The sequence below is a fragment of the Azospirillum sp. TSO22-1 genome (genome assembly GCF_003116015.1).
In the GTDB taxonomy this organism is placed as follows: domain Bacteria; phylum Pseudomonadota; class Alphaproteobacteria; order Azospirillales; family Azospirillaceae; genus Azospirillum.
Genome location: NZ_LGQZ01000053.1, coordinates 1 through 48,507 on the forward strand (window position 1 = coordinate 1; position 48,507 = coordinate 48,507).

The 48,507-nt window shown below is 70.3% G+C and carries 44 protein-coding genes and 1 pseudogene; 31 read left to right on the forward strand and 14 right to left on the reverse strand.

The genetic code is table 11. From position 1 onward, the window contains the following. Positions 1-213 (reverse strand): hypothetical protein (locus TSO221_RS35000; protein ID WP_146208804.1); only part of this gene is annotated, 213 nt, incomplete at its 3' end. 559 nt (positions 214-772) lie between these two features. Here TSO221_RS35000 and TSO221_RS35005 point away from each other — a divergent pair. Further along, a complete protein-coding gene (locus TSO221_RS35005; protein ID WP_146208805.1) occupies positions 773-952 on the forward strand; it encodes a hypothetical protein in 180 nt (59 codons plus the stop codon). A 187-nt stretch (positions 953-1,139) separates the two neighbouring features. Here the strand turns inward: TSO221_RS35005 and TSO221_RS14365 are convergent, their stop codons facing one another. The 3 genes and pseudogenes from TSO221_RS14365 to TSO221_RS14375 form a co-directional block, all read right to left on the reverse strand. Next, a complete protein-coding gene (locus TSO221_RS14365; RefSeq protein ID WP_109119194.1) occupies positions 1,140-1,724 on the reverse strand; it encodes a DUF882 domain-containing protein in 585 nt (194 codons plus the stop codon). An 80-nt stretch (positions 1,725-1,804) separates the two neighbouring features. Further along, positions 1,805-1,915: pseudogene (locus TSO221_RS14370) on the reverse strand (transposase); the annotation flags it as partial. Between the two features lie 173 nt (positions 1,916-2,088). Beyond that, positions 2,089-4,593, reverse strand: a complete 2,505-nt coding sequence (locus TSO221_RS14375) for a response regulator (protein WP_158284094.1) — start codon at positions 4,591-4,593, stop codon at positions 2,089-2,091. 257 nt (positions 4,594-4,850) lie between these two features. Between TSO221_RS14375 and TSO221_RS14380 the strand changes: the two genes are divergently transcribed. The 5 genes from TSO221_RS14380 (at position 4,851) to TSO221_RS14400 (ending at position 12,407) form a co-directional block, all read left to right on the forward strand. Beyond that, the gene (locus TSO221_RS14380; protein ID WP_109119196.1) at positions 4,851-8,780 is read left to right on the forward strand and encodes a response regulator; all 3,930 of its coding nucleotides are present in this window, start codon (positions 4,851-4,853) and stop codon (positions 8,778-8,780) included. 35 nt (positions 8,781-8,815) lie between these two features. Then, entirely contained in the window at positions 8,816-9,673 is an 858-nt protein-coding gene (locus tag TSO221_RS14385) for a protein-glutamate O-methyltransferase CheR (protein ID WP_109119197.1), read from the forward strand. Beyond that, entirely contained in the window at positions 9,642-10,253 is a 612-nt protein-coding gene (locus tag TSO221_RS14390; RefSeq protein ID WP_109119198.1) for a chemotaxis protein CheB, read from the forward strand. The genes TSO221_RS14385 and TSO221_RS14390 overlap by 32 nt, the downstream gene beginning before the upstream one ends. A 71-nt stretch (positions 10,254-10,324) precedes the next feature. Continuing rightward, positions 10,325-11,410 carry a diguanylate cyclase gene (locus tag TSO221_RS14395; protein ID WP_158284095.1) on the forward strand — a complete coding sequence of 362 codons (1,086 nt, stop codon included), beginning with the start codon at positions 10,325-10,327 and terminating at the stop codon, positions 11,408-11,410. Positions 11,411-11,702: 292 nt separating this feature from the next. Then, positions 11,703-12,407, forward strand: a complete 705-nt coding sequence (locus TSO221_RS14400; RefSeq protein ID WP_247878052.1) for a response regulator transcription factor — start codon at positions 11,703-11,705, stop codon at positions 12,405-12,407. Between the two features lie 22 nt (positions 12,408-12,429). On the opposite strand, the gene TSO221_RS14405 is transcribed toward TSO221_RS14400, so the two are convergent. Beyond that, on the reverse strand, positions 12,430-14,757 hold the full coding sequence (locus tag TSO221_RS14405; protein ID WP_109119200.1) for an ATP-binding protein: 2,328 nt from the start codon (positions 14,755-14,757) through the stop codon (positions 12,430-12,432). A 138-nt stretch (positions 14,758-14,895) separates the two neighbouring features. Between TSO221_RS14405 and TSO221_RS14410 the strand changes: the two genes are divergently transcribed. After that, positions 14,896-15,921 (forward strand): chemotaxis protein CheB, encoded by a 1,026-nt coding sequence (locus tag TSO221_RS14410; protein WP_109119201.1) that lies wholly within the window; start codon positions 14,896-14,898, stop codon positions 15,919-15,921. Between the two features lie 99 nt (positions 15,922-16,020). Further along, entirely contained in the window at positions 16,021-17,052 is a 1,032-nt protein-coding gene (locus TSO221_RS14415; protein ID WP_109119202.1) for a chemotaxis protein CheB, read from the forward strand. An 18-nt stretch (positions 17,053-17,070) separates the two neighbouring features. Here TSO221_RS14415 and TSO221_RS14420 read toward each other — a convergent pair whose 3' ends face one another. From TSO221_RS14420 to TSO221_RS14430, 3 genes are all read right to left on the reverse strand, one after another. Then, positions 17,071-17,544, reverse strand: coding sequence for a hypothetical protein (locus tag TSO221_RS14420; protein WP_109119203.1), 474 nt, complete (start codon positions 17,542-17,544; stop codon positions 17,071-17,073). A 175-nt stretch (positions 17,545-17,719) separates the two neighbouring features. Further along, positions 17,720-19,993, reverse strand: coding sequence for a CheR family methyltransferase (locus tag TSO221_RS14425; RefSeq protein ID WP_109119204.1), 2,274 nt, complete (start codon positions 19,991-19,993; stop codon positions 17,720-17,722). 113 nt (positions 19,994-20,106) lie between these two features. Beyond that, positions 20,107-21,021 carry a LysR family transcriptional regulator gene (locus TSO221_RS14430; protein ID WP_109119205.1) on the reverse strand — a complete coding sequence of 305 codons (915 nt, stop codon included), beginning with the start codon at positions 21,019-21,021 and terminating at the stop codon, positions 20,107-20,109. Between the two features lie 188 nt (positions 21,022-21,209). Here TSO221_RS14430 and TSO221_RS14435 point away from each other — a divergent pair, with 188 nt between their 5' ends. The 6 genes from TSO221_RS14435 (at position 21,210) to TSO221_RS14460 (ending at position 26,987) form a co-directional block, all read left to right on the forward strand. Further along, positions 21,210-22,292: an extracellular solute-binding protein gene (locus TSO221_RS14435; RefSeq protein ID WP_109119206.1), complete on the forward strand. Its 1,083-nt coding sequence runs from the start codon at positions 21,210-21,212 to the stop codon at positions 22,290-22,292. A 137-nt stretch (positions 22,293-22,429) separates the two neighbouring features. Next, positions 22,430-23,491: an ABC transporter ATP-binding protein gene (locus TSO221_RS14440; protein ID WP_109119207.1), complete on the forward strand. Its 1,062-nt coding sequence runs from the start codon at positions 22,430-22,432 to the stop codon at positions 23,489-23,491. After that, positions 23,488-24,342, forward strand: coding sequence for an ABC transporter permease (locus tag TSO221_RS14445; protein WP_109119208.1), 855 nt, complete (start codon positions 23,488-23,490; stop codon positions 24,340-24,342). Before TSO221_RS14440 ends, TSO221_RS14445 begins: the two co-directional genes overlap by 4 nt. Next, on the forward strand, positions 24,342-25,139 hold the full coding sequence (locus tag TSO221_RS14450; RefSeq protein WP_109119209.1) for an ABC transporter permease: 798 nt from the start codon (positions 24,342-24,344) through the stop codon (positions 25,137-25,139). Before TSO221_RS14445 ends, TSO221_RS14450 begins: the two co-directional genes overlap by 1 nt. A gap of 23 nt (positions 25,140-25,162) precedes the next feature. Further along, on the forward strand, positions 25,163-26,212 hold the full coding sequence (gene speB / locus TSO221_RS14455) for an agmatinase (protein WP_109119210.1): 1,050 nt from the start codon (positions 25,163-25,165) through the stop codon (positions 26,210-26,212). Positions 26,213-26,216: 4 nt separating this feature from the next. Further along, the gene (locus TSO221_RS14460) at positions 26,217-26,987 is read left to right on the forward strand and encodes a carbon-nitrogen hydrolase family protein (RefSeq protein WP_109119211.1); all 771 of its coding nucleotides are present in this window, start codon (positions 26,217-26,219) and stop codon (positions 26,985-26,987) included. Here the strand turns inward: TSO221_RS14460 and TSO221_RS14465 are convergent. Further along, a complete protein-coding gene (locus TSO221_RS14465) occupies positions 26,975-27,931 on the reverse strand; it encodes an SIS domain-containing protein (protein ID WP_247878053.1) in 957 nt (318 codons plus the stop codon). The two genes, TSO221_RS14460 and TSO221_RS14465, sit on opposite strands and share 13 nt — an antisense overlap. A 273-nt stretch (positions 27,932-28,204) precedes the next feature. On the opposite strand from TSO221_RS14465, the gene edd reads away from it, so the two are divergent. The 15 genes from edd to gndA all read left to right on the forward strand — a co-directional run bounded on the left by edd (position 28,205) and on the right by gndA (position 42,367). Beyond that, positions 28,205-30,034 carry a phosphogluconate dehydratase gene (gene edd, locus TSO221_RS14470; RefSeq protein WP_109119212.1) on the forward strand — a complete coding sequence of 610 codons (1,830 nt, stop codon included), beginning with the start codon at positions 28,205-28,207 and terminating at the stop codon, positions 30,032-30,034. Between the two features lie 10 nt (positions 30,035-30,044). Next, complete coding sequence (eda, locus tag TSO221_RS14475) at positions 30,045-30,695, forward strand: bifunctional 4-hydroxy-2-oxoglutarate aldolase/2-dehydro-3-deoxy-phosphogluconate aldolase (protein ID WP_109119213.1); 651 nt, start codon at positions 30,045-30,047, stop codon at positions 30,693-30,695. Beyond that, positions 30,692-31,240 (forward strand): gluconokinase, encoded by a 549-nt coding sequence (locus tag TSO221_RS14480; RefSeq protein ID WP_199229482.1) that lies wholly within the window; start codon positions 30,692-30,694, stop codon positions 31,238-31,240. The genes eda and TSO221_RS14480 overlap by 4 nt, the downstream gene beginning before the upstream one ends. Beyond that, positions 31,237-31,755, forward strand: a complete 519-nt coding sequence (locus tag TSO221_RS14485; RefSeq protein WP_109119214.1) for a TRAP transporter small permease — start codon at positions 31,237-31,239, stop codon at positions 31,753-31,755. The genes TSO221_RS14480 and TSO221_RS14485 overlap by 4 nt, the downstream gene beginning before the upstream one ends. Before the next feature lie 18 nt (positions 31,756-31,773). Further along, complete coding sequence (locus tag TSO221_RS14490) at positions 31,774-33,051, forward strand: TRAP transporter large permease subunit (RefSeq protein ID WP_109119215.1); 1,278 nt, start codon at positions 31,774-31,776, stop codon at positions 33,049-33,051. Between the two features lie 49 nt (positions 33,052-33,100). After that, positions 33,101-34,108: a TRAP transporter substrate-binding protein gene (locus TSO221_RS14495; RefSeq protein ID WP_109119216.1), complete on the forward strand. Its 1,008-nt coding sequence runs from the start codon at positions 33,101-33,103 to the stop codon at positions 34,106-34,108. Between the two features lie 263 nt (positions 34,109-34,371). Then, positions 34,372-35,046 carry an amino acid ABC transporter permease gene (locus tag TSO221_RS14500; RefSeq protein ID WP_109119217.1) on the forward strand — a complete coding sequence of 225 codons (675 nt, stop codon included), beginning with the start codon at positions 34,372-34,374 and terminating at the stop codon, positions 35,044-35,046. A 13-nt stretch (positions 35,047-35,059) separates the two neighbouring features. Beyond that, positions 35,060-35,713: an amino acid ABC transporter permease gene (locus tag TSO221_RS14505; protein WP_199229483.1), complete on the forward strand. Its 654-nt coding sequence runs from the start codon at positions 35,060-35,062 to the stop codon at positions 35,711-35,713. Between the two features lie 47 nt (positions 35,714-35,760). Next, a complete protein-coding gene (locus TSO221_RS14510; protein WP_109119218.1) occupies positions 35,761-36,561 on the forward strand; it encodes a transporter substrate-binding domain-containing protein in 801 nt (266 codons plus the stop codon). A 34-nt stretch (positions 36,562-36,595) separates the two neighbouring features. Continuing rightward, positions 36,596-37,384 carry an amino acid ABC transporter ATP-binding protein gene (locus tag TSO221_RS14515; RefSeq protein ID WP_158284096.1) on the forward strand — a complete coding sequence of 263 codons (789 nt, stop codon included), beginning with the start codon at positions 36,596-36,598 and terminating at the stop codon, positions 37,382-37,384. A gap of 155 nt (positions 37,385-37,539) precedes the next feature. Then, positions 37,540-38,478 (forward strand): 2-hydroxyacid dehydrogenase, encoded by a 939-nt coding sequence (locus TSO221_RS14520; RefSeq protein WP_109119219.1) that lies wholly within the window; start codon positions 37,540-37,542, stop codon positions 38,476-38,478. 3 nt (positions 38,479-38,481) lie between these two features. Beyond that, the gene (locus TSO221_RS14525; protein ID WP_109119220.1) at positions 38,482-39,549 is read left to right on the forward strand and encodes a LacI family DNA-binding transcriptional regulator; all 1,068 of its coding nucleotides are present in this window, start codon (positions 38,482-38,484) and stop codon (positions 39,547-39,549) included. Continuing rightward, the gene (locus TSO221_RS14530; protein WP_109119221.1) at positions 39,546-40,283 is read left to right on the forward strand and encodes a fumarylacetoacetate hydrolase family protein; all 738 of its coding nucleotides are present in this window, start codon (positions 39,546-39,548) and stop codon (positions 40,281-40,283) included. The genes TSO221_RS14525 and TSO221_RS14530 overlap by 4 nt, the downstream gene beginning before the upstream one ends. A gap of 3 nt (positions 40,284-40,286) precedes the next feature. Then, positions 40,287-40,793: a gluconokinase gene (locus TSO221_RS14535; protein WP_109119222.1), complete on the forward strand. Its 507-nt coding sequence runs from the start codon at positions 40,287-40,289 to the stop codon at positions 40,791-40,793. Positions 40,794-40,960: 167 nt separating this feature from the next. Then, entirely contained in the window at positions 40,961-42,367 is a 1,407-nt protein-coding gene (gene gndA, locus TSO221_RS14540) for an NADP-dependent phosphogluconate dehydrogenase (RefSeq protein ID WP_109119223.1), read from the forward strand. 12 nt (positions 42,368-42,379) lie between these two features. Here gndA and TSO221_RS14545 read toward each other — a convergent pair whose 3' ends face one another. From TSO221_RS14545 to TSO221_RS14565, 5 genes are all read right to left on the reverse strand, one after another. Further along, positions 42,380-42,727 carry a cytochrome c gene (locus tag TSO221_RS14545; RefSeq protein ID WP_109119224.1) on the reverse strand — a complete coding sequence of 116 codons (348 nt, stop codon included), beginning with the start codon at positions 42,725-42,727 and terminating at the stop codon, positions 42,380-42,382. After that, on the reverse strand, positions 42,724-43,992 hold the full coding sequence (locus tag TSO221_RS14550; RefSeq protein ID WP_109119225.1) for a PQQ-dependent sugar dehydrogenase: 1,269 nt from the start codon (positions 43,990-43,992) through the stop codon (positions 42,724-42,726). The genes TSO221_RS14545 and TSO221_RS14550 overlap by 4 nt, the downstream gene beginning before the upstream one ends. A gap of 223 nt (positions 43,993-44,215) precedes the next feature. Beyond that, a complete protein-coding gene (locus TSO221_RS14555; RefSeq protein ID WP_247878054.1) occupies positions 44,216-45,436 on the reverse strand; it encodes an FAD-dependent oxidoreductase in 1,221 nt (406 codons plus the stop codon). After that, positions 45,436-45,759: a 2Fe-2S iron-sulfur cluster-binding protein gene (locus tag TSO221_RS14560; protein ID WP_109119226.1), complete on the reverse strand. Its 324-nt coding sequence runs from the start codon at positions 45,757-45,759 to the stop codon at positions 45,436-45,438. Before TSO221_RS14560 ends, TSO221_RS14555 begins: the two co-directional genes overlap by 1 nt. 111 nt (positions 45,760-45,870) lie before the next feature. Then, positions 45,871-47,040, reverse strand: coding sequence for a cytochrome P450 (locus tag TSO221_RS14565; protein ID WP_109119227.1), 1,170 nt, complete (start codon positions 47,038-47,040; stop codon positions 45,871-45,873). A gap of 173 nt (positions 47,041-47,213) precedes the next feature. Between TSO221_RS14565 and TSO221_RS14570 the strand changes: the two genes are divergently transcribed. Both TSO221_RS14570 and TSO221_RS36405 read left to right on the forward strand, forming a co-directional pair. After that, on the forward strand, positions 47,214-48,125 hold the full coding sequence (locus TSO221_RS14570; RefSeq protein WP_109119228.1) for a helix-turn-helix domain-containing protein: 912 nt from the start codon (positions 47,214-47,216) through the stop codon (positions 48,123-48,125). A 279-nt stretch (positions 48,126-48,404) separates the two neighbouring features. Beyond that, on the forward strand, positions 48,405-48,507 hold a 103-nt coding region (locus TSO221_RS36405), incomplete at its 3' end, for an FAD-dependent oxidoreductase (protein WP_146208806.1).

A 48,507-nucleotide genomic window follows, 5' to 3' on the forward strand; every position in this document is an offset into this window, starting at 1 on the left:
GCCGGCGTCGCGGTCCTCGGTCACCACGTGCGGCCCGCCGATGGTGACGAAGGTCTGGTTGACGGCGTCGTACACCGTGCCGCTGCCGTCGCCCCGGCGCAACACGTAGACGTCGTCGCCGCCGCCGGTGATGGTGTCGGCGCTGCCCAGGAACAGCTCATCGCGCGACGGCGCCACCGCCGGCTGAGGTGATGTGGTGGACGGCCCTTTCACCAAATGTCGGCGAAAAGCGTTGACCGTCGAAGAAACCTGTGTGGACGGCCCCTTCGGTGCAAGAGGGAAATTCGTTCTGACGACCGATCGGATGCATCCATGTGTCCGGCCTGTTGTCGCGGCTTGTGGCCGCTGGCCTTGATGAATTCCGCGGATCGACGCCCAAATCACCTCATCGCGCTCGACGGCGCTTGGTCCCCGTGGGTTTGATCGATCCCCGGCCGAGCCGGTTCGTCATCACATCTGACCACCCTCGCACATCCGCCCCGCCGAGCAATCGAGTCGGCGGCAGGGCAGACAACGGCTATTCGCCAGATCCACACCGATCGTCGTCAGCGCGCCCATGGCCGGCTCCTATGAGGTGGTTTCTTCGACGGCCAACGCTTTTCACCGACATTTGGTGAAAGGGCCGTCCACCACATCACCTCACTTTGCGCGGAGCCCTGCTTACGCACGCTCGTAGTTCTCCATGGCAAAGAGGTGCTCTCCTGAAGGATATGACCCCGGCACCAAGCGGGGGCGCGTCTGTTCCGTCCGAAACGTTCAGGGGAGCCGCACCATGCCGAACCGTTCGACAACGGAACGCATAACCGCCGTCACGAAGGCTCAGCTCCAGGCCGCGCAAGCTGCCAGCCGCGCCGTTCAGACACGCCAGCGCGCCGAAGCGCTGTTTCAGCAGGCGGAGCGCTTGCGCCGGATGTCCATGCCAACGGTAAAGGAGAGCCATCTGCGGCGGTAGCCCTGATGGGCCAGCCTTGCCTACCGCTGTGCGTGATGCTGCGGCTTATGCAGGTCGGGACGAAGGGACGGCCACACGATCGGACAAAGGGGCGCGACCTTCGCCATTCGCTTTGACGAACCGGCCCTCCTGTGATTGCAGGAGAACCAAGCCCTGTTCAGCATTGACACACGCATGGCACCGCCCGTCACCGGCCGGTCCAGTGCCGGGGCGCACCGGTGTCGAGGTGCACATAGCCGCTCTCCGGATAGTAGCCGATGCCGCCCTCGCCCAACTCCAGCGCGGCCCGATGCAGAGCGTGGGCCGCGCAGCCGGGAAGGCGGACGTCCACCGCACGGCCTTGCAGGTGGAGGCTCTGTGGTGACGCGCCCAGACCGGCTTCGGCCAGGCGGTGGTTGGTCGCGGGCGAGCGGTAGGCCGACAGCACGTCGAACGGCCGGCCGCGCTCCAGGCGGCACTGCAGGCGGAACAGCCGGTGCAGAAGGGATTCGTCGATGGCCCGGCATTGGTTGGTGTTGTGGTCGCGCAGGATCCAGGTGAGACGCGCCAGCGCCTCGGGCAGGGAGCACCCGTCCACGCAGTAGACGTCATCAAAGGCCTCACCGGTCGCCGTGTTGTGCAGGCGCAGGCGCCACTCGCGCGGCGGGCGCCAGCGCGCGGCCTCGGCAAGTTGTGGGATGGGAGCCAGCGGTGCTGCGAGGGACAGGCGGAGGAGGCACCGGCGGGACAGCGTGGCGCGTGCGTGATCGGTATTGAAAGCCCCTGCCGGCATGGCATCCGTATCCCTGTTCGCGTGGGCGGCGCGGACGCGCGTCGTTCAGCGTCCAACAACTGTGTTTGGCGAGATTCGTCTCGTTCCGCCGGCACGGCATCGACCATGTCTTCCAGCAGCTTGCTGTCGTGCCGGTTGGCCGGGGAGATCCTCACGGCCAGCGGGATGCCGTTGGCATCGACAAGGATGTGGGGTAAATCGGCGCGCACCTTCCGGCGCGCAGCGGCCGGGATATCAATGGGTTAGAGTGTCAATCGGCGCCGAAAGGGAGTGCCGATGCGCGAAGCGCACCCGCAAGAAACGGGTGATGCTTCAGGGATGCGGGGGCGTGCCGTACCCCGCCTGCGGCTACGGCGCGGGCTGATCAGGGAGCGTCGGCCGGCGTAGAGGAGCGGGCCCATCGCCCAATCGCGGCAAGCAGCGCCGCGTGCTCCACCGGTTTGGCGAGCAGATGGTTCATGCCGGCGCTGCGGCATGCCTCGATCACCTGGGAGTGGAGGTCCGCGGTGAACGCGACAACCGGCACCGCCCCCGTTTCACCCGGCAGGGCGCGGATGCGCCGGGTGGCTTCGATGCCGTCTATTCCCGGCATTTGAACGTCCATCAGGACAAGATCATAGATGCTCCGCTGAACGGCTTGCACCGCCTCCTGGCCGTTCCCGACCACATCGACGGTGTGCCCTTCCTTGCGCAGCAGCGTCACGACCAGGATCTGGTTCAATGGCGCGTCTTCGGCCAGCAGGATGCGGTGCTGCCCGGACGCCGCTCCCGGCGCGTGGGAGAGGCGCTCCGGCGCGCCGGTGCCGAGCAGCCCCTCGATCCGCGCCTTGAGTTCGTCGGGGGCGTAGGGCTTGGCAAGCAACTGGAGACCCTGTTCGAGGCCGTCTTCGGCGGTCACCGCGTGCGCTCCGAAACCGGACGTCAGCAGCACCTTCATCCCAGGCCGCAGCCGCGTGGCATGAAGCGCCAACTCGGCGCCGTTCATGCCGGGCGGCATGATGACGTCGGTGAACAGCAGATCGACGGGCTCGCCGCGCTGCAACACCGCCAGCGCCTCGTTGGCGTTGGCGGCCGGGATGGCCCGGTACCCGAAGGCCTCCAGAAGGGCGACGGCCCCGAACCGGACGAGCGGATCGTCATCGGTCACCAGGATGGTGCGCTGATGGGGCTTTCCGGGACTGGGGGCGGCGGCCCCGGCGACGGCGACGGCCCGCCGCGACCGCCGCTCCTCCGGCAGGTGGATGGTGACGGTCGTCCCGACGCCCGGCGCGCTGCTCAGGGCCAGGGTGCCGCCGTGCAGTTCGACCAGCTTGCGGGTCAGCGGAAGCCCTAGACCGGTGCCGTCATGCTGCCGGTTGGCCTGGTTGCCGATCTGGACGAAGGCTTCGAGGACGCGCGGCAGGTCCTCCTCCGCGATCCCGATGCCGGTGTCGGCGACCTCGATCACGGGGTGCTCACGCTCCACGGTCACGGTGATGGACACCCGGCCGCCCGACGGCGTGTACTTCACGGCGTTGGCCACCAGGTTCAGCAGGATCTGGCGGATGCGCTTTTCGTCGGCGTGGATGAAGCGGGCGTCGTCGGCCACGGACGCCACCAGTTCCACGCCCGCGCGCTCGGCCCGCGGCCCGAGCATGCGGGTGCTGAAGGTTACCGCCGCCGCCAGGTCGACGGTGTCCTCGTCGAGAGTCAACTGCCCGGCGTCCGCCTTGGCGTGGTCGAGGATCTCGTTGATGAGTTCCAGGAGGTGCTGGCCGCTGTCCCGGATATCGGTGCCGAAGTCCACGTACTGGCGGTTTCCGACCGGCCCGAGGGACTCCTTGGCGATCATGTCGGCGAAGCCGATGATGGCGGTCAGCGGCGTCCGGAGTTCGTGGCTCAGGCTTGCCAGGAAACGGCCCTTGGCCAGGTTCGCCGCTTCGGCCTGCTGGCGGGCGGCGACCAGTTCGGCGTTGGCGGCGACGAGTTCCTCCGTGCGTTCCGTCAGCCGTGCCAGCGCGCTTTCCGCAGCGGCCTTGGCCGCGGACAGCCGCTCCATCATCTCCTCCTGGCTGTGGACCCCGGCGAAGCTGCGGGTCGTCTGGAACGCACGGACGACGCCGTAGCTCAGCAGAAAGAAGCCGCCGGCGAAGATGGCGTGGGCGATCCACCACAGATGGTTCCAGGGCCTTGCGATCACGAAGGCGGCCGAGGACTGAACGAAGCAGCAGAGCGCCAGCGCGTAGACCTGCATCAGCGGGGAGCGGATGCGGCGCGCCAGCAGGACCAGCACCCCCAGAACGCCCAGACCCAGCGCGCCGTACTCCATGGTGAGGCGCACCATCGGGTGCGAGGCGATGGGCGACAGCGCCACCGCCGCGACGGCCACGTCCAGCGCCAGCAGCCCGGCGATCCACGGCCACCACGCGGCGGCCCGGTTCCGGTTCTCCGGCGGATGGGGCGGCCGTCCGTAAACGAGCAGGCCGACGAACAGGAACGCGCTCATGACCACGCGCGAGGCCGGCCCGTACAGCAGGAACAGGAACATGTTCGCATGCGCCGTGCGCGTCAGGATGCCGTGCGGCGCGTAGACGATGGCGAAGCCGAGGAAGGCCAGGGTCAGCCAGCGCAGGAACGGCTCGCCGGAACTCTCGTAGCAGCGCCACGTCACGAAGGCGACGAAGCCCGACAGCACGATGGAGAGGCCGATGGCGACCTCGTGAAAGCCGTGGCTGGCGAAGAGCAGCGCCGGGTCCTGATAGAGGTCGAGGTACGCGATGACCGCTGTCGGCAGCAGGGCGAACAGCGCGGTCAGGCCCCATCCGTACAGCTTGGTCAGCAAGCGCACCCCGTCGGCCGGATGCCCGTCAACCGCGCTACCCTGTTTCACGAGTTCCTGGCTCCGGCGATGTGCGCACCCGGTCGCCATGTTCAGGACGGCTCCCTTCGTTGGCAAGGATGCAGATCAATTCGAACGCCGATACCGGAGGCACGCGGACCGCCAGATCCATGGCGTTGCCCTCAGGCGCGCCCCGTGCCCTGTTTCCCTTACCAATCCTTAATGCCTGTGCGACGATTGTGGCCTTTCGGTGTGTTCGGAGGGTCTCGCTTCCGGACCGCTTGGCGAGGGCTGCGCGGGGGCGGTGGATGCGGATCGGGGTGCGTATCCTGGGGGGCTTCGTGGCGGCCCTGGGGCTCGTGGTGCTGGCGGGTGGGGTTGGCCTGTTCTCAATGGCCGCGGTGGATTCCATCGTCAGCCGGATCACCGGCCAGATCTTCCCGAAGATCACCGCCGTCGTCCAGGTGGAGGAGCGGGCACTCGAAGCCGGGCTGCAGGCCCAGCGCTTCCTCAACAAGCGCGACGAGGCGAGCAAGGCCGAGATGATGAAGGCGCTCGAGCGGCTCTACGGCGCGCTCGACGGCTTCATCGAGATCGCCCGGCAGGTCAATGACACGCACACCCTCGACATTGCCCAGCGCGCCCGCCGCGACGCGCAGGCCTTCGCCGACGTCAGCAAGCGCAGCCTGGCGGCCATCGACGACAACGCCAAGGCCGACGCCCGGCTGCGCCAGCAGGGCATCGCCGTGCTCAATCAGGCCACCGGTTTCGCCATCGCCGCCGAGCGCACCGAGGACAAGGCGACCGACCGCGGCGACATGGGCGAAATCTTCGCGGGAGCCGAGGTCCACAAGATCGCCACGCGGATCGAGCGGCAGGCCTTCGAGATGCGAATCTCGGAGAAGAACCACCTCCTCTACGGACTCGCCGAGGATTATGAGGCGGTCAAGATCAAGGGGGCGGATCTGCTGGCGCTGCTGCGCGAGGCGGAACAGCGCCGCCCGCCGGCGGAACTCGCCGAGCGTCTGGCGGCGCTGCGGTCGGTGACGCAGGACTACCTGCGTCTGGTCACCACGTGGCTGCAGAACGAGGAGATCCTGAAGGACGGCCTGCGCGAACTGGACACCGCCATCCAGGCCATCGTCCGCACCGTCAACGAGGCCCGGGAAACCGCCTGGAGCCGGGCCTCGGAAACCAGCGCCGACGCGGTGCGGACATCGACGTGGTCGCAGCGCGTCACCGTCGTCGTCGCGGTGCTCGCCGCCGGTCTGCTGACGCTGCTCACCATCCTGGTGTCGCGCAGCATCGCGCCGCACATCGTCCGCCTGACCGCGGCGATGAACGGCCTCGCCGCCGGCAACCAGACCGTCGAGATCCCCTGTATGGAGCGCCGTGACGAGATCGGCGACATGGCGCGCGCGGCGGACGTGTTCAAACGCCTGGCGCTGCGCACCGACGCGCAGCACCGCCTGAAGACGGCCGTCGCCGAGCTCGCCAGCGCCCTGCAGCAGACCGAGACGCACCGCGACTTCGCCCAGACGCTGATCCAGGGGCTGGTCCCGCTGCTCAACGGCGGGCACGGCGTCTTCTACATCTGGGACCGCGAGGCGGAACGGCTCTCCCTTCTCGGCACCTACGGCTACAAGCAGCGCAAGTCGCTGAGCAACAGCTTCACCCTCGGTGAGGCGCTGGTCGGGCAATGCGCGCTGGAGCGCAAGCCGATCGTCCTCACCGACGTGCCGGACGATTACGTGCGCATCGGCTCCGGCCTCGGCGAGGCGCCGCCGCGGCGCATCGTCGCCGCGCCGATGTGCTTCAAGGACACCCTGCTGGGCGTCGTCGAGATCGCCTCCTTCCAGGAATTCACCGAGTTCCAGCAGTCCCTGCTCGACGAACTGCTGCCGGTGGCCGCGCTGGTCCTGGAGAACCTCGACCGCACGCTGAAGACCCAGGCGCTGCTCGGCGAGACGCAGCGCCAGGCGATGGCGCTGCGGGAATCCGAGGAGGCGCTGACGGCGCAGCAGGCCGAACTGAAGACCACCAACGAGGAGCTGCGCCTGAAGTCGCAGGACCTTGCCGACCAGGCCGAGGAACTCAAGGCCTCGGAGGAGGAGCTGAGGTCCCAGCGCGAGGAACTCCAGGCCATCAACGAGGAGCTGACGGAAAAGACCGCCGCACTCGAAGAACAGCAGCTCGCGCTGGAGACGGCGCGCGCCGAGGCCGAGGGCAAGGCGCAGGAACTGAGCCGCGCCAGCCAGTACAAGTCCGAGTTCCTGGCCAACATGAGCCACGAGCTGCGCACGCCGCTCAACAGCATGCTCATCCTGTCCAAGATGCTGGCCGACAACGACGAGGGCAACCTCAACGGCGAGCAGATCGAGTCGGCGAAGATCGTGCACGAGAGCGGCAGCCACCTGCTGCGTCTGATCAACGACATCCTCGACCTGTCGAAGGTCGAGGCCGGCAAGATGGACATCCGCCTGGAAGACGTCGCGGTCCGTGCCGTGGCCGGCACGCTCGCCCGGCAGTTCGGGCACGTGGCGGAGGCCAAGGGCCTCGGGCTGCAGGTCGAGGTGTCCCCGGACCTGCCGGAGATGGTGCGCACCGACGGCGGTAAGCTCGACCAGATCATCACCAACATGGTCGGCAACGCCCTGAAGTTCTCCGAGCAGGGGCGTGTCCACATCCGCTTCGGCCGCGTCCAGGAGCCCGACGGCCGCCCGCCGATGCTGTCCGTGGCCGTCGCCGACACCGGGATCGGCATCCCGGCGGACAAGCTCGGCCGCGTCTTCGGCGCCTTCGAGCAGGCGGACGGCACCACCAGCCGCCGGTACGGCGGCACGGGCCTGGGGCTGTCGATCTCCCAGAAGCTCGCCAAGCTGCTCGGCGGCGAGATCGTCGTGCACAGCGAACCGGGCCAGGGCAGCACCTTCACGCTGCGGATTCCGCTCACCGCGGCCGACGCGGCCGAGGCGGCCGGCACGGCGCCCCCTGCCGGTGCGCCGGCGGTCGTGCGGGCCCTCGACGCGGTGGCCGAGGGTCAGCCCGACGGCAACCAGAGCCTCATCCTCGTCATCGAGGACGACCCGGTGTTCACCAGGGTGCTCGTCGATTTCGCGGCGAAGCGGGGCTTCCGCACGGTTGCGGCGGCGGATGGCGAGACCGGCCTGCGGCTCGCCGCGGAACACCGGCCCAGCGGCATCATCCTCGACGTCGGGCTGCCGGACATGGACGGCTGGGCGGTGATCGACCGGCTGAAGGACGACGCGCAGCTCTGCCGTATCCCGGTGCACTTCATCTCGGCGTCGGGCGAGCAGGAGAAGGGGCTGCTCAAGGGAGCCGCCAGCTTCCTCACCAAGCCGGTGTCGAAGGAGCAACTCGAAACCCTGCTCGACCGGCTGGCGCTGCCCCGGGGGGGCACGAGCAAGGGCAAGCGTGTGCTCGTCGTCGATTCCGAACCCGACGGCTGGCGGAGCGCGGCCGACCTGCTCAGGAACGAGGCGGTGGACGTCATCGGCGCCGCGTCCGGCGAGGAGGCGCTGGCGATCCTCGGTCGCACGCCGGTGGACGGCATCGTCCTCGACCTGGACCTGCCGGACACCGACGGGGCGACCCTGCTGGAACGGGCCAGGGCGGCCGCCACGCCGCTGCCGGCGATCATCGTCCATTCCCGGCGCCCGCTGTCGAAGGACGAAAGCCTGCGGTTGCGGGAATACACCGACAGCATCATCGTCCAGGGCGGCCGCTCGCAGGAGCGGCTCCTCGACGAGGTGAAGCTGTTCCTGCACAGCGTCAAGGTGAAGTTGCCGGAGGAGGAGCGCCACGCCATGGCGCTCGCCGGAACGGGAACCGAGGACGTGTTCCGCGGCCGCGCCGTGCTGGTGGTGGACGACGACATGCGCAACGCCTTCGCCCTGTCCAGGGTGCTGCGCGCCCGCGGGCTGAAGGTGCTGATCGCGCAGGACGGCCAGAAGGCGCTCGACCAGTTGGAGGCCAACCCGCAGGTGGACATCGTGCTGATGGACATCATGATGCCCGGCATGGACGGCTACGAGACCACGCGGGCCATCCGGAAGCAGCGTCCGTTCGCCCAGCTGCCGATCCTGGCGCTTACCGCCAAGGCGATGAAGGGCGACCGCGAACTGTGTCTGGAGGCCGGCGCCAACGACTACCTGTCGAAACCGATCGACACCGAGCGCCTGCTGTCGATGATGCGGGTCTGGCTGGGCGCCCACTGACGGCCGGCATGGAGCGGGAATGAGGTGAGCCGGTCATGAAGACCGCGGACATCGAAGCCATCGAGGTCGAGTTGTTCGTCGACGCCCTGCGCCGGCGTCACGGCTACGATTTCGGCGACTACGCGCGGGCGTCGCTCAAGCGGCGGATTGCCGGCATCGTCGCCGAACTCGGCTGCCGGCGGATCTCCGACGCCATTCCGCTGATCCTGCACGACGAGGACATCCTGCCGCGGGTCCTCGGCATGCTGTCGGTGCCGGTCTCCGAGATGTTCCGCGACCCGCAGGTGTTCCTCGGCCTGCGCACCCACGTGGTGCCGCTGCTGCAGTCGTACGACCAGATCAACATCTGGCAGGCGGGCTGCGCCTACGGCGAGGAGGTCTACTCGCTGGCCATCCTGCTGGAGGAGGAGGGCCTGTACGACCGCGTCCAGATCTACGCGACGGACATCAACGATCAGGCCCTGGCGCGCGCCGAGGAGGGCGTGTTCCCGCTCAAGGGTATACGCAGCTTCGCCGACAACTACCTGAAATCCGGCGGGCGGCGCTCGCTGACGGAGTACGTCCATGCCCGCTACGGCTTCGCCGCGATCGACGACCGGCTGAAGCGCAACATCTCGTTCGCGCATCACAACCTGACGGCGGACGGCGTCTTCTGCGAGGTGAACCTGCTGCTCTGCCGCAACGTGCTCATCTACTTCAACCGGACCCTGCAGAACCGGGTGCTGCACCTGTTCCACGACAGCCTGGCGCGCAACGGCGTTCTGTGCCTCGGCCGCAAGGAGACGCTGGCGTTCTCGGACCTCGCCGGCCGCTACCAGCCGCTTGACGCCGCCCAGAGGATTTACCGAAAGGTCCCGGCGCTTGACGACGCCATCGTCCCCACCGTGCGTTGATGCGGTCGTCGTCGGCTGTTCGGCCGGCGGGCTCGCGGCGCTGCGGGAGATCCTGTACGGCCTGCCGGCGGACTTCCCGGTGCCGGTGATCGTGGTGGCCCATCACGCCGCCGACGGCGACCGCCTCATGGCCGAGATTCTGGACCGCGACAGCCCGCTGCACGTGCTGGGGGCGGAGGAGAAGGAGAAGGCCGTTGCCGGCCGCGTCTATCTCGCACCGGGCGGCTATCACCTGCTCGTCGAGGCCGACGGGACCTTCGCGCTGTCGGTCGACCCCAAGGTCTGCAACTGCCGCCCGGCCATCGACGTGCTGTTCGAGAGCGCCGCCGACGCCTACGGCGAGCGTCTGGTCGGCGTGCTGCTGACCGGTGCCAACCATGATGGCAGCCGGGGCCTGCTGGCGATCCGCAGGGCCGGCGGCCGGACCGTCGTGCAGGACCCGGCGACCGCGGCGGTCGCCACCATGCCGCAGGCGGCCATCGACGCCGATGCCGCCCAGCACGTGCTGCCTCTCCATGGCATCGCCTTGTTTCTGCGAACCGCTGCCGACGGACAGGCCGGACTGGCGCAAATTGATTAAAAGACGTATTGTTCCGGAAGTGTCATACGCCATAATGCAGAGTGGCGAAGTGCGAAGCGATGGGGTTGCCGATGGGTGACGGAAACGGGGTGTGCCAGATCGCGCTGTGCTCGGTCCCGTGCGATCGGGCGATCCTGCAGTTGGGACCGACCGACGGCAGCGGCATCCCCAGGGAACGGCCGAAGATCCTCATTGTCGACGACACGCCCGCCAACCTCGTCGTGCTCAGGCGCCTCCTGGCCAGGGTGGATGCCGAGGTGATCGCCACCTCGTCGGGCAACGAGGCGCTGGCGCTGACGCTCGACCACGACTTCGCCCTGTTCCTTCTCGACGTGCAGATGCCGGAAATGGACGGCTACGAGCTGGCCGAACTGCTGACCGGGGAGGAGAGGACGAAAAGCGTTCCCATCATCTTCCTGACCGCCGCCTACAAGGACGAACGCCACCGCCTGCGCGCCTACGGCACCGGGGCCGTCGACTACATCGAGAAGCCGATCAACGACCAGGTGCTGCTGGCCAAGGTCGGAATCTTCCTTGAGCTGTTCAACAACAAGGAAGCCCTGCAATGGGTGCTGGCGGAGCTGGCGCAGAAGAACGTCGATCTCAGCGTCGAGATCGCGCGGCGCCAGCAGCTTGAGGACGACCTGCGACGGCTGGCGACCACCGACGCGCTGACCAACGTGCCGAACCGCCGGCATTTCATGGAGGTCGCGGAGACGGAATGCCGGCGTTCCCACCGCTACGGCCATCCGCTGTCGCTGATCCTCTTCGACATCGACCATTTCAAGCAGATCAACGACACCCATGGCCATGCCGCAGGCGATCAGGTTCTGTCGCGACTCTCCGACACCTGCGTGACGGCGTTGCGCGACCAGGACGTCATCGGCCGGCTTGGCGGCGAGGAGTTCGCCGTCCTGCTGCCGGAGACCGACGGCGTGGCGGCTGCGGCGGTTGCCGAGCGGCTGCGGAACGCTGTGGAACAGGCATCGCCGGTCTGGTCCAACGGTGAGCTCGCTGTGACCATCAGCGCCGGGGTGGCTGCGTGGGGGCCGGATGACGAAGGCATTGAAACGGTTCTGCACCGGGCCGACGAAGCGCTCTACGAAGCGAAGCGGCAGGGCCGGAACCGCGTGGCCGCAGGTCGGTACGCCGCCTGAAGGATGAGCGCCGCGTGCCGTTGCCCCCTGGTCACCGGCTTACAAAAATCGGGCGCGCCGATGGCGCGCCCGTCAGGTCCGTATGCCCTCGGGATGCGAATGGGGTTTCGTCCCTTCGCCCCACCATTCCAACGGCCCGGCGTCCGGATGGAACCGCGAACCGGATGCCATACCGCCTTGGACATGCATCGGGGGCCGGCGCGGCGTGCCGATTGCCCATTTCGGCTGTTTCCTTTTCACCCCCGGGGGATGCGTCTGCACCTTGACGACGGGGATGAGAGGGAGACGGGCCATGAACCATGCTGTCGGCAACGCGCGGATGCCGGTTGAAAGCGCTGCCGCCAAGACCCCGGTCACGGCCGGGGCGCCGCGCGTCCTCGTCGTGGACGACCATGCGCTGATGCGCCGCGGCTTGGCGCTGGTGATCACGCTGCGCTTTCCCGGCGCGACCGTGATCGAGGCCGGATCGCTGGCCGAGGCGGTGCGCTTGGCGCAGGAGGAGAGCGACCTCTCCGCGGTGCTCTTCGATTTGCAGATGGGCGATACCGAGGGGCTGCCCGGGGTCGAGGCGATGCTGCACGTGCTCGACGGCGTGCCGCTGGTGGTGATTTCCGGCACGCTCGACGCCAGTCTGATCGCCGCCTGCATCCGGGCCGGGGCGCGTGGGTTCCTGCCCAAGGGCAGCGAGGCCGAGGCGCTGGACCACGCGCTGCCGGTCGTGCTGAGCGGCGGCATCTACGCCCCGCTGCCGCGCGGGGCGACAGTCTCACCTTCGATGCCGCCGCCGACGCCCGGGATCCTCGACGGTCTTACCGCGCGTCAGCGCGAGATCCTGGTGCTGCTGCTGGAGGGCCGCTCCAACAAGGAGATCGCCCGCTCGCTCGGCATCCTCGAAGGCACCATCAAGGTGCATCTGCGCAGCGTCATGCAGCGCTTGGGCGTGCACAACCGGACGCAGCTGGCGCTCCTGGTCTCCAGGGCGGGGCCGCCGTCCTGAGCGGCGCGATTCCCGCTGTCGCTCAGGCGTGCAGCACCTCGCTCAGCGCCTGGACCAGTTCGAAGGGCTGGACCGGCTTGTGGAGCAGGCGGCAGCCGAGCGAGATGGCCTCGCGCAGGCGTTCGGGGGCGGTGTCGCCGGTGATGATCACGCCCGGCACGTCCCAGCGCTGCCGCACCAGTTCCACGACCGTGCGGCCGGTGGCCCCGCCGGGCAGACGGTAGTCGGTCAGCACCGCGTGCGGCCGGCTGCGCAGGCGGGGCAGGCGGGCGGCCAGCTCCTCCGTCGAGGACACCGCCACGACGCGCACGCCCCAGGACTTCAGCATCATCGCAAGGCCGCGGCGCACGCGTTCGTCGTCCTCCACCAGCAGCACGGAGCGGCCCTTCAGCCGCGCCGCCGCACCTTCGTCCACGTCGTCCAGCGACGGCGCGGCGAGGCGCACCGGCTTCGGCGCGCGGGCGCGCGGAACGGCGACGGCGAAGACCGAGCCGCGCCCGACCTGCGAGCGCACGCTCACCTCCAGGCCGAGCAGGCGGGCGATGCGGGCGACGATGGACAGGCCGAGGCCGAAGCCGTGCGTCGGGTTGCGCTCGGGGTTCTTGAGTTGGCGGAACTCCTCGAAGATGGTGCCCTGCGCCTCCGGCGGGATGCCCTGGCCGTTGTCCCAGACCTGGAACTCGACCGCCGCCTTCCGCCGCCGCACCCCGAACAGCACCCGCCCGCGTCCTGCGGTGCCGCCGTGGGTGATGGCGTTGGCGATCAGGTTGCGCAGCACGCGTTCCAGCAGCTGCGGGTCGGTGGCGACCGCCAGCGAGGAGACGACGCAGCGCAGGTCCACCCCGGCGGCGCCGGACATCCCGCTGAACTCCGCGGCGAGGCGGCGCATCAGCTCGTCCGGCGCGAAATCGGTGACCGAGACGCCCACCGCCCCCGCCTCCAGCCGGGACAGGTCGAGCAGGCCGCTCAGCATGCCGTTCAGGCTCTCGATGGAGGCCGTCAGCAGGGCCAGCGCCTCGGCGGCCGCCGGGGCGGGGCCGATGGAGGCGCGCAGCACGTAGGCGTAGAGCGCGGCGGCCTGGATCGGCTGGCGCAGGTCGTGGCTGGCGGCGGCGAGGAAGCGGGTCTTGGCGCGGCTGGCCGCCTCCGCCGCATCCTTGGCGCGGCGCATCTCCTGCTCGGCGGCCGTGCGTTCGGTGACGTCCCAGACCAGGCCGGCGATGCGCGGCTTGCCGGTCAGCGGGTCGGGGGTCACGGTGGCGCGCTCCTCCAGCCACGCGGTGCGGCCGTCGCGCGGGCGCCGGATGCGGAACTCGCAGTGCCAGCTCTCGCCGGCGGCGGCGGCGTTCTCGACCAGAGCGCGGTAGCGGGGGAGGTCGTCGGGGTGCACCAGCCGGAAGTCCCGCACGGCGTCCCGGAAATTGTCGCCGGGATGCAGCCCGAAGACCTCCGTGGCGGTGCCCGAGGCGGTGACGAGGCCGGTCTGCGGGTCCCAGGTCCAGGCGGCCATCCCGCCGGCGCTCAGGGCCTCGCGCAGCATGCGCTCGCTGTCCTGCAGCGCGCGCTCGGCGCGCTTGCGCTCGGTGACGTCCTGGAAGACGATGGCGACGCGCCGCTCGTGCGGGGCGCCGACCTTGAAGACGTAGAAGTCGAACCAGGCGCCCAGCGGTGCGGCGAACCGCTCCATCCGCGCCGGTTCGCCGGTCACCGCGACCCGGCCGAACACCTCGTACCAGTGGTGTTCGAAGCGCGGGTCGATCTCGCGCAGGCGGCGGCCGGTGTAGTTCTGCCCGGTCATCCGCACGGCGGCGGGGTTGGCCTCCAGGTACAGGATGTCGGTCGGCCGGTTGCCGATGACGATCACCTCGGCGAGGAGGAAACCCTCGTCCATCACCTCGAACAGGGTGCGGTAGCGCGCCTCGCTCTCGGCGAGCTGGGCGGTGCGCTCATCGACGCGCTGCTCCAGCGTGGCGTTGGCGCGCTCCAGCTCCTCGATGAGCATCTGCAGCTCCTCGTAGGAGGCCTGGAGCTCCTCGGAGAGCTGGAATTCGTTGTGCCGCTTGGCGATCCGCCGCCAGTCGGCGCGGCCGAGCGCGTCCCGCAGCGTCTCGCGCTCCGTCTCGACCTCGGCGAGGCGGTGGTGCAGGCCGGCGATGGTGTGGCGCTGCTCGGCCAGTTCCCGGTCGAGCGCGATGCGGTCCTCGGCGAGGAGGCGGGCCTCCTCCTGCGCGTCCTCGGCCGCGACCAGCGCCTGCTCCAGGCTCTGGTCCAGTTCGGCGACGCGCCGCTCCAGCGCCGCCCGGCCGGCGGTGGTGTCGTCGCGATCCTGGGCTGGCGCCGCGTCCGCCACGTTTCCTCCATCCGCACGCTGTAACACACACCATCGCACACGCGAGTTCAACAAAGCAGCCCGGGATTCGTCCTAGGTCGAAAGCCGCAAATCCAAGTGGCCACTATCGCTTGCGGCGCGCCGGGTGTTTAATGCGCCATGGACACGCGCGGCATCCTGGTGATCGGTGCTTCGGCCGGCGGTGTCGCCGCTTTGCAGCGGCTGTTCGCCGCGATGCCCCGGGAGTCGGTGCCGACGGTGTTCGTGGTGCAGCACGTCACGCCGAGTGGCCGCAGCGTGCTGCCGCAGTTGCTGACGCGCGCCGGCTGGCTGCCCGCCTTCCACCCGACGGACGGCGAACCGGTGCGCCCGGGCTGGATCCACGTGGCGCCACCCGACCACCACCTGCTGGTCAAGAATGGCAGGACGCTGGTGCGCCGCGGCGCCCGGGAGAACCGCACCCGGCCGGCCATCGACCCGCTGTTCCGCTCCGCCGCGGTGGCCTACGGGCCGCGGGTGGTCGGCGTGGTGCTGACCGGCACGCTGGACGACGGCGCCGCCGGGCTGCGGGCGGTGAAGCGCTGCGGCGGCGTGACCGTGGTGCAGGATCCGGACGACGCGGAATGGCCGGACATGCCGCGCAACGCGCTGGCGCACGTGGCGGTGGACCACTGCGCACCGCTCGACGCGTTGCCGGCGTTGCTCGCCCGGCTGGCCGCCGAACCGGCCGGGCCGGTGGTGCCCATTCCGCCCGACGTGGCGCTGGAGGCCTGTATCCCGGAGAAGGAGTTCGACATCGTGCCGAACGACACCGATGCGCTGGGGCCGCCGAGCACGCTGACCTGTCCGGAGTGCGGCGGCAGCCTGTCGGAGATCCACGACGGGCCGCTGCTGCGTTTCCGCTGCAAGGTCGGCCACGCCTTCAGCCCCGACACGCTGGCGGAGGCGCACCGCGAGGCGGTGGAGCGCGCGCTGTGGGTGGCGCTGCGCACCCACGAGGACCGTGTCGCCCTGTTCCAGCGCATGGCCGACAAGGCGCGCGAGCGCGGCCATACCCGCGTGGCGAAGGACTGGACGGCTTCCGCCGCCGAGGCGCGGCGGAGCGTGGCGCTGCTGCGCGACGTGCTCGAGCGGCAGGCGGGAACGCTCGGCAGTCCGGACGGGCTGAACCGCGTGGCGGGGTGACCCCGGCGGAGTGACCCCAACGGAGTGACCCCAGCGGAGTGACCCCAGCGGAGTGACCCCAGCGGAGTGACAAGGCGGCGTCCCGGCTGTTGATGCGCCATGGACTGCCATGCGATCATCGTGGTCGGCGCGTCGGCCGGCGGGCTGGAGGCGCTGGAGGCGCTGATCGGCGGCTTGCCGCGCGACCTGCCGGCGGTGGTCTGCGTCGTGCTGCACATCGGCAGCCGGCACAGCGAGGCACCGAAGATCCTCGCCAAGGCTGGCGTGCTGCCGGTCGCGCATCCCGCCGACGGCGAGGCGATCCGTTGCGGCCGTATCTACGTGGCGCCGCCGGACCACCATCTGCTGGTCGAGCCCGGTCGTCTGCGCCTGTCGCGCGGCCCGCGCGAGAACGGGACGCGGCCGGCGGCCGATCCGCTGTTCCGCTCGGCCGCCGAGGCCTACGGGTCGCGGGTGATCGGTGTGGTGCTGTCGGGCAATCTCAACGACGGCACCGCCGGCTGCAGCGCCGTCAAGCGCCGGGGCGGCACCACCGTGGTGCAGGACCCGGCCGACGCCAGCTTTCCCGGCATGCCGCGGAGCGCGCTGTGCAACGTCGCCATCGACCACCGCGCGCGGGCGTTCGATATGGGGCCGCTGCTCGCCCGGCTGGTGCATGCGCTATCCCCCCGGTCCACCCCTGCGCCGGTCCCCCGGAGGGCGGGACGGCCCCACGCTGCCAAGGAGGACGCCAGCATGGAGGGAGACTACGAGCTGAATCCCCCGGTGTCGCTGACCTGCCCGGAATGCGGCGGCTCATTGCGCGAGAGCACGATGGACTCGATGCCCTACTTCACCTGCCACATCGGCCACCGCTACGGTGCCGACAGCATGGACGAGGCGCAGTTCCAGATGATGGAGCAGGCCTTCGAGGCCGCGGTGCGCACGCTGAACGAGCGCGCGGCGCTGTGCCTGCGCCTTGCCGAGGCGGCGCGGGCCAACGGGCGGGCGCTGTCCGCCCTGCGCTGGGACGAGGCCGGCGGCGAGGCGCGGGAGCGCGCCCAGACGCTGGTGCAGTTCCTCACCAACGACTGGATCCGGCCGTCGCCCAACGCCGAGGAGGACGAGGAGCCGGGCCGGGCGGCGGGGTAGGATGCCGCCGGCCGGCGGTCAGCGTGCTCCACCTCGCTCCGCAAGCGTTTCGTAGCGTCGGACGGTTTCCCGTATCTCCTCCAGCACCTGACGCTGCTCGGCGACCGCCGCACGGACATATTCCGCCTCGGCACGCGCCTGTTCGGCGTGCAGCCGCGCTTTCTCCGCGAACCGGCGGGCGTCCTCACGGAGCACCCGCGCCCGCTCTTCCGCTTGCCGCGCGCCTTCCTCTGCGCGCCGGGCTTCCTCCGCCTCTCCTCGCAGAGCCTCGCCGGTGATCCGCCCCTCCTCGGCGACGATGCGGGTGCCTTCGGCCGCCTCGTGGCGTTCGTAGGCGTCCGCCCGCTTCCGTTCGGCGAGGTCGCGCTGCCGTTCCGCGTCCGCGCGGGACTCTTCCGCATTATTGCGCCGCTTCTCGCTGCGCCGCCGCCAGTCCTCCGCGTCGTCGCGGAGCTGCTCGGTCGTACTCGTCGGGAGACGCATCTCGTTCATGGGGCTTGCCTTCCAAAAAGCGGCGGGAGTTGTTCAAGGTCGCTTCGGCGCTCCGCAACCGCGCGCATGAAGGCCAGGAGCCGCCGCCGGCGCTCCAGCATCCCATGAATCTCGGCCAGGCCCCCGTCAAGTCGCGTCCAACGCTCCATGCCTCTTCAACAGGGCGCGGACGCGTTCAACTCGCCGCCACCGCCGTGCCGTCGCCGGCACTCAGCTGCTGGCGTTCCGTGGTGTCGTGGACCATGGCGACGAGGATCGGCGGGCGTTCGCCGTCGAAATGCTGGAGACAGACCTCCACCGGGTAGGGGCCGCGGTGGCGGCTTTCCAGCACGGTCTCGAACACCACCTCCTGCTTCTCGCCGGACAGCAGCGGCGCCACCAGGGCGCGGAAGCGCTCGGCGTCCACGTCGGGCATCAGCTCGTGCACCGCCATCTGCCGCAGCGTGTCCAGCGGGTAGCCCAGCTTGGTCTCCGCGCCGCGGTTGACGAGCTGGAAGTGGAAGCTGTCGGGGTCGAGGAAATAGACCTCGTTCAGCGACTGGCCGATGACGCGGCCGAGATAGCCGGCGAACGCCTCGGCGCGGGCCTGCTCGGTCAGGTCCTCGATGATGAGGATGACGCCGCGCGTCTCCTTGGCCTCGTAGAGCAGCGGCGACAGCCGCACCCGGCAGGTCACCGACCGGCCGCGGCGGTCGATGGCGTCGAGGACGACCGGCGGCTGCGCCGAGTCGCGGTCGAGGATGCGCTCCAGCGGCAGCCGCAGCCGCTGCACCGGCAGGCCGATGTCCAGTTCGAGGAAGGGGCTGCCCAGCACCTCCTCGCTGCGCAGGCCCCACATGTTCTCGCACCAGCGGTTCCAGGAGCGCACGCGCTGCGTCTCGTCCAGCACGATGATGCCGACGTCCATGCTGCGCAGGATCGATTCCGAATAGCGTCGGTACTCGCCGGATTCCTCGCCCTGCCGGCGCAGCTCCTCGTTGGCGACCTCCAGCTCCTCGTTGGCGGAGCGCAGCTCCTCGTTCATGGTCTCCAGCTCCTCGTTGGTGGACTGGAGTTCCTCGTTGGTGGTCTCGAGCTCCTCGTTGGTGCTCTGGAGCTCCTCGTTGGTGGTCTCCAGCTCCTCGTTGGAGGACTGCAGCTCCTCGACGGTGGTCTCCAGGCTCTCCTGCGCCGCCTCCAGCTCCTGCTGCAGGAGGTGGGTGCGCGTGGTGTCGGTGAAGCCCAGCAGCGTGGCGAACGGCTTGCCGTCGCGCCCGTACAGCAGCGATACCTCGATGGTCAGCCGGATCGGCTCGGCCGGCGGGCGGAGGAATTCCTGGTGCTCGATGCGCACCAGGCGGCCGGTCTTCTGCACCTCCTCGATGCGCGAGCGCAGCTCGGCCGGGCGGTAGGAGACGGCGAGATCCTGGAAGGGCCGGCCGAGGTCCACCTCGGCGACGTCGAGCAGCCGGCGGGCCATGGCGTTGGCGAAGACCAGCTGCCCCTCGCCGCTCACCGCCAGGTAGGCGGTGGTGGTGCTGTCGACGATGCCCTCCAGCAGCCGCGCCTGGAAGTTGGAGCGATGGTTCTGCGCGTCGGGCGCCATGGTCAGGCTGCCGCCCAGGCTGCGCCGGTACTCCTGCGGGACCTTGCGGAAGATGCGGCTCTTCAGGTCGACCGGCTCGAACATCTTGGAGCGGGCGAGCTGCGTCTCCGCCTTGCCGAGGAACAGGACGCCGTCGCCGGCCAGCGCGTAGTGCAGCCGCGGCAGCACCACGTTCTGCGTCTCGCTCTCCAGGTAGATCAGCAGGTTGCGGCAGACCAGCAGGTCGATGCGCGAGATCGGCGCGTCGCTCACCACGTTGTGGCGGCCGAAGATCACGCATTTGCGCAGCTCGCGCTGGAAGACGTAGTGGTTGTTGGTGCGCTCGAAATACTTCTCCAGCAGCGGCGTCGGCACGCTCTCGACGTCGCGCGGGGTGTAGATGGCGTGCCGGGCGGTGTTCAGCGCCGCGTCGTCGAGGTCGGTGGCGTAGATCTTCACCCGGTTGCAGAAGGCCTCGGTCCCCAGCGCCTCGGCGAACAGCATGGCCAGCGAGTACGGCTCCTCGCCGGACGCGCAGCCGGCGCTCCAGATGCGGATCGGGCCGCGGTCGCCTTTGCGGGCCAGCAGGTGGGGCGCCACCTCCTTCCGCAGCACGTCCCAGGCCTCGGCGTCGCGGAAGAAGGAGGTGACGTTGATCAGCACGGTGTTCAGCAGCGCCACGAACTCCTGCGGATCGGCCTCCAGGATGCCATGGTAGGTGGTGAACTCCTCGCAGCCGACCTCCTCCATGCGGCGGCGGATGCGCCGCTGCAGGCTGGTGCGCTTGTAGCCGCGGAAGTCGAGGCCGCGGCTTTCCTGGATGTAATGGATCAGCGCCTCGAACTCGGGGTTCGCGGCTTCCTTCCTGGACGGCTCTTTGGACATGCGCACGCCGATGACTGGTGGAGACGCCATCATACGAGCGTGGTACCGGCAACCTCAACCGGTGTGAGGGCGTCGGCGCCGCATGCCCCCTATTTCGCGGGTGGCGGCGCGACTCACGGCGCTGGCCGCCCCAGCTCCTCCTTCGCCAGGGTGATGAACAGCTCCACCGCCGGGCTGCGGGTGCGGTCGGCGTGGACGGCGACCTGGAACGGCGCCTGGTAGGACAGCTGCCGCGGCAGCAGCGCGCGCAGCCGGCCAGCCTGCACGAAGGGCGCCGCGTAGTGGTCGGGCAGGTAGCCGAGGTAACGGCCGGACAGGATCAGCCGCACCGCCCCCTCCATGTCGCTGACCGTGGCGTGCGGCGCGCTGATGGCGAAGATCTTCAGGTCGCGCGAGCCCCAGTAGCTGCGCGCCACCAGCCAGTGCCGGCGCACCTCGTCCAGGTCGATGGCCGCGTCGGACAGCGCGAACAGCGGATGCCCCCGGCCGGCGTAGAAGTGGTTCGTCTCCTGGTACAGGTCCTGGTACGACAGGCCGGGCACGATGCGCGGGAAGCTGGCGATGGCGAGGTGCAGCTGGCCGGCGATGACGTCGCGCAGCAGCTCGTTGGGCGGGCGGGTGTTGATGGTCAGCGACACCTCGGGTGCGGCGTCGGAGAAGCGGGCGAAGACCCGCTCCAGCGGCGCCTGCGGGTCGCTCAGCGTGTTGTCCACCAGCCCGATGCTCAGCGTTCCGGTCATCCGGTCGCGCAGGCCGCGCACCCGCGCGCCGAACCGCTCCAGCGTGTCGAACACCCGGCGCAGCTCGTCGTACACCGCCTGCCCCTCGGCGGTGAGCTGGAAGCCGGAGCGGCCGCGCCGGCACAGCCTCACGCCCAGCCGCCCCTCCAGCTCGGTAAAATGGGTGGAGATGGTGGACAGCGAGAGATTCAGTTCGCCCTGCGCCGCAGTAAAGCCACCGGCCTCGACGATGGTCATGAACATGCGCAGCAGGCGGAGATCGACGGTTTCCAGGTGGATCCGGCTCATGCTCCCGCACCTCCTTCCGCGGACGCGGGCCCCCGGCGGGGCCGATCATAGGCCTTACTTCGACAGGCGTCGAAGCAAAATACCGAATTTCGGGATTTTTGTGCGCGCCAAAGCGTCCTCTAATTCACGGGTGGGCATACGGTTTGCGCGACGAACCATGCCGGCCAACCGGGAAAGGGAGAAGAGCGATGAGGATCAGCGGAGGGGTGGGGCGGCGCGCGGTGTTGGCGGGGGCGGGCGCCCTGGCGGCGGCGGTCGGCTTCCCCGGCATCGTCCGGGCCCAGTCGAAGTCGCTGAAGGTCGGCGTGTACGGCGGCTACTTCAAGGATTCCTTCGACAAGCACGTCTTCCCTGAGTTCACCAAGGCGACGGGCATCGCCGTCGAGTCGGTGGCCGAGCCGACCGGCGAGGCGTGGCTGGTGCAGCTGGAGCAGGCGGCGCGCGCCCGGCAGGCGCCGGCCGACGTCTCGATGATGTCGCAGGTGGCGATCCTCAAGGGCATGGCGGCCGACCTGTGGGCGCCCTTCGATCTGGCGAAGCTGCCGAACGCCGCGAAGGTGAAGCCGCACCTGATCAACAAGTACCCGGACGGCCGCGTGGCCGGCGTCGGCGCGGTGTCCTGGTACATCACGCTGGTCACCAACACCAAGGCCTACCCGCAGGCGCCCGCGAGCTGGGCGGCGCTGTGGGATCCCGCCAACAAGGACAAGCTGGGCCTGCTGGCGCTGGTCAGCAACTCGTTCCTGCTGGAGGTGACGGCGGCGACCTTCTTCGGCGGCACCAAGCACCTGGACACCGAGCAGGGCCAGCTCGACTGCTTCAAGAAGCTGGCCGAGCTGAAGAGCAACGTGAAGCTCTGGTACCGCGACGAGGCGCAGTTCGAGGCGGCGCTGAAGTCCGGCGAGATCCCGATGGGCCAGTACTACCACGACGTCACCGGCCTCGCCGCGGCGGACGGCCACCCGGTGCGCTCGACCTTCCCCAAGGAGGGCGGCATCACCGATTCCGGCAGCTGGGCGGTGACCAAGGCATCCAAGGCGGGCGACCTCGCGCACGTCTTCGTCGATTACATGTGCCAGCCGTCGATCCAGGCGCTGCTGTCGCGCAAGGTCGGCACCGCGCCGACCATCGACCGCGCCGCCACCGACCTGACCGACAAGGAGTTCGCGTCGGTGTCGTCCGACCTGGCGCCGATCATTCCGCGCTACGACCTCTACCAGAGCAAGTCGGACTGGCTGAACCAGAAGTGGACCGAGATGATCGTGGGGTGACGTGCTGAGCCCTCCCCCGCCTCCGGCGGGGGAGGGGTGGGTGGGGGCAACGGCTTTCCCGAAAGGCCGCTGCCCCCTCCTAACCTCCCCCGCCGGAGGCGGGGGAGGGACGACATGAACCTCTTCGAGCACCGCCCATGTCCGCCCTCGTCCTCGACGGCCTCACCAAGCGTTACGGCTCCTTCGTCGCCGTGCACGGCGCGTCGCTGCGCATCCCGCACGGCCGCTTCGTCTGCCTGCTCGGCCCCTCCGGCTGCGGCAAGACCACGCTGCTGCGCATGATCGCCGGGCTGGAGGAGCCGTCCGGCGGCCGGTTGTCGATCGACGACCGCGACATCACCGACACCCCCGCCCACAAGCGGGAGTTCGGCATGGTGTTCCAGTCGCTGGCCCTGTTCCCGCACCTGACGGCGGGGGAGAACATCGCCTACCCGCTGCGCATCCGCGGCGCCTCCTCGGCCGAGCAGCGCCGCCGCGCCGGGGAACTGCTGGAGCTGGTCCGCCTGCCCGGCGCCGCCGACCGGCCGGTGTCCAAGCTGTCGGGCGGGCAGCGCCAGCGCGTCGCCATCGCCCGCGCCCTGGCGCTGGAGCCGAAGCTGTTCCTGCTCGACGAGCCGCTGTCGGCGCTCGACGCCAAGCTGCGCGAGGCCATGCAGATCGAGCTGAAGCAGCTGCAGCGCCGCCTCGGCGTCACCACCATCGTGGTCACCCACGACCAGCGCGAGGCGATGACCATGGCCGACATGGTCGTCGTCATGTCGCAGGGCCGCATCCATCAGGCCGCCCCGCCCATGGAGGTGTACCGCCGGCCGGCCGACGCCTTCGTCGCCGACTTCATCGGCCTGACCAACCTGCTGGACGGCGCGGTGGCCGCGCCCGGCGTGGTGGCGGTGCCCGGCGGCACGCTGGCGCTGCCCGACCTGCCGCCGCAGGGGCGGGTGCTGCTGTCGATCCGGCCGGAGGACGTGCTGCTGCGCCCCACCGGCGAGGCGGGGCCGAACCGCCTGCACGGCACGCTGTCCTTCGTGCGCGACCTGGGTGCCAGCGTCGAGTTCCGCGTCGATGTGGCGGGCACCGAGATCATCGCGCTGGCCCGCCCGCAGGACCGTCCCGCAGTCGAACCGGGCGGTGCGGTGACGGTCGAGCTGCCGGCGTCGGCCTGCGTCGTGCTGCCGCCCGGCGGGGAGCGCCCGTCATGATCCGCCGCGCCCCGCGCAGCTTGGCCGAGCACGCGCCGATCCTGTTCCCGGCGCTGATGCTGATCGTCTTCTTCGTCATCCCGTTCAGCCTGATGATCGCCGTCAGCGTGGCGCGCCGCGTGCCCGGCGGCTTCTACGAGCCGGACTTCGTCTTCGCCAACTACGAGCGGTTCCTGACGGCGTTCTTCGGCGGCGTGCTGGCCTTCTCGCTGGAGCTGGCGGGGCTGGTCGCGGTGCTGGCGGTGGGCGTCGCCTTCCCCTTCACCTACCGGCTGGCGCGGCTGCCGCGCGCGGCGCAGGTGCGCTGGCTGGTGTTCCTGCTGTCGATCCTGTCGCTGTCCGAGGTGATCATCGGCTTCGCGTGGTCGACGCTGCTGTCGCGCACCGCCGGCATCACCAACCTGTTCGTGGCGCTGGGCCTGATGGCCGAGGCGCAGTCGCTCACCCCCAGCTTCGGCGCGCTGCTGGCCGGCATGGTCTATCAGGCGTTCCCCTACACGGTGCTGGTGCTGTACCCGGCGCTGGCGCGCCTCGACCCCTCGCTGGTCGAGGCGGCGCGCACGCTGGGCTCCTCCCCGGTCCGGGCGTTCTTCACCGTGGTGGTGCCGGCGCTGCGCAGCACCATCGTCGCCACGCTCATCATGGCGTTCGTGTTCGCGCTGGGCTCCTACCTGCTGCCGCAGCTGTTGGGCCGGCCGCAGCACTGGACGCTGTCGGTGCTGATCACCGATCAGGCGATCTATCAGTCCAACATGCCCTTCGCCGCGGCGATGGCGGTGTTCCTGGTGCTGGTCAGCCTCGCCCTGGTGGCGCTCGCCCTGCTCGCCGGCCGGCGGAAGGAGGAGGCGTGATGGCGCGCAAACTCAATGCGTTCATCGCCGGGCTGATCGCCCTGCTGCTGTCGGCGCCGATCCTGGTGGTGGCGGGCGTGTCGGTGAACGCCAAGCGCTCGCTCGACTTCCCGCCCAAGGGCTTCTCGCTGGCGTGGTACGCCGAGGTGTTCACCGATCCCGGCTGGCGCGGTGCGCTGGTCGCCAGCCTCGTGGTGGCAGTGCTGTCGGCGGCGCTGGCGGTGGCCATCGCCTTCCCGCTGGCGTGGTTCCTGTGGCGCTGGCGGGCGCCGTGGGCGCGCGCCTTCGAGATGCTGGGCATGACGCCCTTCATCCTGCCGCCGGTCATTACGGCGCTGGGCTTCCTCAGCTTCTGGACAACCTTCGACCAGTACGGCGCGCCGTGGACGGTGGTGGTCAGCCATGCGGTGTTCTTCGTCACGCTGCCGCTGGTCACGCTGTCCATGGGCTTCGCCGCGGTGGACCGCAGCTACGTCGAGGCGGCGTCCACCATGGGCGCCGACGACCGCACGGTGCTGCGCACCGTGGTGATGCCGCTGGTGCGGCCCTACGTGATCTCCGGCTTCGCGTTCGCGTTCGTGCTGTCGCTGAACGAGTACATCGTTGCCTACATGGTGGTCGGCTTCACGCTGGAGACACTGCCGATCAAGATCTTCAACGCGCTGCGCTACGGCTACACCCCGACCATGGCGGCGGTGACCGTTCTGTTCGTCCTGCTGACCGGGCTGGTGTTCGGGCTGATCGCCCGCTTCGGCGACCTGCCGCGCCTGCTCGGCGCCTGGGCCCGGCACGACTGATTTTTGCAAAGAGAGAGTTCCCGATGATCGATCCGACCAAGCTCGACCGTTTGCGTACGAAGTACAGCGGCAGCGGCGGCGACGACTTCCACGACCCGGAGTTCCAGCGCGTCGCGGCGCTGCAGTTCTCCGCCGGCGGGCGGCGCGTGCAGCCCTTCGCCGGGGTGTCGACGTTGCTCGACGCGCCGTACCGGCCGGACGCGCCGGACAGCCCGGACTTTGGCGGCCTGGATATCGCGCTGATCGGCGTGCCGATGGACCTCGGCGTCACCAACCGCGCCGGCGCCCGCCTCGGGCCGCGCGCGGTGCGGGCGGTGGAGCGCATCGGCCCGTACGAGCACGCGCTGCGCATGGTGCCCTCGGCCAGCTGCAAACTCGCCGACGTCGGCGACGTGCCGCTGTCCAGCCGGTTCAGCCTGGAGGCCTGCCACGCCGATATCCTGGCCTTCTACACCCGCATGACAGACGCCGGCGTGGTGCCGCTGTCGGTGGGTGGCGACCACTCCATCACCTACTCGATCCTCAAGGCGCTGGGGCGGGAGCGGCCGGTCGGCATGGTGCATTTCGACGCGCACTGCGACACCGGCGGCGCCTACGAGGGGGCGAAGTTCCACCACGGCGGACCGTTTCGGCAGGCGGTGCTGGACGGTGTGCTCGACCCCGAGCGCACCGTGCAGATCGGCATCCGCGGCAGCACCGAGTATTTGTGGGAGTTCTCCTACGACTCCGGCATGACGGTGATTCACGCCGAGGACATCCCGGAGCGCGGCGTCCGCTCGGTGATCGAGGAGGCGCGGCGGGTGATCGGCGACGGGCCGGTCTACGTCTCCTTCGACGTGGACTGCCTGGACCCGGTGTTCGCACCGGGCACCGGCACACCGGAGGTCGGCGGGCTGACGACGCGCGAGGCGTTGCAGATCCTGCGCGGGCTCGCCGGGCTCGACGTCATTGGCGGCGACGTGGTGGAGGTGGCGCCGCAGTACGACGCCACCAGCAACACCGCCCACGCCGGCGCGCAGATGCTGTTCGAGATTCTCTGCCTCGCCGTCGGCGCTCTCCAGAAACGGGGGTGAGGCCGTGCGGATCGCGCTGTGGCAGACGGGCGGCTTCGCCTTCGACCGGCTGGAGACGGCGGCGCGCGACGCGGCGGGGCAGGGGGCGGACCTGCTGGTCGGGCCGGAGATGCTGCTGAGCGGCTACGACATCGGGGCGGAGGCGGTGCGCGCCGCCGCCGAGCCGCCGGACGGTCCCTCCGCCGCCCGCGTCGCCGTCATCGCCGCCGCAGCCGGCATCGCCGTGCTGTACGGCTATCCGGAGCTGGGCGCGGACGGCGCGGTGTACAACGCGGCGCGGCTGATCGGCCGCGACGGTCGGCCGCTGCTCAACCAGCGCAAGACGCACCTGTACGGCGCGCTCGACCGCGCCATGTTCGCGGCCGGGGGCGACGACTTTCCCCTGGCGAAGGTCGGCGGCCTGCGCTGCGGCGTGCTGATCTGCTACGACGTGGAGTTCCCCGAACTGGTGCGCCGCCACGCGCTGGCCGGGGCCGACGCGGTGCTGGTGCCGACCGCGCTGATGGAGCCGTACGACGTGGTCGCCACCACCATCATTCCGGCCCGCGCCTTCGAGAACGGCCTGTTCGTCGCCTACGCCAACCGCTGCGGCCGCGAGGGCGATCTCGTATACTGCGGGCTCAGCGCCGTCGCTGGCCCGGACGGCACCGTGGTGGCGCGGGCGGGGAGGGGGGAGGCGATGCTGATCGCCGATCTCGACCCGGAGCGCCTGTCAGCGGTGCGCGCCGCCGGCACCCACCTCGCCGACCGCCGGCCGGAGCTTTACCGCCCCTGACGCCGGGTGCGGCCCTTGCCGCCCGGCGGCGCGTCGCGGGCCGTGCGGGTGGCGGCCAGCACCGTCTTCACCCGCGCCAGATGGCGCCCGGCGGCGGTGCCAAGGCGCAGCGCCACGCCGGTCGACAGCACATCGACGATGGCGAGGTGGATGAGGCGCGAGGCCATCGGCGTGTAGACCTCGGCGTCCTCCACCGGGGCGGTGCCGACGGCCACCGTGGCCGCCGCGGCCAGCGGCGAGTCGGGCGCGGTGATGGCGACCACCGGCACGCCCTGGGCGCGCGCCGCCTCGGCCAGCTCGATCATCGCCAGCGTGCGGCCGGTGTTCGACACCGCCAGCAGCACGCCGCGCTGGCTGCCCAAATTGACCGCCAGCATGTGCACCAGCATCGGGTCGGGGCTGGACTGCGCGGTCATGCCCAGGCGCAGCAGCTTGTGCGCCGCGTCCGCCGCCACGCTGGCCGAGGCGCCGACGCCGGTGCACAGCACGCTCGACGCGCCGGCCAGCAGATCCACCGCCTGCGCCACCGCGTGCGCGTCCAGCTGGCCGGCGGCGTCGTTCAACGCCGCGGCGGCCGATGAAAAGATTTTTCGCGTCACCGCCGACAGATCGTCGTCCGGCTCCACGTCCTGGCTGACGAAGGGCGTGCCGCCGCGCGCCTGGCATTCGGCCAGCCGCAGCTTGAAGTCGGGGAAGCCGCCGCAGCCGACGCTGCGGCAGAAGCGCACGACCGTCGCCTCGCTGACCTGCGCCGCCCGCGCCAGCGCGGTGACGCTCTGGCCCAGCACCTTCTGCGGGTCCACCAGCACCATGTCCGCCACCTGGCCTTCGGAGCGCTTCAGCTCCGCCCGGCGCTGGCGGATGTGGTCGAGGATGTTGAGCGGCGTGAGCATGGCGTCGGGTCCATTCGGTCTCGGCGGGTCGGTCGCGGCGGCGCCCGTCATCCTCCGGCCATCCGGAAGGGCGCGCAAGCCCCGTGCTGCGCGGCGGCAATTTTCACCACGCGACCGGAACGGTACACCATAGCGCTGCGAAATGAAAAAAATTTTCTTCACAAAACGTCGCCGTGGGCGTATAGCTCGGCTCAGAACAGGTCTCGGCAGAAGACCGGATGGAGGAAGCCCCGAAGGGACTTGACCCCGCGCCGCCGCAAGGGACGGCCGCGCACCACCTCCGCTCCGTTCGACCGCCGGGCCGCCCGACCAGGGAAGCGCCCGATGCCCGCACCGCTCCACGACGTCGTCCACCGGGTCACCCGGCGGATCGCCGACCGCAGCCGCGACAGCCGCTCGGCCTATCTGGGCCGGCTGGAGGCCGCGGCCGGGCGCCCGCGCCGGCACCGTCTGGGCTGCGCCAACCTCGCGCACGCCTTCGCCGCCTGCTCCGCGGCCGACAAGGCGGGGCTGCGCGGCGGCGAGGCGCCGGCCATCGGCATCGTCACCGCCTACAACGACATGCTCTCGGCCCATCAGCCCTACGCGGCGTACCCGGACCTCATCAAGCCGGCGGTGCGCGCGGCCGGCGGAGTCGCCCAGGTGGCCGGCGGCGTCCCGGCGATGTGCGACGGCGTCACCCAGGGCCACGCCGGCATGGAGCTGTCGCTGTTCAGCCGCGACCTCATCGCCATGGCGACCGCGGTGGCGCTGTCGCACGACGCTTTCGACGGCGTGCTGTGCCTGGGCGTGTGCGACAAGATCGTGCCGGGCCTGCTGATCGGCGCCTTGTCCTTCGGCCATCTGCCGGCGCTGTTCGTGCCGGCCGGCCCGATGCCATCGGGGCTGTCGAACCCTGAGAAGAGCCGGGTGCGCCAGCTGCACGCCGAGGGCAAGGTCGGCCGCGACGCGCTGCTGGACGCCGAGGCGGCGGCTTATCACGCGCCGGGCACCTGCACCTTCTACGGCACCGCCAACACCAACCAGATGCTGATGGAGGTGATGGGGCTGCACCTCCCCGGCGCCAGCTTCGTGCCGCCCGGCACCGCCCTGCGCGATGCGCTCACCGCGGCGGCGGCGCGCCGGGTGGTGGAGCTGACCGCGCAGCGCGGCACCCCGCTGCCGCTCGGCATCCAGGTGGACGAGCGCGCCGTGGTCAACGGCATCGTCGGGTTGCTGGCGACCGGCGGCTCGACCAACCACACGCTGCACATCCCGGCCATCGCCGCGGCGGCCGGCATCCAGGTGGCCTGGGAGGATTTTTCCGAGCTGTCGGCGGTGGTGCCGTTGCTCGCCCGCGTCTACCCCAACGGCCCGACCGACGTGAACCGCTTTCACGCCGCCGGCGGCATGCCCTTCGTGATCGGCGAACTGCTGGATGCCGGTCTGCTGCACGCCGACGCGCGCACCGCCGCCGGCGACCTGGAGCCTTACCGGACCATGCCGGCGCTGGACGGCGAGGCGCTGGTGTGGGGAGCGCCGCACGCAGTGTCCGACCCGATGGTGATCGCGCCTGTGGCAGAACCCTTCGCCCGCGACGGCGGCCTGCGCGTGCTGTCCGGCACCCTCGGCCGCGCGGTCGTGAAGGTCTCCGCGGTGGCGCCGGAGCACCGCGTCGTCGAGGCGCCGGTGCGCGTCTTCGACCACCAGGACGGCGTGCAGCAGGCCTTCGCCCGCGGCGAGCTGGACCGCGACGTCATCGTCGTGGTGCGCTTCCAGGGGCCGCAGGCCAACGGCATGCCGGAGCTGCACAAGCTGATCCCGCCGCTGGGCGTGGTGCAGGACCGCGGCCACCGGGTGGCGCTGGTCACCGACGGCCGGCTGTCCGGCGCGTCCGGCAAGGTGCCCGCCGCCCTGCACGTGACGCCGGAGGCCGCGGCCGGCGGCCCGCTGACCCGCCTGCGCGACGGCGACGTGGTCCGCCTGGACGCCGAGGCCGGCACGCTGGAGGCGCTGGTCGGTGCCGCGGAATGGCAGAGCCGTGCTGCGGGACCGACCGAATCTGCCTCCCCGGATGCATTCGGCTGCGGCCGTGAACTGTTTGCCGTCTTTCGAGGCGCCGTCGGCGGTGCGGAGAGCGGTGCCTCCATCTTCCGCCGCACCGCCGGTGCCTGAGAGGTCGACCATGCGCTCCGAACGCGCTTCCCTTGCTGCCGTCCTCGGCCGCGCGCCGGTGATCCCGGTGCTGGTTGTCGACGACGCGGCGGTGGCCGTGCCGCTGGCCCGCGCCCTGGTGGCCGGCGGTCTGCCGGTGCTGGAGGTGACGCTGCGCACCCCCGCCGCACGCGAGGCCGTCCGCCGCATCCGCGCCGAGGTGCCGGAGGCCGTCGTCGGCGTCGGCACCGTCCTGACGCCCGAGCAGCTGCGCGAGGCGGAGGCCGACGGCGCCGCTTTCGCGGTCAGTCCCGGCGCCACGCCGCGCCTGCTGGACGCCGCGGTCGATACGGCGGTGCCGCTGCTGCCCGGCGTCGCCACGGTCGGCGAGGCGATGGCGGCGGCCGAGCGCGGCTACGCCTTCCTCAAGTTCTTCCCGGCCGAGGCGGCGGGCGGTGTCGCTGCGCTGCGCGCCATGGCCTCGCCGCTGCCGCACCTGCGCTTCTGCCCGACCGGCGGCATCGGCCCGGACAAGGCGGCGGAGTACCTGCGGCTGCCCAACGTGGTGTGCGTCGGCGGCTCCTGGCTGACGCCACCCGCGGCCCTGAAGGCCGGCGACTGGGAGGCGATCCGCGTTGCCGCCGGCCGGGCCGCCGCCCTGCGCTATGGGCCGAATGCATGAGCACCAACCCGATCATCGTCGTCATGGGCGTGTGCGGCTGCGGCAAGTCCGAGGTCGGCCGCCGGCTGGCCGAGCGGCTGGGCTGCCGCTTCGTCGAGGGTGACGAGCACCACCCGCCCGCCAACATCGCCAGGATGTCGGCCGGCACGCCGCTGACCGACGAGGACCGCTTCGGCTGGCTCGCCACGCTGGCCGGCTTCATCGCCGAGGCGGACCGGCGTGGCGAGGGGCTGGTGCTGTCCTGCTCGGCGCTGAAGCGCCGGTACCGCGACCAGCTGCGCGGCGGCAGCCGGCGCGTCGCCTTCCTGCACCTGCACGGCGACAAGGCGCTGATCACCGAACGGATGGAGGCGCGCTCGGCGCACTTCATGCCGGCCAGCCTGATCGACAGCCAGTTCGCCGCGCTGGAGATCCCCGGCCCCGACGAGGCGGCGTGGACCGCCGACATCGCCCGCCCGCCGGGCGCCATCGTCACCGACTTCCTCGCCCGCCTGCCGGGCCTGCCGCCCCCGACCGCCAACACCCCCGCGGAGGACCCCGCATGAAACGATTCGTGGATGCCCTGGAGACCCTCACCGAGTGGATCATGGCGCTGATGCTCGCCGCCATGGTGGCGCTGGTCTTCGGCAACGTGGTCCTGCGCTACGTCTTCCACAGCGGCATCGTCGCCGCCGAAGAACTGGCGCGCCTGCTGTTCGTCTGGATGGTGTTCCTGGGCGCCACGGTGGCGCTGCGGACCAACCAGCACATCGGCCTGGAGATGCTGCAGGAGCGGCTGTCGCCCAAGGGACGCCGGGTGTGCGCCTTCGTCAGCCACCTGCTGATGCTCTACGCCATCTGGCTGTTCATCGAGGGCAGTTGGATGCAGCTGCTGATCGGCCTGGACACCTATTCCACCGTGCTGCGCTTCCCGATGGCGTTTTACGCGGCGGCCGGCTTCGTGCCGAGCCTCGCTATGGCCTGCACGCTGCTCGCCAATCTCGCGAAGATCCTGAGCGGCCATCCGGAGGCGCGCATTCCTGGCGATCCGGCGGCCGGCGAAGCCGCCTTCGCCGAATAACCAGCGGGGACACGTGCCATGACCATCGCGATTTTCCTGTTCTCGCTGTTCGGCTTCATGCTGCTCGGCATGCCGATCGCCTTCGCCCTGATGCTGACCGGCGTCGCGCTGATGGCGCACCTCGACTTCTTCGACGCCCAGCTGCTCGCCCAGAACATGCTGAGCGGCGCCGACAACTACCCGCTGCTCGCCGTGCCGTTCTTCCTGCTGGCCGGCGGCCTGATGAACCAGGGCGGCATCTCGCGCCGCATCGTCGATCTGGCGGTCACCCTGTTCGGCCACATCCGTGGCGGCCTCGGCTATGTCGCCATCGGCGCGGCGGTGATCCTGGCCAGCCTGTCCGGCTCGGCCATCGCCGACACCGCGGCGGTGGCGACGCTGCTGATCCCGATGATGCGGGACAACGGCTACAACCTCGACCGCTCGGCCGGACTGATCGCCTCCGGCGGCATCATCGCGCCGATGCTGCCGCCCAGCATGTCCTTCATCATCTTCGGCGTCACCACCAACATCTCGATCACCAAGCTGTTCATGGCCGGCATCGCGCCGGGGCTGATGATGGCGGCGGTCCTGGTGGCGACCTGGGTGTGGGTGGTGCGGCGGGAGGACACGCCGACGGCCCCCAAGCAGTCCTGGGCGGTCCGTGGCAAGGCGCTGGCCAACGCCTTCTGGGCGCTGCTGCTGCCGGTCATCATCGTCGGCGGCCTGCGCGGCGGCGTCTTCACCCCGACCGAGGCGGCCGTCGTGGCGGCGGTGTACGCCTTCGTCGTCAGCTGCTTCGTGTACCGCAGCCTCAGCTTCGCGGACCTGCCGGCGATCTTCATCAGCGCGGCGCGCACCACCGCCGTGGTGATGTTCCTGGTCGCGGCGGCGCTGGTCACCTCGTACATGATCACGCTGGCCGACCTGCCGGGCATGCTGATCGAGGTGCTGGAGCCGCTGCTCGACAATCCCAAGTGGCTGATGGCGGCGATCATGGTCGCGCTGACGCTGGTGGGCACGGCGATGGACCTGACGCCGACCATCCTGATCCTCGGCCCGGTGCTGGTGCCGCTGATCACCCGCGCCGGCATCGACCCCGTCTACTTCGGCGTGATGTTCGTGATGGTCGGCGCCGTCGGCCTGCTGACGCCGCCGGTCGGCACCGTGCTGAACGTGGTGTGCGGCGTCGCCCGCGTCAGCATGGAGGGGATCATCAAGGGCGTCTGGCCCTACGTGATCACCTACACGCTGCTGCTCGGCGTCTTCGTCGCCTTCCCCGAGCTGATCACCGTCCCGGCGCGCTGGCTGCACTGACCGCCCGGCCATCCTTTCCATCGATTCAACCAAGACCGAGGGAACCACCATGAAGACCAGGATCGCGGCGCTCACCGCCGCACTCGCCCTGTTCGTCGGCGCCGGCGCGGCGACCGCGCAGGACGTCAAGCCCCGCCTGATCCGCTTCGGCTACGGCCTGTCGGAAAGCTCCAACCAGGGCCGCGCGGTCAAGTTCTTCGCCGACGAGCTGGCGAAGCGCTCCGGCGGCAAGCTGAAGGTGAAGGGCTTCGGCGACGCCAGCCTGGGCAACGACATCCAGATGCAGCAGACGCTGATCGGCGGCGCGCAGGAGATGATGGTCGGCTCGACCGCCACGCTGGTCGGCATCGTCAAGGACTTCGCGGTCTACGACCTGCCGTTCCTGTTCAACAACGAGCAGGAAGCCGACGCCGTCCTCGACGGCGCGTTCGGCCAGAAGCTGACGGCGAAGCTGGAGGAGAAGGGGCTGGTCGGCCTGGTCTACTGGGAGAACGGCTTCCGCAACCTGACCAACTCCAAGCGTCCGGTGACCAAGGCTGAGGACCTCGGCGGCATCAAGCTGCGCGTGATGCAGAACCCGGTCTACATCGACATGTTCAACCGCTTCGGCGCCAACGCGGTGCCGCTGGCCTTCGCCGAGCTGTTCACGGCGCTGGAGACCGGCACGGTGGACGGTCAGGAGAACCCGGTCACCACCATCCAGTCCTCGAAGTTCTACGAGGTGCAGAAGTACCTGACCATCTCCAAGCACGTCTACAGCCCGTGGATCGTGCTGGCCTCCAAGCGCTGGTTCGACGGCCTGTCCAACGACGAGCGCAAGATCATCCGCGAGGCGGCGGTGGCGTCGCGCGACTTCGAGCGCAAGGACAGCCGCGAGCTGTCGCTGCAGTCGGTCACCTTCCTGAAGGAGAAGGGCATGCAGATCAACGAGCTGTCCGACGCCGAGCTGAACCGCATGCGCGATTTGGTCAAGCCGGCGTTCGACAAGTACGCCGCCGAGGGCGGCGCCGAGCAGCTGAAGGACCTGCAGGCGGAGATCGCCAAGGTGCGGAAGTAAGCTTCGTAAAGCCCCTCCCCCCTTGAGGGGGAGGGGTTGGGGAGAGAGGGATGGCGGGCGGAGCCCGCAAGAGACTCCGGCCACCCTCTCCCCAACCCCTCTCCCGTCAAGGGAGAGGGGCTTTGCTGCTTTCACCGCAAACACTCCGCCTCCCCAACCTCTCCCTCCTTGCCTTTTTGGATCGATCCAATTACCCTGTCCGAAAGCGTGCCTGATATGGCAGCCGGTGGCCCGCAGAAGGCCCCGACGGAGGAGGGACGTCCGTGAACTACTCATTCCAGTTCGACGCGGTCATCGCGTCGTGGGACTACCTGCTCACCGGCGCGTGGCTGACCATCCGGCTGTCGCTGGGCGCCATGGTGCTGGGGCTGATCGTCGCCATCCTGTGCGCGCTGGGCAAGACCTCGGGGCCGAAGCCGGTGCGCTGGCTGATCAACGCCTACATCGAGGTGATCCGCAACACGCCCTTCCTGGTGCAGATCTTCCTGATCTTCTTCGGGCTGCCCAGCATGGGCCTGATGCTGTCGCCGGACATGGCGGCGCTGATCGCCATGGTCGTCAACGTCGGCGCCTACGCCACCGAGATCATCCGCGCCGGCATCGAATCGATCCAAAAAGGACAGGTCGAGGCGGGTCTGGCGCTGGGCCTCAGGCCGCTCCAGGTCTTCCGCTACGTCATCCTCAAGCCGGCGCTGCGCACCGTCTACCCGGCGCTGACCAGCCAGTTCATCCTGCTGATGCTCAGCTCCAGCGTGGTCTCGGCCATCTCGGCGGACGAGCTGACCTCGGTCGCCAACAACATCCAGTCGCAGACGTTCCGCAGCTTCGAGATCTACATCGTCGTCACCGCCATGTACCTCGTCATGGCGATGATGTTCTCAGGCCTGTTCGCGGCGATCCACCGCCTCGTCTTCACCTACGACCTCGAACGCCGCTGAGGGGAGGCCCGCCATGATCCGCTCCTTCAGCATCAACGAGTTCTATTTCCTGCTGAGCGCCGTGCAGTGGACGCTGGCGCTGTCGGCCATCGCCTTCCTGGGCGGCGCCATCGCCGGGCTGCTCATCGCCCTGGGGCGCACCTCGCCGATCAAGCCGGTCCGGCTGGCCGCCACCGGCTACATCCAGGTGTTCCAGGGCACGCCGCTGCTGATGCAGCTGTTCCTGGTGTTCTTCGGCGCCACCGTGCTGGGCATCGACATGAACCCGTGGGCGGCCGCCGCGCTCGGCCTGACGCTGAACGCCAGCGCCTTCCTGGGCGAGATCTGGCGCGGCTGCATCCAGTCGGTGCCGCGGGGGCAGTGGGAGGCGGCGTCGGCGCTCGGCCTGCGCTACCCGGGGCTGATGCGCTACGTCATCCTGCCGCAGGCGGTGAAGGTGGCGCTGCCGCCCACCGTCGGCTACCTCGTGCAGCTCATCAAGGGCACGTCGCTGGCCGCCATCATCGGTTTCACCGAGCTGACCCGCGCCGGCCAGATCGTCAACAACGCCACGTTCCAGCCCTTCCTGGTGTTCAGCATCGTGGCGGCCCTGTACTTCGTCCTGTGCTGGCCGCTGTCGCTGCTGGCCGCCCGCCTCGAAGCGCGCTACGCCGCGCCCGGCCGCTGACTCCGTTTTCACCAACCATAAGCAATCGCAAACAGAGGGAGCCCACCATGTCCGTCTCGATTTCCCGCCGCCTCGCCGTTGCCGGCGCCTTCGTCGCCACGGCGGTCGCCTTCACGATGCCGGCGAGCGCCCAGACCGTCGATGAGATCAAGGCCAAGGGCAAGGTGACCATCGGCATGCTGGTGGACTTCCCGCCGTTCGGCATCACCACCGCCGACGGCAAGCCGGACGGCTACGACGCCGACGTCGCCAAGCTGCTGGCCAAGCACATGGGCGTGCCGGTGGAGATCGTGCCGGTTACCGGCCCGAACCGCATCCCCTACCTGCTGACCAACAAGGTCGACCTGCTGGTCGCCTCGCTGGGCATCACCGAGGAGCGCGCCAAGCAGGTGCTGTTCTCCAAGCCCTACGCCGCCATCGAGATCGGCGTGCTCGCCACGCAGAAGACCGCGATCAAGGAGGCCGGCGACCTCGCCAGCAAGCGCATCGGCGTCGCCCGCGCCAGCACCCAGGACCAGGGCGTCACCGCCGTGGCGCCGAAGGAGGCGCGCATCATGCGCTTCGACGACGACGCCAGCGCCGTGCAGGCGATGCTGTCGGGGCAGGTCGACGCGCTGGGCATCAGCAACGTCGTCGCCCAGCAGATCAAGAAGATGGCGCCGCAGAACAACTACGAGATGAAGTTCGTGCTGCGCAGCCAGGTGCAGGGCATCGCCATGCGCCTCGGCCAGGACAGCCTCGCCACCTGGGTCAACACCTTCGTCGATACGGTGAAGGCCAACGGCGAGTTGAACGCCATCCATCAGAAGTGGCTGGGCAGCGATCTGCCGGCGGTCTTGAAGAACTGACGCGCGACGCTGCCCGAGCCCGGAGGACCAGACCATGACGCTGAACGACGATCGCACGGAAGCCCCCGTGCCGAGATCCATGAGCGATGAGATCATCATCCGCATGGAGGGCGTGCAGAAGTGGTTCGGCGACTTCCAGGCGCTGAAGGACGTGAACCTGGAGGTGCGCAAGGGCGAGCGCATCGTGGTCTGCGGTCCTTCCGGCTCGGGCAAGTCGACGCTGATCCGCTGCATCAACCAGCTGGAGCAGCACCAGCAGGGCCGCATCGTGGTGAACGGCATCGAGCTGGGGGCGGGTGCCCGCCACCTCGACGCCGTGCGCCGCGAGGTCGGTATGGTGTTCCAGTCGTTTAACCTGTTCCCGCACCTGACCGTGCTGCAGAACTGCATGCTGGCGCCCTTGAAGGTGCGCGGCATGGCGAAGGACGAGGCGAAGGCCATCGCCATGAAGTACCTGCAGCGCGTCCGCATCCCCGAGCAGGCCGACAAGTTCCCCGGCCAGCTCTCCGGCGGCCAGCAGCAGCGCGTCGCCATCGCGCGGGCGCTGTGCATGAACCCGAAGATCATGCTGTTCGACGAGCCGACCTCGGCGCTGGATCCCGAGATGGTCAAGGAGGTGCTGGACACCATGATCAGCCTCGCCCAGGACGGCATGACCATGCTGTGCGTGACGCACGAGATGGGCTTCGCCAAGTCGGTCGCCGACCGCGTGATCTTCATGGACCGCGGCGAGATCGTCGAACAGAACACGCCGGAGGAGTTCTTCTCCAACCCCCGGTCGGAGCGCACCAAGCTGTTCCTCAGCCAGATCCTCTCGCATTAGGAAACCCTCCCCCGTCCCCGGCGGGGGAGGGAGGGACCCGCGCAGCGGGAGGGTGGGGGCAACGGCTTTCGGGAATGGCCATAGCCCCCACCCCGGCCCTCCACCAGCGGGGCTGGGGGAGGGTGTTGAAGCCAACGTCTGTTAAGGACCCAGTCATGAAGCCCGAGATCATCCTGGTCGAACCCATGATGGCGAGCGTCGAGGCGGCGCTGGACGCGGCGTACACTGTCCATCGCCTTGCCGCCGCGCCCGACAGGGCGGCGCTGCTGGCCGCGGTGGGGCCGCGCGTGCGCGCCGTCGTCACCGGCGGCGCCACCGGGGTGAGCAACGCCGTCATGGACGCCTGCCCGAACCTCGGCGTCGTCACCATCAACGGCGTCGGCACCGACGCGGTGGACCTCCGGTACGCCGCCGGCCGCGGCATCCGCGTCACCAACACGCCGGGCGTGCTGACCGAGGACGTGGCGGACCTGGCGCTCGGGCTGATCATCGCGGTGTCGCGCCGGCTGATCGTCGGCGACCGCTTCGTGCGCGCCGGGCAGTGGCCCAAGGCGAAGCTTCCGCTCGCCCGCAAGGTGACCGGCAAGCGGCTGGGCATCTTCGGCCTGGGCCGCATCGGCCGCGCCATCGCCGAGCGCGCCGCCGGCTTCGGCATGAGCATCGCCTACACCAACCGCACGGTCTGCGAGGACGTGCCGTACCGCTGCCTTGGCTCGCTGGAGGAACTGGCGCGCGAGAGCGACATCCTGGTGGTCGCCGCCTCGGCCGGGCCGGAGAACCGCAACCTCGTCGGCCGCGCCGTGCTCGACGCGCTGGGGCCGGAGGGCGTTCTCATCAACGTCGCGCGGGGCAGCATCGTCGATGAGGCGGAACTGGTGGCCGCGCTGACCGAAGGCCGCCTCGGCGCCGCCGGGCTGGACGTCTTCGCCGACGAGCCGAACGTGCCGCAGGCGCTGTGGAGCCTCGACAACGTCGTCCTCCAGCCGCACGTGGCGAGCGCCACGGTGGAGACGCGCACGGCCATGGCCGACCTCGTGCTGGCGAACCTCGAGGCCTTCTTCGCCGGGCAGCCCTTACCGACCCCCGTGGTGTGAGGCATGGCCGTCCAGGACGAGCATACCGGCTCCGACGGGGGCCGCATCACGCTGACCGAGGTCGCCCGGCACGCCGGGGTGTCGCGGTCCACGGTGTCGCTCGTCCTGCGCGGCAGCCCGCTGGTGGCGCAGGAGACGCGCGACCGCGTCCAGGCCTCCATCGAGGCGCTCGGCTACATCTACAACCGCGGCGCCGCCACGCTGCGCGCCGCGCGCACCGACGTGGTCGGGCTGCTGGTCAGCAAGATCGACAACTCCTTCTACGGCGAGCTGACCGCCGGGGTGGACGAGGTGCTGGACGAGCAGGGCATCGTCGCCTTCCTCGGCAACACCGCGGAATCGCTGGAGCGCCAGGACCGCTTCCTGCTGCGCATGCGCGAGCACAACGTCGACGGCGTCATCCTCTGCCCGGCCGCCGGCACGCAGCCGGAGCTGCTGGAGCGCCTGCGCCGCTGGCGGATGCCGTGCGTGCAGGCGCTGCGCTTCCTGGCGGCCAACGACGGCGACTACGCCGGCGTCGACTACCAGTTCGGCATGGAAATGGTGACCGAGCACCTGATCCGCCTGGGCCACACGCGCATCGCCTTCGTCGGCGGCAACCTCGCGCACTCCGCCACCGCAGCGCGGCGCGCCGGTTTCGCCGCGGCGATGCGGCGGCACGGGCTGTCGCCGGATCTGGTGGTGCGCTGCCCGCTCACCCGCCGCGCCGGGGTGGAGGCCATCGGCACTCTGCTCGACCGGCCCGGCCCGCCGACCGCCGCGCTGTGCTTCAACGACGACGTCGCCTTCGGCGTCATCCTCGGGCTAGAGACGCGCGGCCTGCGCGCCGGGCGCGACGTCGCGGTCACCGGCTTCGACGACATGCCCGAGGCGGCGCTGAGCCGCCCGGCGCTGACCACCGTCTCCACCTCCGCCCGGCAGATCGGGCAGGAGGCGGCGCGCCTGCTGCTGCGCCGCCTCGCCGACCCGCAAGGCGCCGTGGAGCGCGTCATCCTTCCCTCCCGCCTGGTCGTCCGCGAATCCTGCGGCGCCCTGGTGCAAAGACAAACGAACCAAAGGACCGATCCATGAACGCTGCCGTCGACGCGCTGCTGGAAGCGCGCGCCACCCGCCGCTGGCTCACCGCGCTGCCGGACGCGCCCGCCGACATGGCCGGCGCCTACGCCATCCAGGACGCGGTCGCCCGCCGCCTCGGCCCGGTCGTCGCCTGGAAGGTCGGTGCCGCCTCGCCGGAGGCCGAGCCGTTCCGCGCGCCGCTCAACGCCGCCACCGTGTTCGAGGGCGTCGAGCGCCTGCCGGCCGCCATGTTCCAGGTCATCGGCGTGGAGGCGGAGATCGCTTACCGCATGGCCCGCGACCTGCCGCCCCGGTCCACCCCCTACACGCGCGAGGAGGTGCTGGACGCCGTCGCCTCCGTGCACCCGGCGTTCGAGATCGTCGACACCCGCTTCGCCGGCTACGGCTCGCAGGACCGCTTGAGCCACATGGCGGATCAGACCAACCACGGCGCGCTGGTCGTCGGCCCGGCCATCGCCGACTGGCGCGCGCTCGACCCGCTCGCCGAGCGCATCGCGCTGGACGTGGACGGCGAGACGAAGATCGAGGTGGTCGGCGGCAACAGCGGCGGCGACGCGGTGCGCCTGCTGGTGTGGATGGCGAACGAGGGGGCGCGCAGCTTCGGCGGCCTGCACGCCGGCGAGGTGGTGACCACCGGCTCCCCCATCGGCTCGGTGTTCGTGCAGCCGGGCAGCCGCTCGGTGGCGCGTTACGGCACCATGGGCAGCATCGCCCTGACGGTAGACTGACGCATGGGCCCGGTGGACGCGATCGTGGTGATGGGGGTGAGCGGTTGCGGCAAGACCTCGGTCGGGCGGCATCTGGCGCACCTCCTCGGCTGGCCGTTCCTGGAGGGCGACGCCTTCCACCCGCCGGAGAACGTCGCGAAGATGGCCGCCGGGACCCCTCTGCAGGACGAGGACCGCTGGGGCTGGCTCGACACCATCGGCAACCGGCTGGCGCTGGCGCGGACCGAGGGCCAGCCGGTGGTGGTGTCGTGCTCGGCACTCAAGCGCCGCTACCGCGACCGGCTGCGCGCTCAGGCGCCGAACATCCTGTTCGTGCACCTGACCGGCGACCGGGCGACGATCCTGGAGCGCATGGCGCGCCGCACCGGGCACTACATGCCGGCGAGCCTGCTCGACAGCCAGCTCGCCGACCTGGAGCCGCCCGGAGCCGACGAGCGGGCGCTGGCTTGTGACATCGGCCCGATGCCGGAGGCGATCGCTGCGCAACTTGCCGCGGCGATCGCGGTTTGACCTTTCTATTCGTCATCCCCGCGAAAGCGGGGATCCATGCTCGCGTCCGCGAGCCATATGAGTCATGTCGCCGCTGCCGCGGCTCTCCCTGGATCCCCGCCTTCGCGGGGATGACGGCGGAAAGAGCGCTTGCGATGGCGATTGGGAACTGACGGAGACCAAAAGCGATGGCCCAGAACAGCGTGGCCGACATCGGCGTCATCGGGTTGGGCGTCATGGGACGCAACCTCGCCGCCAATCTCGCCGACCACGGGGCGGCGGTCGCCGGGTACGACCTCGACGAGGGGCGCCGCGCCGCCTTCCTGGCGGCGATGCCGGCCGGCATCGTCTGCGCCGGGGTGCCGGAGCTGCTGGCCGCGCTGAAGGCGCCGCGCGTCGTGCTGCTGATGGTGCCGGCCGGGGCGGCGGTGGACGCGCTGCTCGGCGTGCTGCTGCCGGACCTCCAGGCCGGCGACGTGCTGATCGACGGCGGCAACTCGCACTACGCCGACACCCGCCGCCGCGCGGCGCTGGCGGCGGAGGCGGGGGTGCACTTCGTCGGCCTCGGCGTGTCGGGCGGCGAGGAGGGGGCGCGGCACGGCCCGGCGCTGATGGCCGGCGGCACGCCGGAGGGGATCGGGCGCGTGGCGCCGCTGCTGCAGGCCATCGCCGCGCGCGCCGGCGACGGCGCGCCGTGCTTCGCCCGCGTCGGGCCGGACGGCGCCGGCCACTTCGTGAAGATGATCCACAACGGCATCGAATACGCCGACATGCAGCTGATCGCCGAGGGCTATCACCTGCTGCGCCACCTCGGCGGCCTCGGCTACGAGCGGCTGGCCGAGACCTTCGCGGAGTGGAACCGCGGCGAGTTGGCCTCCTACCTGATGGAGATCACCACCGACATCCTGCGCACCGCCGACCCGGCGACCGGCGGCCCGATCCTGGAGGTCATCCAAGATGCCGCCGGGCAGAAGGGCACCGGCCACTGGGCGACCACCACCGCCATGGAGCTCGGCATGCCCGCCCCGACCATCGCCGAGGCGGTGCACGCCCGCTGCCTGTCGGCGCTGAAGGCCGAGCGGCTGCGCGCCGCCGCCGCCTTCCCGCCGCCGCCGGCCGCCGCGGTGCCAGGCGACCTCGCGGCGGCGGTCGGCGACGCGCTGCTGTGCGGGCGGATCGCCGTCTACGCCCAGGGCTTCGCGGTGATCGCCGCGGGCAGCGCGCGGTTCGGCTGGGACGTCGATCTGGCGGCGGTCGCCTCGGTGTGGCGGGGCGGGTGCATCATCCGCGCCCGGCTGGTCGACCGCATCCTCGACGCGCTGACCCGCGCGCCGGACCTGCCCAACCTGATGTTCGACCCGGACATCGGTGCGCTGCTGGCGCGTGGCGAGGCCGGCTGGCGACGCGCGGTCGGCGCCGCGGTCGCCGCCGGGCAGCCGGTGCCAGCGATGGCGTCGGCGCTGGCCTACTGGGACGGCTACCGCAGCGGCCGGCTGTGGGCGAACATGATCCAGGCGCAGCGCGACTACTTCGGTGCGCACGGCTATGAGCGCATCGACCGCCCGGGCATGGTGCACACGCAGTGGACGCCGTAGGAGAAGGGCCGCTCAGGGCGGCGCCTTCACCTCCACCGGGATGGCGCTGTAGTAGGCGGCGAGGTCGTCGATGTCCTGCTCGCTGAGGGCCGGCGCCACCAGCGACATCATCTCGTTGCGCCGGGCCCCGGTCTTGTAGTCGGTCAGCGCCTTCTTCAGGTACAGCTCCTGCTGGCCGGCGAGGTTCGGCGCCTGCGGGATCTTCGCCACGCCGTCCATGCCGTGGCAGGTCTGGCACTGGCCGGCCTTGCGCTTGCCGGCCTGCGGATCGCCGGCCTGCGCCAGCGCGGGCCACAGCGCCAGCAGCAGGCCGGCCGCCGCGAGACGGCCGGCCGGCCGCGAGGGAGGACGCACCCTCATCGCTGGTAGGAGATCCGGTAGATGGCGCCCGCCAGATCGTCGGACACCAGGAGCGAGCCGTCGATCAGCACGGCGACGTCCACCGGCCGCCCGAGGTACTCGCCGTCCTTGGTCTTCCACCCGTCGGCGAAGACCTCGGTCTTGTCGGCGGTGCCGTCCGGCTTTAGGCTGGTGAACATGATGCGGGCACCCACCGGATTGGTGCGGTTCCACGAGCCGTGCTGGGCGGAGAAGATGCCGCCCCGGTACTTCGCCGGGAATTGCGTGCCGTTGTAGAAGGTCATGCCCAGGTCGGCGGCGTGCGCGTCCATCTCCACCTGCGGGAAGACGGCGTTGGCCGGCGCCTGCTGGTCCTTGTACTCGGTGGTGCGGGTCTTGCCGCCGCCGTAGTACGGGAAGCCGAAGTTCAGCCCCGGCTTGTCCGCCCGGTTCAGCTCGCCCGGCGGGATGTCGTCGCCCATGCCGTCCACCTGGTTGTCGGTGAACCACAGCGACTTGTCCTTCGGGTTGAAGTCCATGCCGACCGAGTTGCGGATGCCCCAGGCGAAGACCTCGCGGTTCTTGCCCTCGCGGTCCATGCGGACGATGCCGCCGATGCCGGCCTCCTTGTAGAGCTCCATCTTCTCCGGCGCGAAGACGTTGAAGGGCTGCCCCAGGGTTATGTAGAGCTTGTCGTCCGGGCCGACGCGGCAGACGCGGGCGGTGTGGTTGTAGCTCTCCTCCTCTTTGGGGATCAGCTCGCCGCCCTTGACCACCTGGAAGGCGGCGACGTCGGCGCCCTCGTAGAAGAACTCGGCGGCGGGGAAGACCAGCACCCGGTTCTGCTCGGCGATGAACAGGAAGCCATCCTTCGAGAAGCAGACGCCGTTCGGCACCGAGAAGCCGATCGATGGCGCGAACTGCTTCACCTCGTCGGCGACGCGGTCCTTGTCGCGGTCGGTGACGGCGTAGACCTTGGTCTTGCGGGTGCCGACGAAGAGCGCCACGCCCTGCGGCCCGACCGCCATGTGGCGGGCGTCCGGCACGATGGCGTACAGCGAGATCTTGAAGCCCTGCGGCAGCTTGATCTGCGACAGCGTCTTCTTGATGGCCTCGGCTTTCGGCCCGGTCTGCGGGATGGTCGGGATGTCCGTCATCTCGCCGGTGGTGCGGAAGTTGCCGAGCTTCTCCAGGTTGCCGGGCGGGTTCGGCAGGTCCTGCGCCCAGGCGGGCACGGCGAAACACAGGGCCGCAACGGAAACGGCGGCCTTCAACGCGGCTTTCATGGTCTTCCTCCCCTTTTTTGATCCGTCCTGACGGTGTTCGTTCGAACGTTGCTTGGGGCAGCCGGGAACCTCCTCCGTCCGTTGCGGGACAGGGGCGGGCACGCTCGATTGTTCTGCCATGTCAGGTGGAGAAAGACTGTCGTTCGCCGTGTACGAACGGCAAGGGAAACGATGGTTCTATGAAGCCCCAGCGGGGCAATCCACAGGGATGCTCCGCCGGGTCTCAGCGGGTCAGCGACGCCAGCGGGAACGCCGGGTCTTCCGCCTGCTCGGGCGTCAGCGGCGCCTTCCTGTCGAGGAGCTTGCGGCCCAGCATGTGGTCCTGCGGCCGGTTGAGGGAGTCGATGGCCAGCAGAGCGCCGTCGCGGAAATAGAAGGCCGAGAAGCGCCGCTCCGCCGGCTCGCCGCGCACGACGATTTGGTCGTGCCCGGCCGAGAGCCCGACGATCTGCAGCTTCACGTCGTACTGGTCCGACCAGAACCACGGCGCCGCCGTGAAGGGCCGCTCGCGCCCCAGCAGCGCCGCCGCGGCCGACTTCCCCATCTCGACGGCGTTCTGCACGGATTCCAGGCGCAACACGCCGTACGCCCCGCGCCGCACCGTGCAGTCGCCGACCGCGACGATGGCGGGATCGTCGGTGCGCCCGCAGTCGTCCACCACCACGCCGCCGTCGCAGGCGATGCCGCTCGCGGCGGCCAGCTCGGCGTTCGGGATGATGCCGATGCCGACCACCACCACGTCGGCCGGGTGCCGGCCGCCGTCGGCGGTGCATACCGCGGCGACGCGGCCGTCCCGCCCCTCCAGCTCGACCACCTTGGCGCCGAGATCCACGGTGACGCCGTGGGCGCGGTGCAGTCCGGCGAAGACGTCCGCCAGGAACGGCGTGGCCGAGCGCGCCAGCAGGCGGTCCGCCGCCTCCAGCACGGTGACCTCGCGGCCCATCTTGCGCGCCACCGCCGCGACCTCCAGCCCGATGAAGCCGCCGCCGATCACCACGACGCGCTCCGCCCCCTCCAGCGCCGCGCGCAGCCGCTGCGCGTCGGCCAGCGTGCGCAGGCTCAGCACGCCCTCCAGTTCGGCTCCCGGCACCGGCAGCGGCCGGCCCCGCGCGCCGGTGGCGAGCGCCACGCCGCGGTAGGGCAGGATGCGCCCGTCGCTCAGCGCGACCCGCCGCGCTGCCCGGTCGATGGATGCGACCCGCAAGCCGGTGAGCAGCTCAATGCCGTGCTTCCCGAAGAATTCGTGGCCGCGGATGGCGATCTGCGCCTCGTCCATGGCGCCGGTCAGCATCGCCTTGGACAGCGGCGGCCGGTGGTAGGGGGCCTGCGGCTCCTCGCCGATCAGGGTCAGCGGGCCGTCCCAACCTTCGGCGCGCAGGGACTCGGCGACCTGCAGGCCGCCTTGCCCGGCGCCGATGACGACCATCCCCGGCGCGGCGGCCATCAGCTCTGCGCCTCCGGCAGGCGCAGCACGAGGCCGTCGAGCGCCTCGCTCACCTTGAGCTGGCAGGACAGCCGGCTGTTGGGCAGCCGTTCGGCGGCGGTGCACTCCAGCATCGCCTCCTCGGTCTCGCTGGGCGCGGGGAGCGCGTCGACGAACGCCTCGTCCACGTAGCAATGGCAGGTGGCGCAGGCGCAGGAACCACCGCACTCCGCCTCGATGCCTTCGACGCCGTTCTGCACGGCGCCCTGCATGACCGTCCAGCCGACGGGGATGTTGACGACCAGACGCTCGCCGGAGTGCTCGATGAAGGTGATCTTCGCCATGATGCTGTTCTCGTGTGAAAGGGCTTGGACCCGCGCGCCGTCACCCGGACTTTGCAAGGTCGGCGCGCGGGAGCCTGGGTCAAGGGCGTTTCCGCTCTGTGGAAAAAAGGCCTATGCCCAGGCGGCGGCCAGCTCCAGGCGGGTCGGGCTGCGGAAGGTGGTGGACGGCATCCAGGGCAGCTGCTCCTGCACCCGCTCGAACTCGGGCACGCGCTTCAGCAACTCCTCGAAGGCGACGCGCGAGGCGAGGCGCGCGAAGGCGGTGCCCAGGCAGGCGTGCACGCCGCCGCCGAAGCCCAGGTGGCCCTTCGGCTTGCGGTCGATGTCGTAGCGGTCGGCGTCGGGGAAGCGCCGTTCGTCGCGGTTGCCGGAGCCGTAGGCGAGGCAAACGAAGTCGCCCGCCCGCATGGTCTGGCCGTGCAGCGTCACGTCCTTCTGCAGGCAGCGGCGGAAGCGCTGGGCCGAAGTGTTGAAGCGCAGCGACTCCTCCACCGCGTCGGGGATCAGCGCCGGGTTGGCGGCCAGCCGGCGGCGCGCGTCGGCGTGGTCGGCGAGGTTGTAGGCGAACATGGTCAGGAAGCCCGACAGGGACTCGATGCCGGCCATGATCAGCGTGGTGACGGTCATCTGCACCTCGCGCTCGGCCAGCTTCTCGCCGTTGACCTCGGCCTGGATCAGCGCGGTGATCAGGTCGTCGCCCGGCTCGCGCGTGCGCAGCTCGACGAGGCTCTTGGCGTAGTCGCTCATCCACTGGAAGGCGGCGAGGTGCTCCGGCCCCTTCTGGCGGGTGCGCGGGTCGGACTGCACCATCAGCACGGCCTTGTCGCGCACCATCCGCTCGTTCTCGCGCGGCAGGTTGAACAGGCCGAACAGCACGTCCACGGTGACCTTGCTGGAGAAGTCGTTGACGAAGTCGAAGGTCTTCTCCCCCTGCACCGCGTCCAGCGCCCGGTTGGCCGAGGCGCGCACCGGCTCCACCAGCCCCTCCACCGCCTTGCGGGTGAAGGCGAACTGGACGATGCCGCGCAGGCGGTCGTGGCGCGGCGGGTCGGTGGTGCCCAGCGTGTTGCCGGCGCGGTTGGGCATCTCGTCCATCAGGTTGCCCTTGGCCGAGGAATAGGTCTCCCAGTCGTTCAGCGCGGTGACGATGTCGTCGTAGCGCGACAGCACCCACATGTTGGCTTCCTCGCTCCAGAAGCACGGGTGTTCGTCGCGCAGGGTCCGGTAGAACGGGAAGGGGTCGGCGTCGATCGCCGGCGAATACGGGTCGAAGCGGAACATCCGCGTTTCCTCCATCATCCCAAGGATTTGTTTTGCTTTGTTTCGGGTGGGTGCGGCGCGTGACGGCACCCCCAGCCTGTCCAGGATGACTCCGCGCGCCCCGCGGCGGAATGGACGATGGGGCGGAAGACTTGTACTATTCGGACATAATTGGCCACACGAAGGAATCGCGGATGGAGGTCGGGAGCGCCACGCGGATTCCCCGGTTCGCGCTGTACGGCGAGGAGATGCAGGGCGCCGCAGACGCCGGCTTCGTCCATGTCGAGGACATCCGCAGCCGCAGCCGCCTGTACAATTGGGAAATCCAGCCGCACACCCACCGCGGCCTGTTCCAGACCGTGGTGGTGCTGGATGGCGGGGCGCGCATCCAGCTCGACGACCGCGCCGTGGAGATCGCGGGGCCGCACGCCGTCGTCATCCCGCCCGCGTCCGTGCACGCCTTCCAGTTCCGGCCCGACAGCCACGGCTATGTCCTGACGGTGGCGGAGGCGATGCTGTTCCAGGGCGCCGGCGTGCAGAGCCGGCCGCTGTTCGAGGCGTTGTTCCTGGAACCCGCCATCGTCGATCTCGCCCACGACCCGGAGACCGCCGGCCGCATCGACGCGCTGTTCGGGCACCTGATGGCGGAAGCCCGCTGGCGCCAGCCCGGGCAGGCGCTGATGTCGGAATGGCTGGTCGGCGCCGTGCTGCTGATGATCGAGCGGCAGCGCGCGCTGTCCTTGAAACCATTGGGCACCGCGTCCCGGACGGAGCGCGCCCGCGCCGCGCTGTTCGCCCGCTTCCGCGCGCTGGTCGAGGAGCACTACGCCGAGCACTGGCCGATCCCGCGCTACGCCGACGCACTGGGCGTGACGGAGCGGCAGCTCACCCGCCTGTGCCGGCTGCACGGTGACCGCTCGGCCTTCGAGGTGGTGCAGGACCGCCTGCTGCTGGAGGCGCGGCGGCGGCTGATCTACATCGCGGCGCCGGTGTCGCTGCTGGCCTACGAACTGGGGTTCGAGGACCCCGCCTACTTCAGCCGCTTCTTCAAGAAGCTCACTGGAATGACCCCGGCGGCGTTCCGGCGGCAACGCGGCGGGCTGTAGGCAGCCGTAGTCCCTCCCCAGCCTCCGGCGGGGGAGGGAGGGGCCCAAGCGCAGCTTGGGAGGGTGGGGGCTACGGCGGAACTGGCAGGCTTGATTCTTGGGCACACCGCTGCCCCCACCCCAGCCCTCCCCCGGCGGGGCCGGGGGAGGGTGTGAATTTTCGAATTGAGTTCACTTTTTTCGTATTGTGCGCGAAACCGCGCGCGCTTATGGTCATGTCCTAGGCGAACAATGCGCCATCCGAACGGCTGGCGGAAACAAACGATCAAAGGGGAGGGGATGGTGAAGGTCCACGACCTTGCCATCATCGGCGGCGGCATCAACGGCTGCGGCATCGCGCGCGACGCGGCGGGGCGGGGCGCCTCGGTCTTCCTGTGCGAGC

What these genes read in the sequence shown, in the direction of transcription:
- TSO221_RS35005 (WP_146208805.1), top strand. Translation starts at nt 773, where the DNA reads ATGCCGAACCGTTCGACAACGGAACGCATAACCGCCGTCACGAAGGCT.
- TSO221_RS14365 (WP_109119194.1), bottom strand. Translation starts at nt 1,724, where the DNA reads ATGCCGGCAGGGGCTTTCAATACCGATCACGCACGCGCCACGCTGTCC.
- TSO221_RS14380 (WP_109119196.1), top strand. Translation starts at nt 4,851, where the DNA reads ATGCGGATCGGGGTGCGTATCCTGGGGGGCTTCGTGGCGGCCCTGGGG.
- TSO221_RS14385 (WP_109119197.1), top strand. Translation starts at nt 8,816, where the DNA reads ATGAAGACCGCGGACATCGAAGCCATCGAGGTCGAGTTGTTCGTCGAC.
- TSO221_RS14395 (WP_158284095.1), top strand. Translation starts at nt 10,325, where the DNA reads ATGGGTGACGGAAACGGGGTGTGCCAGATCGCGCTGTGCTCGGTCCCG.
- TSO221_RS14400 (WP_247878052.1), top strand. Translation starts at nt 11,703, where the DNA reads ATGAACCATGCTGTCGGCAACGCGCGGATGCCGGTTGAAAGCGCTGCC.
- TSO221_RS14410 (WP_109119201.1), top strand. Translation starts at nt 14,896, where the DNA reads ATGGACACGCGCGGCATCCTGGTGATCGGTGCTTCGGCCGGCGGTGTC.
- TSO221_RS14415 (WP_109119202.1), top strand. Translation starts at nt 16,021, where the DNA reads ATGGACTGCCATGCGATCATCGTGGTCGGCGCGTCGGCCGGCGGGCTG.
- TSO221_RS14420 (WP_109119203.1), bottom strand. Translation starts at nt 17,544, where the DNA reads ATGAACGAGATGCGTCTCCCGACGAGTACGACCGAGCAGCTCCGCGAC.
- TSO221_RS14425 (WP_109119204.1), bottom strand. Translation starts at nt 19,993, where the DNA reads ATGTCCAAAGAGCCGTCCAGGAAGGAAGCCGCGAACCCCGAGTTCGAG.
- TSO221_RS14430 (WP_109119205.1), bottom strand. Translation starts at nt 21,021, where the DNA reads ATGAGCCGGATCCACCTGGAAACCGTCGATCTCCGCCTGCTGCGCATG.
- TSO221_RS14435 (WP_109119206.1), top strand. Translation starts at nt 21,210, where the DNA reads ATGAGGATCAGCGGAGGGGTGGGGCGGCGCGCGGTGTTGGCGGGGGCG.
- TSO221_RS14440 (WP_109119207.1), top strand. Translation starts at nt 22,430, where the DNA reads ATGTCCGCCCTCGTCCTCGACGGCCTCACCAAGCGTTACGGCTCCTTC.
- TSO221_RS14445 (WP_109119208.1), top strand. Translation starts at nt 23,488, where the DNA reads ATGATCCGCCGCGCCCCGCGCAGCTTGGCCGAGCACGCGCCGATCCTG.
- TSO221_RS14450 (WP_109119209.1), top strand. Translation starts at nt 24,342, where the DNA reads ATGGCGCGCAAACTCAATGCGTTCATCGCCGGGCTGATCGCCCTGCTG.
- speB (WP_109119210.1), top strand. Translation starts at nt 25,163, where the DNA reads ATGATCGATCCGACCAAGCTCGACCGTTTGCGTACGAAGTACAGCGGC.
- TSO221_RS14465 (WP_247878053.1), bottom strand. Translation starts at nt 27,931, where the DNA reads ATGACGGGCGCCGCCGCGACCGACCCGCCGAGACCGAATGGACCCGAC.
- edd (WP_109119212.1), top strand. Translation starts at nt 28,205, where the DNA reads ATGCCCGCACCGCTCCACGACGTCGTCCACCGGGTCACCCGGCGGATC.
- eda (WP_109119213.1), top strand. Translation starts at nt 30,045, where the DNA reads ATGCGCTCCGAACGCGCTTCCCTTGCTGCCGTCCTCGGCCGCGCGCCG.
- TSO221_RS14480 (WP_199229482.1), top strand. Translation starts at nt 30,692, where the DNA reads ATGAGCACCAACCCGATCATCGTCGTCATGGGCGTGTGCGGCTGCGGC.
- TSO221_RS14485 (WP_109119214.1), top strand. Translation starts at nt 31,237, where the DNA reads ATGAAACGATTCGTGGATGCCCTGGAGACCCTCACCGAGTGGATCATG.
- TSO221_RS14490 (WP_109119215.1), top strand. Translation starts at nt 31,774, where the DNA reads ATGACCATCGCGATTTTCCTGTTCTCGCTGTTCGGCTTCATGCTGCTC.
- TSO221_RS14495 (WP_109119216.1), top strand. Translation starts at nt 33,101, where the DNA reads ATGAAGACCAGGATCGCGGCGCTCACCGCCGCACTCGCCCTGTTCGTC.
- TSO221_RS14505 (WP_199229483.1), top strand. Translation starts at nt 35,060, where the DNA reads ATGATCCGCTCCTTCAGCATCAACGAGTTCTATTTCCTGCTGAGCGCC.
- TSO221_RS14510 (WP_109119218.1), top strand. Translation starts at nt 35,761, where the DNA reads ATGTCCGTCTCGATTTCCCGCCGCCTCGCCGTTGCCGGCGCCTTCGTC.
- TSO221_RS14515 (WP_158284096.1), top strand. Translation starts at nt 36,596, where the DNA reads ATGACGCTGAACGACGATCGCACGGAAGCCCCCGTGCCGAGATCCATG.
- TSO221_RS14520 (WP_109119219.1), top strand. Translation starts at nt 37,540, where the DNA reads ATGAAGCCCGAGATCATCCTGGTCGAACCCATGATGGCGAGCGTCGAG.
- TSO221_RS14525 (WP_109119220.1), top strand. Translation starts at nt 38,482, where the DNA reads ATGGCCGTCCAGGACGAGCATACCGGCTCCGACGGGGGCCGCATCACG.
- TSO221_RS14530 (WP_109119221.1), top strand. Translation starts at nt 39,546, where the DNA reads ATGAACGCTGCCGTCGACGCGCTGCTGGAAGCGCGCGCCACCCGCCGC.
- TSO221_RS14535 (WP_109119222.1), top strand. Translation starts at nt 40,287, where the DNA reads ATGGGCCCGGTGGACGCGATCGTGGTGATGGGGGTGAGCGGTTGCGGC.
- gndA (WP_109119223.1), top strand. Translation starts at nt 40,961, where the DNA reads ATGGCCCAGAACAGCGTGGCCGACATCGGCGTCATCGGGTTGGGCGTC.
- TSO221_RS14545 (WP_109119224.1), bottom strand. Translation starts at nt 42,727, where the DNA reads ATGAGGGTGCGTCCTCCCTCGCGGCCGGCCGGCCGTCTCGCGGCGGCC.
- TSO221_RS14550 (WP_109119225.1), bottom strand. Translation starts at nt 43,992, where the DNA reads ATGAAAGCCGCGTTGAAGGCCGCCGTTTCCGTTGCGGCCCTGTGTTTC.
- TSO221_RS14555 (WP_247878054.1), bottom strand. Translation starts at nt 45,436, where the DNA reads ATGGCCGCCGCGCCGGGGATGGTCGTCATCGGCGCCGGGCAAGGCGGC.
- TSO221_RS14560 (WP_109119226.1), bottom strand. Translation starts at nt 45,759, where the DNA reads ATGGCGAAGATCACCTTCATCGAGCACTCCGGCGAGCGTCTGGTCGTC.
- TSO221_RS14565 (WP_109119227.1), bottom strand. Translation starts at nt 47,040, where the DNA reads ATGTTCCGCTTCGACCCGTATTCGCCGGCGATCGACGCCGACCCCTTC.
- TSO221_RS14570 (WP_109119228.1), top strand. Translation starts at nt 47,214, where the DNA reads ATGGAGGTCGGGAGCGCCACGCGGATTCCCCGGTTCGCGCTGTACGGC.